This is a genomic window from Streptomyces sp. NPDC059477 (assembly GCF_042749375.1).
Classification (GTDB): Bacteria; Actinomycetota; Actinomycetes; order Streptomycetales; family Streptomycetaceae; genus Streptomyces.
The window spans coordinates 15,846-72,956 of record NZ_JBHYUG010000010.1 but is presented as its reverse complement, the minus strand read 5'-3'; the positions used below and the strand labels follow the sequence as shown (position 1 = coordinate 72,956).

The 57,111-nt window shown below is 71.5% G+C and carries 44 protein-coding genes and 2 pseudogenes; 30 read left to right on the top strand and 16 right to left on the bottom strand.

Annotated features, from left to right (window positions below):
• The first annotated feature begins 381 nt into the window (after positions 1-381).
• The 3 genes from groL (at position 382) to ACFXAZ_RS07765 (ending at position 4,867) form a co-directional block, all read left to right on the top strand.
• Complete coding sequence (gene groL / locus ACFXAZ_RS07775) at positions 382-2,004, top strand: chaperonin GroEL (protein WP_384586406.1); 1,623 nt, start codon at positions 382-384, stop codon at positions 2,002-2,004.
• Between the two features lie 348 nt (positions 2,005-2,352).
• Positions 2,353-3,237, top strand: a complete 885-nt coding sequence (locus ACFXAZ_RS07770) for a metallophosphoesterase (protein WP_384586404.1) — start codon at positions 2,353-2,355, stop codon at positions 3,235-3,237.
• Positions 3,238-3,325: 88 nt separating this feature from the next.
• Positions 3,326-4,867 (top strand): MFS transporter, encoded by a 1,542-nt coding sequence (locus ACFXAZ_RS07765; RefSeq protein WP_384586402.1) that lies wholly within the window; start codon positions 3,326-3,328, stop codon positions 4,865-4,867.
• 7 nt (positions 4,868-4,874) lie between these two features.
• Here the strand turns inward: ACFXAZ_RS07765 and ACFXAZ_RS07760 are convergent, their stop codons facing one another.
• From ACFXAZ_RS07760 to ACFXAZ_RS07745, 4 genes are all read right to left on the bottom strand, one after another.
• The gene (locus ACFXAZ_RS07760; RefSeq protein WP_384586400.1) at positions 4,875-5,444 is read right to left on the bottom strand and encodes a hypothetical protein; all 570 of its coding nucleotides are present in this window, start codon (positions 5,442-5,444) and stop codon (positions 4,875-4,877) included.
• 128 nt (positions 5,445-5,572) lie between these two features.
• Positions 5,573-7,039: a PTS transporter subunit EIIC gene (locus ACFXAZ_RS07755; protein ID WP_384586398.1), complete on the bottom strand. Its 1,467-nt coding sequence runs from the start codon at positions 7,037-7,039 to the stop codon at positions 5,573-5,575.
• A gap of 17 nt (positions 7,040-7,056) precedes the next feature.
• Positions 7,057-7,992 (bottom strand): N-acetylmuramic acid 6-phosphate etherase, encoded by a 936-nt coding sequence (murQ, locus tag ACFXAZ_RS07750; RefSeq protein WP_384586396.1) that lies wholly within the window; start codon positions 7,990-7,992, stop codon positions 7,057-7,059.
• 159 nt (positions 7,993-8,151) lie between these two features.
• The gene (locus ACFXAZ_RS07745; RefSeq protein ID WP_384586394.1) at positions 8,152-9,141 is read right to left on the bottom strand and encodes a MurR/RpiR family transcriptional regulator; all 990 of its coding nucleotides are present in this window, start codon (positions 9,139-9,141) and stop codon (positions 8,152-8,154) included.
• Positions 9,142-9,196: 55 nt separating this feature from the next.
• Here ACFXAZ_RS07745 and ACFXAZ_RS07740 point away from each other — a divergent pair, with 55 nt between their 5' ends.
• Both ACFXAZ_RS07740 and ACFXAZ_RS07735 read left to right on the top strand, forming a co-directional pair.
• Positions 9,197-9,607, top strand: a complete 411-nt coding sequence (locus tag ACFXAZ_RS07740) for a hypothetical protein (protein WP_382684090.1) — start codon at positions 9,197-9,199, stop codon at positions 9,605-9,607.
• The gene (locus tag ACFXAZ_RS07735) at positions 9,604-9,882 is read left to right on the top strand and encodes a DUF4031 domain-containing protein (RefSeq protein ID WP_384586392.1); all 279 of its coding nucleotides are present in this window, start codon (positions 9,604-9,606) and stop codon (positions 9,880-9,882) included. Before ACFXAZ_RS07740 ends, ACFXAZ_RS07735 begins: the two co-directional genes overlap by 4 nt.
• 15 nt (positions 9,883-9,897) lie before the next feature.
• Here the strand turns inward: ACFXAZ_RS07735 and ACFXAZ_RS07730 are convergent, their stop codons facing one another.
• Both ACFXAZ_RS07730 and ACFXAZ_RS07725 read right to left on the bottom strand, forming a co-directional pair.
• Positions 9,898-11,052, bottom strand: coding sequence for a GNAT family N-acetyltransferase (locus ACFXAZ_RS07730; protein ID WP_384586390.1), 1,155 nt, complete (start codon positions 11,050-11,052; stop codon positions 9,898-9,900).
• 23 nt (positions 11,053-11,075) lie between these two features.
• Complete coding sequence (locus tag ACFXAZ_RS07725; protein ID WP_384586388.1) at positions 11,076-11,762, bottom strand: hypothetical protein; 687 nt, start codon at positions 11,760-11,762, stop codon at positions 11,076-11,078.
• 95 nt (positions 11,763-11,857) lie between these two features.
• Here ACFXAZ_RS07725 and ACFXAZ_RS07720 point away from each other — a divergent pair, with 95 nt between their 5' ends.
• The 6 genes and pseudogenes from ACFXAZ_RS07720 to ACFXAZ_RS07695 all read left to right on the top strand — a co-directional run bounded on the left by ACFXAZ_RS07720 (position 11,858) and on the right by ACFXAZ_RS07695 (position 17,221).
• Complete coding sequence (locus ACFXAZ_RS07720) at positions 11,858-12,535, top strand: maleylpyruvate isomerase family mycothiol-dependent enzyme (RefSeq protein WP_384586386.1); 678 nt, start codon at positions 11,858-11,860, stop codon at positions 12,533-12,535.
• 261 nt (positions 12,536-12,796) lie between these two features.
• Positions 12,797-12,898, top strand: a pseudogene (locus ACFXAZ_RS07715) (copper homeostasis protein CutC); the annotation flags it as partial.
• A gap of 120 nt (positions 12,899-13,018) precedes the next feature.
• Positions 13,019-13,626, top strand: a pseudogene (locus ACFXAZ_RS07710) (copper homeostasis protein CutC); the annotation flags it as partial.
• Between the two features lie 236 nt (positions 13,627-13,862).
• The gene (locus ACFXAZ_RS07705; RefSeq protein ID WP_384586384.1) at positions 13,863-15,104 is read left to right on the top strand and encodes a hypothetical protein; all 1,242 of its coding nucleotides are present in this window, start codon (positions 13,863-13,865) and stop codon (positions 15,102-15,104) included.
• 82 nt (positions 15,105-15,186) lie between these two features.
• Positions 15,187-16,572, top strand: a complete 1,386-nt coding sequence (locus ACFXAZ_RS07700) for a sensor histidine kinase (protein ID WP_384586382.1) — start codon at positions 15,187-15,189, stop codon at positions 16,570-16,572.
• Between the two features lie 4 nt (positions 16,573-16,576).
• Positions 16,577-17,221: a response regulator gene (locus tag ACFXAZ_RS07695; protein WP_384586380.1), complete on the top strand. Its 645-nt coding sequence runs from the start codon at positions 16,577-16,579 to the stop codon at positions 17,219-17,221.
• A gap of 146 nt (positions 17,222-17,367) precedes the next feature.
• On the opposite strand, the gene ACFXAZ_RS07690 is transcribed toward ACFXAZ_RS07695, so the two are convergent.
• On the bottom strand, positions 17,368-19,464 hold the full coding sequence (locus tag ACFXAZ_RS07690; protein WP_384586378.1) for a HelD family protein: 2,097 nt from the start codon (positions 19,462-19,464) through the stop codon (positions 17,368-17,370).
• A gap of 370 nt (positions 19,465-19,834) precedes the next feature.
• Between ACFXAZ_RS07690 and ACFXAZ_RS07685 the strand changes: the two genes are divergently transcribed.
• Entirely contained in the window at positions 19,835-20,014 is a 180-nt protein-coding gene (locus ACFXAZ_RS07685) for a hypothetical protein (protein ID WP_384586376.1), read from the top strand.
• Positions 20,015-20,176: 162 nt separating this feature from the next.
• Here ACFXAZ_RS07685 and ACFXAZ_RS07680 read toward each other — a convergent pair whose 3' ends face one another.
• Positions 20,177-21,511 carry a tetratricopeptide repeat protein gene (locus ACFXAZ_RS07680; protein ID WP_384586374.1) on the bottom strand — a complete coding sequence of 445 codons (1,335 nt, stop codon included), beginning with the start codon at positions 21,509-21,511 and terminating at the stop codon, positions 20,177-20,179.
• 728 nt (positions 21,512-22,239) lie between these two features.
• Between ACFXAZ_RS07680 and ACFXAZ_RS07675 the strand changes: the two genes are divergently transcribed.
• The 8 genes from ACFXAZ_RS07675 (at position 22,240) to ACFXAZ_RS07640 (ending at position 33,362) form a co-directional block, all read left to right on the top strand.
• On the top strand, positions 22,240-22,629 hold the full coding sequence (locus ACFXAZ_RS07675) for a hypothetical protein (protein ID WP_384586372.1): 390 nt from the start codon (positions 22,240-22,242) through the stop codon (positions 22,627-22,629).
• A 368-nt stretch (positions 22,630-22,997) separates the two neighbouring features.
• Positions 22,998-23,807, top strand: coding sequence for a hypothetical protein (locus ACFXAZ_RS07670; RefSeq protein ID WP_384586370.1), 810 nt, complete (start codon positions 22,998-23,000; stop codon positions 23,805-23,807).
• Positions 23,808-24,094: 287 nt separating this feature from the next.
• Positions 24,095-24,271: an FxLD family lanthipeptide gene (locus ACFXAZ_RS07665; protein ID WP_384586368.1), complete on the top strand. Its 177-nt coding sequence runs from the start codon at positions 24,095-24,097 to the stop codon at positions 24,269-24,271.
• Positions 24,272-24,356: 85 nt separating this feature from the next.
• Positions 24,357-27,425, top strand: a complete 3,069-nt coding sequence (locus tag ACFXAZ_RS07660; RefSeq protein ID WP_384586366.1) for a lantibiotic dehydratase — start codon at positions 24,357-24,359, stop codon at positions 27,423-27,425.
• Positions 27,422-28,696, top strand: coding sequence for a lanthionine synthetase C family protein (locus tag ACFXAZ_RS07655; RefSeq protein ID WP_384586364.1), 1,275 nt, complete (start codon positions 27,422-27,424; stop codon positions 28,694-28,696). The genes ACFXAZ_RS07660 and ACFXAZ_RS07655 overlap by 4 nt, the downstream gene beginning before the upstream one ends.
• Before the next feature lie 23 nt (positions 28,697-28,719).
• Positions 28,720-30,801 (top strand): methyltransferase, FxLD system, encoded by a 2,082-nt coding sequence (gene fxlM, locus ACFXAZ_RS07650; protein WP_384586362.1) that lies wholly within the window; start codon positions 28,720-28,722, stop codon positions 30,799-30,801.
• Positions 30,802-30,900: 99 nt separating this feature from the next.
• On the top strand, positions 30,901-32,001 hold the full coding sequence (locus ACFXAZ_RS07645; protein ID WP_384586360.1) for a hypothetical protein: 1,101 nt from the start codon (positions 30,901-30,903) through the stop codon (positions 31,999-32,001).
• 119 nt (positions 32,002-32,120) lie between these two features.
• Positions 32,121-33,362, top strand: a complete 1,242-nt coding sequence (locus ACFXAZ_RS07640; RefSeq protein WP_384586358.1) for a glycosyltransferase 87 family protein — start codon at positions 32,121-32,123, stop codon at positions 33,360-33,362.
• Here the strand turns inward: ACFXAZ_RS07640 and ACFXAZ_RS07635 are convergent.
• Entirely contained in the window at positions 33,314-34,957 is a 1,644-nt protein-coding gene (locus ACFXAZ_RS07635) for a DNA repair helicase XPB (protein WP_384586356.1), read from the bottom strand. The genes ACFXAZ_RS07640 and ACFXAZ_RS07635 overlap by 49 nt on opposite strands.
• A 280-nt stretch (positions 34,958-35,237) precedes the next feature.
• Here ACFXAZ_RS07635 and istB point away from each other — a divergent pair, with 280 nt between their 5' ends.
• Positions 35,238-36,512 (top strand): IS21-like element helper ATPase IstB, encoded by a 1,275-nt coding sequence (gene istB, locus ACFXAZ_RS07630; protein ID WP_384586354.1) that lies wholly within the window; start codon positions 35,238-35,240, stop codon positions 36,510-36,512.
• On the opposite strand, the gene ACFXAZ_RS07625 is transcribed toward istB, so the two are convergent.
• Positions 36,496-36,780, bottom strand: a complete 285-nt coding sequence (locus tag ACFXAZ_RS07625; protein WP_384586352.1) for a hypothetical protein — start codon at positions 36,778-36,780, stop codon at positions 36,496-36,498. The genes istB and ACFXAZ_RS07625 overlap by 17 nt on opposite strands.
• A 370-nt stretch (positions 36,781-37,150) precedes the next feature.
• Positions 37,151-39,793: a helicase-associated domain-containing protein gene (locus ACFXAZ_RS07620; RefSeq protein ID WP_384586350.1), complete on the bottom strand. Its 2,643-nt coding sequence runs from the start codon at positions 39,791-39,793 to the stop codon at positions 37,151-37,153.
• A 329-nt stretch (positions 39,794-40,122) separates the two neighbouring features.
• Between ACFXAZ_RS07620 and ACFXAZ_RS07615 the strand changes: the two genes are divergently transcribed.
• The 3 genes from ACFXAZ_RS07615 to ACFXAZ_RS07605 all read left to right on the top strand — a co-directional run bounded on the left by ACFXAZ_RS07615 (position 40,123) and on the right by ACFXAZ_RS07605 (position 43,673).
• Positions 40,123-41,775, top strand: a complete 1,653-nt coding sequence (locus ACFXAZ_RS07615; RefSeq protein ID WP_384586348.1) for a substrate-binding domain-containing protein — start codon at positions 40,123-40,125, stop codon at positions 41,773-41,775.
• A gap of 53 nt (positions 41,776-41,828) precedes the next feature.
• The gene (locus ACFXAZ_RS07610) at positions 41,829-42,860 is read left to right on the top strand and encodes a hypothetical protein (RefSeq protein ID WP_384586346.1); all 1,032 of its coding nucleotides are present in this window, start codon (positions 41,829-41,831) and stop codon (positions 42,858-42,860) included.
• A 141-nt stretch (positions 42,861-43,001) separates the two neighbouring features.
• Positions 43,002-43,673, top strand: coding sequence for an HAD family hydrolase (locus ACFXAZ_RS07605; RefSeq protein ID WP_384586344.1), 672 nt, complete (start codon positions 43,002-43,004; stop codon positions 43,671-43,673).
• Here ACFXAZ_RS07605 and ACFXAZ_RS07600 read toward each other — a convergent pair.
• Entirely contained in the window at positions 43,625-43,900 is a 276-nt protein-coding gene (locus ACFXAZ_RS07600) for a hypothetical protein (protein WP_384586342.1), read from the bottom strand. The genes ACFXAZ_RS07605 and ACFXAZ_RS07600 overlap by 49 nt on opposite strands.
• A 184-nt stretch (positions 43,901-44,084) precedes the next feature.
• Here ACFXAZ_RS07600 and ACFXAZ_RS07595 point away from each other — a divergent pair, with 184 nt between their 5' ends.
• The gene (locus ACFXAZ_RS07595; RefSeq protein WP_382684139.1) at positions 44,085-44,468 is read left to right on the top strand and encodes a cold-shock protein; all 384 of its coding nucleotides are present in this window, start codon (positions 44,085-44,087) and stop codon (positions 44,466-44,468) included.
• Between the two features lie 21 nt (positions 44,469-44,489).
• On the opposite strand, the gene ACFXAZ_RS07590 is transcribed toward ACFXAZ_RS07595, so the two are convergent.
• From ACFXAZ_RS07590 to ACFXAZ_RS07575, 4 genes are all read right to left on the bottom strand, one after another.
• Positions 44,490-45,416, bottom strand: a complete 927-nt coding sequence (locus ACFXAZ_RS07590) for a 1,4-dihydroxy-6-naphthoate synthase (RefSeq protein WP_384586339.1) — start codon at positions 45,414-45,416, stop codon at positions 44,490-44,492.
• Positions 45,388-46,158 (bottom strand): futalosine hydrolase, encoded by a 771-nt coding sequence (locus tag ACFXAZ_RS07585; protein WP_384586337.1) that lies wholly within the window; start codon positions 46,156-46,158, stop codon positions 45,388-45,390. Before ACFXAZ_RS07585 ends, ACFXAZ_RS07590 begins: the two co-directional genes overlap by 29 nt.
• Positions 46,128-46,604 carry a DUF2771 domain-containing protein gene (locus ACFXAZ_RS07580; protein WP_384586335.1) on the bottom strand — a complete coding sequence of 159 codons (477 nt, stop codon included), beginning with the start codon at positions 46,602-46,604 and terminating at the stop codon, positions 46,128-46,130. The genes ACFXAZ_RS07585 and ACFXAZ_RS07580 overlap by 31 nt, the downstream gene beginning before the upstream one ends.
• A gap of 97 nt (positions 46,605-46,701) precedes the next feature.
• Positions 46,702-48,093, bottom strand: a complete 1,392-nt coding sequence (locus ACFXAZ_RS07575) for an MFS transporter (RefSeq protein WP_384586333.1) — start codon at positions 48,091-48,093, stop codon at positions 46,702-46,704.
• A gap of 301 nt (positions 48,094-48,394) precedes the next feature.
• Here ACFXAZ_RS07575 and ACFXAZ_RS07570 point away from each other — a divergent pair, with 301 nt between their 5' ends.
• From ACFXAZ_RS07570 to ACFXAZ_RS07550, 5 genes are all read left to right on the top strand, one after another.
• Positions 48,395-49,321: a DUF3027 domain-containing protein gene (locus ACFXAZ_RS07570; protein ID WP_384586331.1), complete on the top strand. Its 927-nt coding sequence runs from the start codon at positions 48,395-48,397 to the stop codon at positions 49,319-49,321.
• A gap of 294 nt (positions 49,322-49,615) precedes the next feature.
• On the top strand, positions 49,616-50,170 hold the full coding sequence (locus ACFXAZ_RS07565; RefSeq protein WP_384586522.1) for a Uma2 family endonuclease: 555 nt from the start codon (positions 49,616-49,618) through the stop codon (positions 50,168-50,170).
• Between the two features lie 254 nt (positions 50,171-50,424).
• Positions 50,425-52,599, top strand: a complete 2,175-nt coding sequence (locus ACFXAZ_RS07560; protein WP_384586329.1) for an acyltransferase family protein — start codon at positions 50,425-50,427, stop codon at positions 52,597-52,599.
• 63 nt (positions 52,600-52,662) lie between these two features.
• A complete protein-coding gene (locus tag ACFXAZ_RS07555) occupies positions 52,663-55,800 on the top strand; it encodes a sacsin N-terminal ATP-binding-like domain-containing protein (protein WP_384586327.1) in 3,138 nt (1,045 codons plus the stop codon).
• Between the two features lie 252 nt (positions 55,801-56,052).
• Positions 56,053-56,976 (top strand): hypothetical protein, encoded by a 924-nt coding sequence (locus ACFXAZ_RS07550; RefSeq protein ID WP_384586325.1) that lies wholly within the window; start codon positions 56,053-56,055, stop codon positions 56,974-56,976.
• Positions 56,977-57,111: the final 135 nt, after the last annotated feature.

The following is a 57,111-nucleotide window of genomic DNA, read 5'->3' as shown; positions in this document are numbered from 1 at the left end:
GTTTCGTTATCGCCCGGGCCCCGAGGCCCCCCCCGCCGGATTGGTCCCCCCACCCCCCCTCACATTTTCTGGGCCCGCCCGCCCCCCCACCCGGGGGGGGCGGCCCCTTCCGCATGCCCCCTCAAGGCACTCCCGATGCTCCCTCGGCGCCCCCTCGGGGCGCCTCCGCGCGCCCGGCGGATCGCGGCGGGCGCTTGCACTCTCCAGGGGCGAGTGCTAATCATTGGCGTTAGCACTCTGAAGGTGAGAGTGACAACGAAGGACCGGGTCGGTGAGGCCGCAAGCCGGGTGGGGCAAGGATCCACGAGGTGAGCGAGCCGTCCGTCGCGGGCGCGGGCGCGGTCCGAAGAATCACCCCCAGTCCTGGAGGGACCACTTCACATGGCCAAGATCATCGCGTTCGACGAGGAGGCGCGGCGCGGCCTTGAGCGCGGTATGAACCAGCTCGCCGACGCCGTCAAGGTCACCCTCGGCCCCAAGGGCCGCAACGTCGTCCTTGAGAAGAAGTGGGGCGCCCCCACGATCACCAACGATGGTGTCTCCATCGCCAAGGAGATCGAGCTCGAAGACCCGTACGAGAAGATCGGCGCCGAGCTGGTCAAGGAAGTAGCCAAGAAGACGGACGACGTCGCCGGTGACGGTACGACGACGGCCACCGTCCTGGCTCAGGCCCTGGTCAAGGAGGGCCTGCGGAACGTCGCCGCGGGCGCCAACCCGATGGCTCTCAAGCGTGGTATCGAGAAGGCCGTCGAGGCCGTCTCCGGCGCGCTGCTCGACCAGGCGAAGGAGGTCGAGACCAAGGAGCAGATCGCCTCCACGGCCTCCATCTCCGCCGCCGACACCCAGATCGGCGAGCTGATCGCCGAGGCGATGGACAAGGTCGGCAAGGAAGGCGTCATCACCGTCGAGGAGTCCCAGACCTTCGGGCTGGAGCTTGAGCTGACGGAGGGCATGCGCTTCGACAAGGGTTACATCTCCGCCTACTTCGCCACCGACATGGAGCGCATGGAGGCGTCGCTTGAGGACCCGTACATCCTCATCGCGAACTCCAAGATCTCCAACGTCAAGGACCTGCTCCCGCTCCTGGAGAAGGTCATGCAGTCGGGCAAGCCGCTGCTGATCATCGCCGAGGACGTCGAGGGCGAGGCCCTGTCGACCCTGGTCGTCAACAAGATCCGCGGCACCTTCAAGTCCGTCGCGGTCAAGGCCCCGGGCTTCGGCGACCGCCGCAAGGCGATGCTGAACGACATCGCGATCCTCACCGGCGGCGAGGTGATCTCCGAGGAGGTCGGCCTCAAGCTGGAGAACACGACCCTGGACCTCCTGGGCCGTGCCCGCAAGGTCGTCATCACCAAGGACGAGACCACCATCGTCGACGGCGCCGGGTCCTCGGACCAGGTCGCCGGCCGGGTCAACCAGATCCGCGCCGAGATCGAGAACAGCGACTCCGACTACGACCGCGAGAAGCTCCAGGAGCGCCTGGCGAAGCTCGCGGGCGGCGTGGCCGTCATCAAGGCCGGTGCCGCGACCGAGGTGGAGCTGAAGGAGCGCAAGCACCGCATCGAGGACGCCGTGCGCAACGCCAAGGCGGCCGTCGAGGAGGGCATCGTCGCCGGTGGTGGCGTGGCGCTGCTCCAGGCTTCCTCGGTCTTCGAGAAGCTGGAGCTGGAGGGTGACGAGGCGACGGGTGCCGCCGCCGTGAAGCTCGCCCTTGAGGCTCCGCTGAAGCAGATCTCCATCAACGCCGGCCTTGAGGGCGGCGTCGTGGTGGAGAAGGTCCGCAACCTCACCCCGGGTCACGGTCTGAACGCCGCGACCGGTGAGTACGTGGACATGATCGCCGAGGGGATCATCGACCCGGCGAAGGTGACGCGCTCGGCGCTCCAGAACGCCGCGTCGATCGCCGCGCTGTTCCTCACCACCGAGGCTGTCATCGCCGACAAGCCGGAGAAGGCCGCCGCGCCTGCCGGTGGCGGTATGCCGGGCGGTGACATGGACTTCTGATCGGGGTTGCTCGATCTGCGTCCTTATGGTTCGAGGGCGACACCCTCCGGGGGTTCCGGGGGTGTCGCCCTCGGGCGTTTTTTGGGGAGGGGGCGCGTCGTGGTGGGGGGCTTGGGTCGTGGGGGCGGCTGCGGGTTCGGTGGGGACTGGTCGCGCAGTTCCCCCCGCGCCCCTGAAAAGCCTCAGCCCCAGGCCCCTTTTTCAGGTGAAGAGCCTCGGCCGCCCGCCCTTTTCAGGTGAAGAGCCTCGGCCTCACGCCCTTCCTCAGGCGTTCCGGACTCCCCGGAGGGGGGATCTTTCTGTTCGTACGCCGCACGGGGGAGTGGGTGGGGCGCTAGCGTGCCGCCTATGCGGATTCTCCAACTGTCCGACACTCATATCGAGCGGACCGCCGGACCCGACCGGCACGGCGTCGACCCCACCGAATCGTTGCGGCTGATGCTGGGTGAGCTGCGGCATCAGCGTGATGTCGACGCGATCGTGGTCACCGGGGACATCGCGGACGACGGGGCGGTGGAGTCGTACGCGATCGCGCGGGAGTTGCTGGGGGAGTTCGCGGCCCGGATGCGGGTGCCGCTGTTCTTCACCACGGGCAACCATGACGACCGTGCGGCGTTCGGCAAGGTGCTCGGCAGTGGGCATCTGGCGGTCGACGGCTCGGACCTCGCCCGAACGGTGCTCTCCTCCGCCGAGGGGGAGCGGGCGGCGGTGAGCGTGGTGCGGGGGTACCGGTTCATCACGATGGACTCGCTGGTGCCCGGCGAGGTGTACGGCGGGCTGAGCGACGCCCAACTGGACTGGTTGCACGACCTGCTGCGCACCAGCGCCCAGCGGGGCACGATCCTCGCCTTCCATCACCCGCCGATCGCCATGGACGTGGACATACAGCGGACCTTCGGGCTGCGCAATCCGCGGGCGCTGGGCGAGGTGCTGCACGGCAGTGACGTACGGGCGGTGCTGACCGGGCACTTCCATCTCCAGCTCCTCGGGCTGCTCGCCTCCGTCCCGGTCTGGGTCTGCCCGGCCGTGGTCAACCGCGTCGACCTCACCGCCGACTGGAACACCGAGCGGATCGTGCGCGGTGCCTCCGCGTCCGTGATCGATGTGGGCGGGGCCGCGGGGCCGCTGTTCCACACCCTGCACGCCCGTGATCCGCGCGCCCACGAGACGCTGTCCGAGCGGGACGAGGACCAGGTGATGGACTTCATCGACGCGCGGGGCCGGATGCGCTGACCCTGACCAGTATTTCTTGAGTAACTCAATCAATTCACATATCGTTGCCTCGGTCAATCACTTTGTGCTGTTCGACGGAGGCCCCGCCATGCCCGATGCCCCTGTAACCGCCGCCGTGACCGGGGGAGCGGCGCCGCCGCGCAGTGGTGCCGTGGTGGCGGTGCTGGCCTTCAGCGGGATCGTCGTGTCGCTGTTGCAGACGCTGGTCATTCCGATCATCCCCGAGCTGCCGCGGCTGCTGGACGCGCCCGCGTCCGACACCGCCTGGGTGGTCACCGCCACGCTGCTCGCCGCCGCGGTGGCCACGCCGGTGATGGGGCGGCTCGGGGACATGTACGGCAAGCGGCGGATGCTGCTGGTGAGCCTCGCGACGCTGGTGGCCGGCGCGGTCATCGCCGCGCTCAGTGACACGCTGGCGCCGATGATCGTCGGACGGGCGCTCCAGGGCATCGCCGCCGGTGTCATCCCGCTCGGCCTCAGCATCATGCGCGACGAACTGCCGCCCGAGCGGCTCGGTTCCGCCACCGCCCTGATGAGTGCCTCCCTCGGCGTCGGCGGCGCCTTCGGACTGCCCGCCGCCGCCCTGATCGCCGACAACTTCGACTGGCATCTGCTCTTCTGGGCCTCCGCCGCGATGGGTGCGATCGCCCTGGGCCTGGTGCTGGCGCTGGTGCCGGAGTCGCCGGTACGCGGTGGCGGGCGGTTCGACCTGGTCGGTGGCATCGGGATGGCCATCGGGCTGAGCTGTCTGCTGCTCGGCATCTCCAAGGGCGCCGACTGGGGCTGGACCAGCTCCACCACGCTCGGGCTGTTCGTCGTCGCCGTCGTGGTGCTGGTGCTGTGGGGCCGGTGGGAGCTGCGGACCGCTGAACCGCTGGTCGATCTGCGCTCGACCGTCCGCCGTCAGGTGCTGGTGACCAACCTGGCCTCGGTCGCCGTCGGCTTCGCGATGTTCGCGATGTCGCTGGTCATCCCGCAGATCCTGCAAATGCCCACCGAGACCGGCTACGGCCTCGGGCAGTCGATGCTCGCCGCCGGTCTGGTGATGGCCCCCTCCGGGCTGGTGATGATGGCCAGCGCGCCCCTCTCGGCCGCCGTCTCCAAGGCCAGGGGGCCCAAGACCACGCTGATGATCGGCGTGCTGATCGTCGCCGTCGGCTACGGCATCAACCTCGCCCTCATGGACCAGGTCTGGCACTTCGTCCTGGTCTCCTGTGTCATCGGCGCCGGCATCGGGTTCGCGTTCGGCTCGATGCCCATGCTGATCATGGGGGCGGTACCGGCGTCGCAGTCGGCCGCCGCGAGCAGCCTCAACACGCTGATGCGGTCCATCGGCACGTCGCTCGCGAGCGCCGTCGCCGGGGTTGTCCTGGCCCAGATGACGATCACCTTCGGGCCGGTCGTGCTGCCCTCGCGGGACGCCTTCCGCACGGTCCTGATGGTGGGCGCGGGGGCGGCGCTGGTCGCGTTCCTCGTCGCCTCGTTCATTCCGCGGCAGCGGATCGCGGGCGAGGACGGGCCGACTCTCCGGGAGTCGTCCGGCAACGTGGATGCAGGCGGGGATGTAGGCGGGGATGTGGACGGGGACGTGGAGGGTGCGGTGAAGGTGGCCGGCGGCGGCAAGGGGTGATCGGGGGCTACAGGTTGCCCATCGGCTCGATGTCCGTGCGGACCGGCGTTCCCCACACCCGTAGCACCTCGTAGTCGGTGAACTCGTGGACCAGGCGGTAGGCCATCGCCGGGCGGGAGCCGCGGCGCTGGGCGGCGAGGTACAGCTCGGCCTCGTGGCGGTCGCGGCGCGGGGTGCCGCACAGCTGCCACTCCTGGCCGTTCCACAGCTCCGGCAGCCAGCGCTGCTGGGGCTGCGGCCGGTCGCCGCTCACCCCGTAGCGGGAGGGCGCGGCGGTGGCCGGGCCGCCCGGTCCCGCCGGGCCGTTGTACTCCGCCCGGCGGGCCGTGCGGCGCCGGGTCTCGCACAGCAGGCACAGGTCGGGGGCGCTCTCGTCGACCGGGCCGCCCGGATGCTCGGCGCACCGGGTGGTGGGCGCCGCCGTACCGACGCTGTCCTCCAGCAGATCGGCCGCGCGGCGCAGATCGGCGCGGATCTCGTGCAGCTTGGCGTCCGGGGTGGTCCCGCTCAGGGCGTCCCCGTGCTCGCCGAGGACCCGGAGGGCTCGGCCCACGGCGGTGAGTTGGGCGTGGTTCATGGCTCCAGTGTCGTACGGCGCGGGGTGGAGAGGTGTTCGGTGGGGTGGTGTGGGGTGGGGGCGGGTTCTGTTTCGTGTGCCGGGGGCGGAGGTGGACTCGGTTTCTTGCGCCGGGGGTGGAGGTGGGCTCAGATTCCTGTGTCGGGGGACGGTGGTGGGCTCAGGGGGGTGTGGCGGAGGCCGAAGGTGTACGTCGTGAGGAAGCCCGCCGCGTAGCCGGTGAGGAGGCCGCCCGCGTACACCGCCGCCGTCAGGCCCAGGCCCCGGTTGCCGGCCAGCAGGGGGAACAGGGCCCAGCCGGACGGGCCGATCGCCGTCGCGCCGACCCGTACGCCGAGCATCGCGAACACCCCGATGAAGGCCCCGCCCGCCGCCCCGCCCACGCACGCGGTCAGGAACGGGCGGCCCAGGGGGAGGGAGACGCCGTAGATGAGCGGTTCGCCGACGCCCAGCAGGCCCGCCGGGAGCGCGGACCTGATCGTCGTACGCAGTGCGGTGTGCTGCCGCAGCCGGACGTAGACGGCCGCCGCCGCGCCCACCTGGCCCGCGCCCGCCATCGCCAGGATCGGCAGCAGCACGGTGTAGCCCTGCTGTTCGATCAGGGTGGCGTGGATCGGGATCAGGGCCTGGTGCAGGCCCAGCATCACCAGCGGCAGGAACAGCCCGCCCAGGACCAGGCCCGCGAGGGCGCCGGTGGTGGTCAGCAGCCAGTCGGCGGCGGTGCCGATGGCGGCGGAGACGGCCCCGGCGGCGTACATCAGCCCGTACAGCGTGGCCAGGCCCGCCACCAGCACGGTGAGGGTGGGGGTGACCAGCACGTCCAGGGCGGCCGGGACCCGGCCCCGGCACCACTTCTCGACGTACGTCCCCAGCAACGCCGCCGCGAGTGCGCCGAGGACGCCGCCCTGGCCGGGGGAGAGGGCGACACCGAAGGCGGTCACCTGGGCGACGCCGGGATAGACGACGACGGCCGCGACCGCGCCGCCGAGGATCGGGGTGCCGCCGAACTCCTTCGCCGTGTTGTAGCCGACGAACACCGCGATCAGCGCCATGAACGCGGCGGCGATGGCGGCGAGCGCCGGGGTCACGCCGGGCAGCCAGCCGGCGTTGAGCAGCAGCCCGTTGACCCCGGCGAGGATGCCGCAGCCGATGAGGGCCGGGATGAGGGGGACGAAGATGTTGGCGACGCGGCGCAGGACGGTCTTGGCCGGGGTGGCGTTGCGTCGCCTTTGCTCGGCGCGCAGTTCCTCGCCCTTCGCGGCGAGTTCCCCGGCCGGGGGCGCTGACGGCTCCGCGTTCAGCAGTTCCTCGAACTCCCGGGTCACCCGCGCCACCGTGCCCGGTCCCAGCACGATCTGGTACGTGTCGTCGGCGACCGTCCCGAGCACGCCCGGTACGGCCCGCAGTGCCGCCTCGTCGACCAGCCCCGGGTCGGCGAGGCCGAGGCGCAGACGGGTCATGCAGTGGGCGACGGAGGTGACGTTCGCGGGGCCGCCGACCAGGGGGAGGAGGGCGGCGGCGATGGTGGTGGGGGCGGGGGTGTCGGTGGGAGTGGTGGGGCCGGGGGGTTCGGGGCTGGAGGGTTCGGTGCGCACGTCCCCGAGCGTGCGGGTCAGTGGGGCGCGGCGGCGAGCGCGGCGCGCAGATGGCCGCGGGACTCCTCCAGAAGGCGGGCGGCGGTGGGTCCGTCGACCCCGGCCAGCAGGGTCAGGACGGCGTTCTTGACCTCGCCGTCGGTGGCCGCGAGGGCCGCTTCGATCTCGTCGTCGGCGGCGCCCGTGGCGAGGGCGACGATCCGGCGGGAGCGGGCGCGCAGCTTCTCGTTGGAGGCGCGGACGTCGACCATCAGGTTCCCGTAGGTCTTGCCGAGCCGGATCATCGTGATCGTCGAGAGCATGTTGAGGACCAGCTTCTGGGCGGTGCCCGCCTTCAGCCGGGTGGACCCGGTGAGCAGTTCGGGCCCGACGACCACCTCGATGCCGTGCTCGGCGGCGGCGGCCAGCGCGCTGTGCGGATTGCAGGCCAGCCCGACGGTCAGCGCGCCCAGCGCACGGGCGTGGGCGACCGCGCCGAGGGCGTACGGCGTACGGCCGGACGCGGAGATGCCGACCACCGTGTCGTCGCCGGTCAGCGCCAGGGCGTCCAGGTCGGCGCGGGCCAGTTGGGGGGAGTCCTCGGCGCCCTCGACGGAGGTCACCATGGCGCCGGGGCCGCCCGCGATCAGCCCGACGACCTGGGCGGGGTCGGTGTTGAAGGTGGGCGGGCACTCGGAGGCGTCGAGCACGCCGAGCCGCCCGGCGGTCCCGGCGCCCGCGTAGATCAGCCGCCCGCCCCGGGCCATCCGGGCGGCGATGGCGTCGATGGCGGCGGCGATGGCGGGCAGGGCGCGGGCGACGGCTCCGGGGACGCCGGAGTCCTCCCGGTTCATGAGCGTGGCGAGGTCGAGGGTGGAGAGCCGGTCGATGTCCGCCAGCTCGGGCCGGAAGGCTTCGGTGGTCAGCTGTTCCAGCTCGGTGCGGATGTCCCGGGGCTCGGAGGTGGAGGTCATGAATCCAGACGGCTCTTTCCAGGAGGGACTGAGGGTTTCGATTTTAGGAGGATTTAGGGGATTTGTCGGATGGGTCAGAGGGTGTGGGGACGTGTGGATACGCGGCTCCGCCGCGTGGGCGCGATCAGTCGAGTCCTGCGACCCGATGGTCCCGTCGGTCTAACTCCGATGCCGGTGGGCGAGGGCCTCGTACGACGCTGACAGTGCGGGTCCCGCGCTGTCGTACGTCCGCTGGGCCACCCCCACGAACAGGCAGTCCACCACCAGGAGCTGACTGGTCCGGGACGACATGGCCGCGGGGCGCAGTTCGCTCTCGCGGGCCGTGGACGTGGTCAGCACATGGTCGGCGTACTGCGTGACCGGCCCGTCCGGCCGCCCGGTGATCGCCACGGTGGTGGCCCCCCGTTCGAAGGCGACCCGCAGTGGCTCGATGACGTCCCCGGTGGACCCGGAGTGGGTGATGGCGATGGCGGCATCGCCGGTGCGTAGCTGGACGGCGTTGGTGACGGCGAGATGGGGGTCGGAGTGGGCGTGGGCTATGAGCCCTATCCGCAGCAGCTTCTGGGTGAGGTCCTGGGCGACGAGACCGGACGCCCCGATGCCGTAGACATCGATGCGGCGGGCCGCCGCGGCGGCGGTGACGGCGGCGCCGAGCTGTACGGTGTCCAGCCCGGCGGCGGTGTCGGCGAGGGTCTGCTGCTCGTCATGGGCGAGCTTGGCGACGACATCGGCGAGGGGATCGTCCACCGCGATGTCGGTCGTGATGGCGGGCGCGCGGCCGGACTGCTGGTGCGCGGCGAGACCGGCGAGGGCGAGGCGCAGATCGCGGTACCCGGGGTAGCCGAGGAGGCGGGCGGTGCGGACGACGGTCGCCTCGCTGGTGCCGGTGAGTTCGGCGAGACCGGTGACCGTGAGGGCGGCACAACCCGCGGGGTCGCCCGCGACGGCTTCGGCGACGCGCTGCATGGAGCGGGTCATCGAGGGGATCAGGGTGCGCACCTTGGCGGCGAGGGCGGCGGGTGCGGGAGGTGCGGGAGGCGCGGGTGCCGCCGGTGCCGCGGGTGCCGTGAGCGGGGGTGCCGCGGATGGGGGTGTGGCGGGTGCCGGGGTCGCCGTACCGCCGAAAATTTCCTTCACTTTCCGGGTCACCCATGAAAGATATTTTCGGCCGGGTGTCCCGGTCAAGAGTGCGCACAATAGGGGTATGGCACCCGATCCCCCCGCTCATCCCATCAGCCCCCTGGAGCAGGCGCTGCACACCGCTCGCGCGCTGGTGCTCGCCGATCTGGTCGCGGGCGAGGTGGCCGAGGCGGACGTGGTCTCGCTGGTCGAGGAGTCGGTCGTGGAGCGGCGCTGGTGGGTGGAGCAGTGGCCGGACGGGGCGGCGTTCGTCGCGGGGCTGATCGCCCAGGACGTGCAGGACGCGCTGCTCGACCGGTACGGGCGCTGGCCGCTGTGCCCGGTCTGCGGTTCGGGCGATCCGCACGCGCTGGACATCGAACCCGAGCTTGGCCCCGACCCGCACTGGGTGTGCCACCAGGCGGGCGTGAAGGTCGCGGCGCTGGGCACGCTGAGCGCCGGGATCGGGGCGGGCGGCGGGGCGCCGGCTCCGTGACCGTCTACATCGACCCGCCGACCTGGCCGGGCCACGGCCGGCTGTGGTCCCACCTGATCAGCGACGCCTCGTACGACGAACTCCACCTCTTCGCCCAGCGGCTCGGCGTCCCGCCCCGCGCCTTCGAGCGCGACCACTACGACCTCCCGTCCCACCGCTACCCGGACGCGGTGAGCGCGGGCGCCCTGGAGGTGAGCAGCCGGGAGGTGGTCCGGCTGCTGACGGGTGCGGGTCTGCGCAGACGCCGTACGCGGGGAGCGCCGCCCGGCAGGTGAGACCGGGCCCGGCGCCTATCCCTCGGACCCCTCGGACCCCTCGGACCCCTCGGACCCCTCGGAACCCTTGGGCCTCTCGGGCGCCGAATCCCCCCGCAGCTCATACGCGTGCAGCGGCTCCCCGCCCCCGTCGACCCGGCTGAAACCGGCCCGTGCCAGCACCGCCCGGGACGCGGCGTTGTCCGGCTCGACGGTGGCGAACAGGCACCGCACGTCGTCCTGGGCCAGCGCCCACCCGGCGAGCCCGCGCAGCGCCTCCGTGGCGTATCCGTACCCCCGCGCCGCCGCGACCAGGTCGTACCCGATCTCCACCCGCCCGTCGCCGTCGGGGGCGCTGTGGAACCCCAGCCCCCCGATCGCGAGATCGTCCTCACGGCGGACCAGCACGAAGACCCCGAACCGAGGCCGCAGCACCCCGTCCGCGTACGCCTTCAGCAGCAGTTCGGCGGCCACCCGGGTGCCGTCCATGGGCCCGCCCTCGATCCAGGTGAAGCCGCCGTCGCCGCCCGTGGCCAGGTCGGCGGCGGAGGCGGGGGTCAGCGCCTCCAGGGTGAGCCGTCCGGCGGGCAGGACCAGGTTGTTGTGCCAGCGCCACGCGGTGACCGGGGCCCGGCCCGGCAGCGCGCCGCGACCGGTGGCCCACAGCAGGGTGGGCCAGGGGCCGGGGCCGGGCCGGGCGTCCGGGAAGAGCGTGCGCAGGACGAAGTCGGCGTGCCCGGCGGCGGGTTCGTAGCGCAGCCCCAGGGCGGTGGTGATGTCGTACGTGTGCAGCAGCACCTCGGCGACGCCCATCGCGGCGAAGCCCTCGCGGTTCGCGCTGCGGAAGGGGTACGGGTGGAAGGCGCGGGCGTGGCGGGGCGCGGTCCGCACGGCCGCCGCCAGCAGCGCGCCGGTCGTCTCGATGACCTGGAGGGTGCCGGTGTTGTCGGCGGGGTCGTCGAGGGTGAGGTCGTAGGGGACGTACGCGTGTTGCGCGCGGCCCGCCAACTGGCTCGCGTAGGCGAGCAGATCGCCGGCGATGTGCTCGGCGGTCTCGCGGCAGCTCCAGTCCAGCCCCGAGGCCGGGACCTCGCCCCAGTCGAGCGCGACCCCCGCCCCCAGCGCCGCGACGGCCCCGGCGACCGCGTTCCGCACCTGCTCGGCGGCCTGTTCCCCACCCTGAGTTCCCATGGGGGCAGGCTAGAAGGTGCCGCTCAGCCGGGCGACAGCATTTCCAGCTCGGCGGCCATGTTGTAGCGCGCGGTCCGTTCCCAGTGCTCCCGGCCGTACGGGGTGTGGAAGAGGGCCGGGAGGGAGAGGAGTTGCACGAGGACGACGGTGCGGCCGGCGCGGAAGTCGTCCGGCGGGACGAAGGCGTACTCCTCGCGGATGGCGGCCGTGTACGCGGCGTACGCCGACGGGGGCGCCGCCAGGATCGCGAGGTCCGCGTCGCACAGGACCTGCCCGTCGGGGTCGTCGTCGCCCGGCGCGTGGCTCACGGTCAGCCGGACCAGCCGGGCCACCTCGGCGACCTTGCCCGGCGCCAGCCCCGCCTCCGCCAGCGCCCGTTCGGCGAGCCGGGCCGACCGCTCCTCGTTCTCCTCGCGCTCGGGCCGGTACACGGCGTCGTGGAACCACACCGCCAGCCGTACGACGTCCAGGTCGGCGGCGTGCCCCGCCAGCGGGCCGTCCACGTGGTCGAGCACGGCCGTGAGGTGCGTCGCCGTGTGATAGCGGCGCTGGGGTTCCCGCCAGCGGGCGAGCAGGTCATCGGCGTACGGGAGGGGATCGGGGTACGTCAGGGGATCGGAATACGTCAGGGGATCGGGTCCGTCGCCGTCGCCCCGGGCGCCGGTCAGGGCGGCGGCGAAACGGACGCGGAGGGAGTCGAGATCGGCCATGGGGGCATTGTTCCGCCCCGCGTGCCCTCCGGCGGCCTGCTGCGCGCTGTCCCCCATCTCCCGTGAGTGGTACACGGACATCTAGGTTGGGACGTATGACTGATGAGTACATGGACGCAGGCGTACGGGACCCCGAGCTGCCGGGGCGGTTGCTGACCATCGAGCGGGACGCGCTGGTGCCGCTGCTGCGGGGCCGGGCGGACGCCGATTTCGAGATCTGGACGGAGGCGTGTCCGGACTGGACGGTGAGGGACGTGCTGGCGCACTGCGCGGCCGTGCTGAACCGGGTGGTGGAGAGCCGGTACGAGAAAGGCGTGTTCTCGCCGGTCGCGAATCAGCGGGATATCGAGGAACTGGCGGGTTTGTCCCACCAGGAGGTGGTGGATCAGCTGGAGCGCGGGATGACCGAGGCCGGGCCGCTGATCGCGAAGGCGGGCGGGATCCTCGACGGGATCGGGCTGGGGGAGTGGGTGCACGCGGGCGATGTCCGGGACGCGCTGGGCGTGCCGGGCGCGTACGGCGGCGTGGGGCTGCCGTCGGCACTCGCGCTGCTCGCCCGGATCAGCCGGGAGAAGGGCAAGGTCGCGCTGCACGCCGACCTGGACGACCGGGACGAGCCGCTGCTGCTCGGCGAGCCGGACGGGCAGCGCCCGCCGGCCCGTTTCATCGGCGACGCCCCGACGCTCGTACGGCTGTACTCGGGGCGGTCGGTGCGGGGGGCGCGGTTCGAGCTGGCGGGGGTGGCGGCGGAGGAGCTGAACATCTACGCGTGAACCGGTCTGCCTGGTCTGCCTGGCCTGCCCGGCCTGTATGGGTGGGGGCCGGTGGGGCGGGCCTGTGGATGTGGCCATGGGGGTGGCCGCCGATGCCCACCGTTACATGTCGGAAATCCTTCAGTATGGCAAATATTTACGCGTGACAACTGCGACGGCTCCTCGGTTGGCCGGGGCCCCTCCTCGCGGCCTGCGGGTTCGCGGCGTACCCTGATATTGGACTAGACCTGTAGTCGCCAGGGGAAACGGGAAGGGGTCCTGATGGTTTCGCGTGCAGTCCTGGAGGTGATCGCCCTGGATGCCGAGGACGCGGTCGCCGCCCAGGCGGGGGGTGCGGATCGGCTGGAGCTGGTCACAGACATGGGGGGGGGGCGGGGGGAGCGCCCCCCCGCCCCCCCCCCGCACCGCCCCCGGGGGTTGCGGGGCCCCCCCAGCCCGCCGGTGGGGGGGGGGGGTGGTGGCGGTGTGGTGCGCGGAGTCGTGGGGGCCCCGGGTGCCTCCCCCCGCCGCCCGCCACCTTCACGGCGATCCGCGCCGCCGTCGATATTCCGCTGCGCGTGATGCTGCGGCTCGCGGACGGGTTCTCCGCGGGGGACGCGGGGCGGTTGGTGGAGGCCGCGCGGCGGATGCGGGAGGCGGGGGCGGACGAGTTCGTCCTCGGCTTCCTCGATCCGCACGGCGGGCTGGATCTGTACACGGTCGAACGGCTCGTGGGGGAGCTGGACGGCTGTGCGTGGACGTTCCACCGCGCGATCGACCGCGCGGCGGACCGGGACGCGCTGCGCAAGCAGCTCGACGGGCTGCCGGGCCTCGACACCTACCTCACGGCCGGTGCGGCCACGGGGGTCGACGAGGGCGGACCCACGCTGCTGTCCGAGGCCGGGCGCCAGGGCGAGCCGGGCTACGAGCAACAGCTCCTCGTGGGCGGCGGCCTGCGCCTCGACCACGTACCCGCCCTGCTCGCCGCGGGCATCGACGCCTTCCACATCGGCGGCGCGGCCCGCCCGGACGGCTGGGGCGGCCCGGTGTCGCCGGAGGCGGTAGCGGAGTGGCGTACGGTCCTGGACGGTCCGTCCGGGGCCGCGGGCTGAGCGAGGGGGCGCGGCGGGACCGGGCACTGTCCGGTTCCGCCGCGCTTTCGTGTGGCACGCAAGTCTGTTGTCCACCCGGACGGGAGAACCTGGCCGGTCGGACCGGAGGCATGGCCGGTTGGACCGGAGGCATGGCCGGTCGGACCGGAAGCTTGGCCGGTCGGCCGACGCGGAGCCGGAGAGCGCGGGCTAGCGTCCTTCTCGGCGGGTGACACCACGGAGAGGAAGGCAGTCCGATGGAGCAGCGAACGTCCGACCGCGGCACCGGCGTGACCACCGAGTTCGAGAGGGACGTCGTCAAGCTCTTGCTGGAGGCGATGCGCGCGGTGGACAAGCAGGAACGCGAGGACGTCGGCACGGAGAGCGTGCTGTACGCGCTCGTGTCGGGTGACTCGGCCGCGGGTTCCGCGATCGCACCCGGGATACGGGCCGCCGGCTCGCTCGGCGGTTCGATCGGGTCCCGGGGGACAGCCGTGTGGGTCAGTGAGGACGCGGGAGACGGCACGGCGGGAAGCCCGGACGACGAGCGGGAGATCGACGCCTTCTGGCGGGTGGTCCGGCAGGAGGAGGCCAAGAGGCCGCGCTGGACGAATCGCAAGCAGAAGGAGGGGGAAGGGCAAGGGCAGGGGCAGGGGCAGGGAAGCGTTGAACTCCCGCCGATGACCGGCGCGTTGCGGAGCTGCCTGCGCAAGGCGCTGGAGGCCGCGCGGGAGGAGGGCACGGTTTCCGTGCGCGTCCGGCATGTGGCGCGCGCACTGGTCGGGCTGCCCGATACGCGGGCCCGCGAGGCCATGGTGCTGGAGAAGGTGGACGTCCCGGCTGCCTCGATGGCGCTCGACGCGCTGCGGGGGAGCGACGACGTACCGGAACCCGGCCCGGTGATGGTCCTGCGCAAGGCGGGGACGTTCGGGAAGAGCGGGAATCCGCTGACCCGGAAGGTCACCGCCTGGATTTTCGGGGGCGGCGCCGGGTTCGGTTCCGCGGTCGTGGGCGCGGTGCGCACGGAGGCACCACGGGGGGCGGTCCGGCGCGGGGCGTCGGAGATCGAACCCGTCGATGTGCTGCTGGGCATCCTGGCGCTGGACCGGTCGTTGACCGTCGCGGGGCGTGAGCTGCCCGAGAACCTGACGGGAGCGAACCAGGGGGGCGCACTCCTGCGCCGGCACGGCGTACGGCAGGACGCGGTCACCCGGGTGCTGCTTCCCGACGCCGGGGTCGTGGAGCAGGACCCCCGGGAGGTCCCCGGCCACGCCGACTTCGAACAGCGGCTCCTGCACGTCGCCCAGTTCACCGCCGCCGCGCAGGGCTCGCCCACGGTCGGCACGACCCACCTGCTGGCCGCGCTGCTGGACAAGGGGACGGACGCGGAGTCCGTGGCGGAGATCGAACGTGTGCTGGCCGAGAGCGGGGCGGATGTCGCCGGGCTGCGGGCGGAGCCGGGGCTCCGGGTCCCGGGCGGAGCGGCAGAGGCGTCCTGACGTATCCGCTGCCGCATCCGCAGTGTCCGCCAACGCGCACGACGAGAGCAGCCGTTGAGAACGGCGCCCACAGGGAGAGCACATGAGTACGGCGGTGCGGCCGTGCGGACGGGTGTGGAGCGAGGCCGCCGCGATCCGGGAGGCGGTGCGCGCCGCGCCCCGGCGGACGGTCGTGACCGAGTCCGTACTGGCCGGCCTGGTCCTGCTGTGCTCGCTGGCGCCGGTTCCGCTGATTCCGCCGGCCCACCCGGTGGGCGTGGTTCTCCTGGGGGCGTGGGCGGCACTGCTCGTGCCCGCGCGGCGGATGTACCCGGCCCTCACGGTGCTGGGCTGCGTGCCGCTGATCGCCGGGACCAACGTGTGGGCGATGGTGGTGGTGCCGTGCGTCGTGTGGTCCGCCGTGCGCCGCATCACCCCCGTACGGCGTGCCTGGGGCGTTGTCGGGGCGAGCAGCGCCGGCGCCGTGCTCCTGTCGACCGCCGGCCAGCTCCTCAGCGGACTCCCGACGATGCCGTACCTGATCGCCGGTGCGGCCGTGACCGCGCTGTTCATCCTGCTGCCCGCGCTGTCCGCCCTGATGATGGGGCGTCGCCGCCCGCTGACGGGGCTGCTGCGGGAGCGCAATGCCTACCTCGAACGGACCCGCTTCCTCACCGACGAGGCGGCCCGCATGGAGGAACGGGCGCGCATCGCCGCCGAGATGCACGATCTGATCGGCCACCGCATCAGCCTCATCTCGATGCACGCCGGAGCCCTCCAGCTCGCCGCCGAACGACAGGCGCCCCCACTGGCCGCCCAGGCCGAACTTCTGCACACCACCGCCGGAACGGCCATGGACGAGCTGCGCGGCATCCTCGGCGTCCTGCGTCACCGGTCCGCGGAGAACAGCGGTGAGCGGGGCACCCGCGAGGATCTCTCGGCGCTGGTCGCGGATTCCCGGAACGCGGGAGCCGACGCCGTACTGCACTGGAACGCGACCGGGCCGACGGACGCGGACGCCCGCACCCGGCAGGCCGTCCACCGGGTGACCCGCGAAGGACTCACCAACGCGCTGAAGCACGCGTCCGGCGCGGCGGTCCGTGTGATGTTCCAGGAGGAAGGGGACACGGTGGTGGTCGCCGTCATCAACGATGCCCCGCCGGTGCCCTGTCCGCCCGGGGACGGGAACCGCAGCGGACTCGTCGGCCTCCAGGAGAGGATCAGCCTGCTCGGAGGTGCCCTGCACGCCGGACCGCGCCCGGAGGGCGGCTTCGTCCTCTCCGCCCGGATACCCGTGCGGCCCGACGCGCCGCCCGTGTACGCCACTTCCCCCGGGCCGGTGTCCGGCGGGGCGGGCTCCCGGCCCCCGCTGTCCACGGAGGTCCTCACCTGGCCCCGCCTCCTGGGCGGCGGCTGCGCGGCTCTGCTGGTGCTGCTGCCGACGGTCGGCGGCACCATCGCCCTGCTGATCATGGCGGTTCTACACTGAACCGATGATCCGAGTGCTGATCGCCGACGACGAGAAATTGATGCGCGCCGGGGTCCGTCTGATCCTGGAGAACGACGGCGAGATCCGCATCGTGGCGGAGGCACAGAACGCCCGTGAGGCCGTCGAGGCCTGCCGCGCCCACCTCGTCGACGTCGCCCTCCTCGACATCCGTATGCCCGGGGACGGCATCACCGCCGTCGCCGGGATCGCCCGGCACTCGCCCCGCACCCGAGCGGTGATGCTGACGGCCTTCGGCGAGGAGGCGACCGTCACCAGCGCCCTGCGCGCCGGAGCCCACGGCTACCTCCTCAAGGACACCGGCCCCCGCGACCTCATCGACGCCGTACGCCGCGCGGCGGCCGGAGAACCCGTCCTCGCCCCGCAGGTCACCCGCCAACTCGTCGACTTCCGGATGCGGTCGGGCCACGGCGGCGACGTCGCCGCACGCCGGATCGCGGGCCTGACACCGGCGGAACGGGACGTCCTGAGCCTGCTGGGCACCGGCCTCTCCAACGCCGAGATCGCCGCACAGCTCCACCTCAGCTCCGGCACGGTCAAGGCCCACATCAGCAGCATTCTCACCCGCACCGACTGCACCAACCGGGTCCAGGCGGCGGTGCTGGCCCAGGAGGCGGGACTGCTCGACTGAGGCCCGCTCACATGGTGTCCGCCAACGCCCTTCAGGGGCGCGGGGCTGTATCGATATGCGGCTCCGCCGCGTGGGCGCGACCAGCCACAAACCACCCGCACCCGGCACCCAACAGCAGCCCCCCCCCCCCCCCCCGGAGGGAACCGTCACCGCAACTGCCAAGGCAGCACCCCGGAATGCGTCACCGTCAACCCCGACACCGCCCGGGTCAACGCCACATACAGCCGCCGCAACCCGGTCCGTTCATCCGGCTCCCCCTCCACCACGGCCCCCGGCTCGTCGAGCACGACATAGTCGTACTCCAGCCCCTTCGCCAAAGACGCCGGCACCAGCGTCAGCCGGGTCTCGCGCGTGGTCTCGGCCCCCGGATCCAGATACCCGATCCCGGCCGCGCCCAGCGCCTCCGCCAGCACCGGCACCCGCGCATCCGCCGCGATGAGCCCGATCGACCCTTCCCGGGCCAGAGCCTCCCGCACGGCACCGACGACCCCCGCCGTCCCGGAGACCTCACCCGCCCCCGTAGCCGCCGTAGCCCCCGCAGAAACCTCCCGCACCTCGAACACCCCAGGACTCTCCCGTACCGACGCCACCGGAGCCAGCCCGGGCGCGATGTACGGCAGCAGCCGGGACGCGTACGCGATGACATCCGTCGGCACCCGGAACCCGGCCGTCAGCTCCTCGACCACGGCGTCCCCCTTCCCCAGATGCCCGAGCGCCTCCTCCCAGCTGGGCGTCGCCCACGGAGTCGTCCCCTGCGCCAGATCCCCCAGGACGGTCGCGGACCCCGTCGTACAGCGCCGCCCCACCGCCCGGTACTGCATCGGGGACAGATCCTGCGCCTCGTCGAGCACCACATGCCCCAGCGAATGCGTCCGCTCGACCAGGTCCGACGCCTCGTCGACGAGCACCGCGTCAGCAGCCGACCACTTCGCCGCCTTGACCGACCGCACGGGTTTGCCCCACAGGATCGTCTTCTGCTCATCGGCGGACAGCACCCCCTCGGCATGCTCCGCGAGGAACTCCGCGTCGGTCAGCAGCCGCAGCACCAGCTTGGCCGGCTCCACGGCCGGCCACACCGCCTTCACGGCCGCCTTCACCGCGCTGTTGCGCGCCACCGCGTCCTGCACCCGGTCGTCGGGCGCCTCCCCGGACCGTTCCATCTGCACCAGCACCGCGTGCGCGATCCGCTGGGGCAGCGCGTCCCGGGCGGCCCCGTAGCGAATGTCCCGGTCGAGCAACTCCCTTACGATCTCCTCCAGTTCGTACGCCGCCACCCGCCACCGCCGGGACCCGCGCACCACGACCACCGGCTCTACGGGCATGCTGACCTGCGCGTACAGCGCCCGCCGCAGCACCTCGGCCATCCGGGCGTCCCCCTTGACGACGGCCGCCGCGGCGTCGTCCGTACCACACACCTCCACCCGCGCCACCAGATCGTCAACGGTGGCCTGCCGCACCGACAACTCCCCCAGCGCGGGCAGCACTTGCTCGATGTAGTGGAGGAAGGACCGGTTCGGGCCGATCACCAGCGTGCCGGTGCGGGCCAGCCGCTCGCGGTGGGCGTACAGCAGATACGCGACCCGGTGCAGCCCCACCGCCGTCTTCCCGGTGCCGGGACCACCCTGCACACACACCGTGCCGGACAGCCCGGACCGTACGATCCCGTCCTGCTCGGGCTGGATCGTCGCGACGATGTCCCGCATCGGGCCGACGCGCGGACGCTCGATCTCCCGCTGGAGCAGCCTGCTGGTACGGGACGCCTCCGCCGGGTCCACCGGATCGGACAGCCGCTCGTCCTCGTACGCGGTGAGGTCACCGCCGGTGAAACCGAAGCGGCGGCGCAGGGCGATGTCCATCGGGTCCTGCTTGGAGGCCCGGTAGAACGGCTGCGAGACCGGCGCCCGCCAGTCGATGACCATGGGATCGCCCTCGGCGTTGTGCACATGCCGCCGCCCGATGTAGAAACGCTCGCCGTCGGCGCCTTCGGCCCGCTCGGCGCCGGGGGTGTGGAGATAGTCGAGGCGGCCGAAGAAGAGCGGGGTGCCGGCGAGGTCGGCGAGCGCTTTGACGCGCAGCTCGATCTGGTGGGCCAGCGCCTCGGCGCTCACCCAGTTCGCGGCGACGTCGCGGATGTCCAGCGCCTCGGCGTCCTCGCGCATGGCACGCAGCGCGGCACGGGAGGAGGCGAGGTGGGAGCGCTCGCGGGAAAGGGGACCGGCGGGGTCGAGGGCAGGGGTGGACAAGGGGATGCCTCCGGAAGCGGCCTGCGGTGCGATGCGATGCGATGCGGGGCAGGCGGTGGGTGGGTTCAGCGGGACGGCGAGAAGCCACCCGGTTTCCGTCCGGGCGGCGGCGCTCCTGGAGGGAGGCGGGCAAGAGCGGAGATTCTAGGCGAACGGATGGGCCGAGACCAACGAATATCCACGCCCGTGCCCGTGCCCTACCCCGACGCCCCGGCGACGAGTCGACGCTGTGGGTGTCCCCTAGGGGTCGGGCGGCGCCGGGGGCGTCCTTTGTGAGGGGCGGGGTCCATCCCCGGGTGGACTCCTGGGACGACCGGATTACCCCCGTGGACCGATGCCCTCTTTACGTCCGAAAGCGCACGATAGATACATGAGCGCAGCGACCCTCACCCCAGTTCCAGGGCGCCCCCCAGGCGCCACCGCCGTGGCCGGAAGCCACCGCCACCGCATAGGCGAAGCCGTCCGCGCCGTCCGCGTGTTCGCGGGCGCGGCCTTCGACGTCATCATCCTCGGCGAATACGCAGAGGAAGCGGGCGTGCGCCGCAGGTGACGCCGGGGACCGTCCAACGCCGCGCGGCCCTCTCCGCCCGCCCGGCGCGAACCCGGAACGCAGGAACCCGCCCGGTCACCGCAGGTCCGGGCGGGGCATCACGGCAACAGCCGGACTCAACCGGCATCGGAATTTGCAGGCAGATGCCACCAGCCTCCGGAGCTACGGGGACTCGTTCCGCACACTGCGTGAGACCGCCCTCTCGTAGATGTCCCGCGCTGCCGAATTGGCGCGGTAGGGCTGTAAAAGTCGGCTGATATTCGCAACATGCCGGTCAACCCGGCCGGAATTGACATTCGGGTATCCGTCAAGCACTTGGGACCATGTCTTGCATGCCGCATCCAGATGCCCCAGCTCTAGTTGCCGTTCGGCCAAAAGTGAACTGAATCGCAGCGCAGACCGGGGTGTGTCGCTCGCATCTCTTAGTCGAAAATGCAACTCCAGGGAATCGATACTACCTTTGATGTCTCCTGAATGATAGCGAACATTGGATGCCGCGTAAGCCGACGTTGACGCGTTGAAACCTCCGAAGGCTCCGATTCCGCTTTCGGCGATTTCGAGAGACTTTTCTGTCTGTCGAATGCTGCCAAGTGCTGCACGGCTGTCACCGGCTACGGCGGAGGCATAGCCTTGCTGTGCTGCGAAGAACGCCTGCATGCGGGGTCCTGTTTTTGGAGCAGCGGCAGCGGCAGCATCGGCCAGGCGAACGGCGACCGGACCGTGTCCTAGGTCTGCTGCTTGAACTGACATGCCCCGAAGGACATGGCAATACGTCAGGTGATCGCCGCTGGCACCCGCGAACTCCAGTCCCTTCTTGTAGTACCGCTGTGCCAGCCCGTGCAACGCTTCATCCTCTGCCATCCAGCCGGTCAGATAGCAAAGGAAGGAGGTGGCAGACATCATGGCCTTGCGGATTTCCTCGGGTGCGTCCACCCTCAGGTACGGGGCGACCGTATTGGCGAGGAACAGTGCGGCCATCGGCCGTGTGTGCTTGCCGCCGAAGTCCTCAAATGTCTCCCATAGGCGGTCGGTCATTTTCGTGACCAGATCAACGTCCGACGTTCCTATGCGGTGTGCTCTTCCTGATTGAACAGATTCCATTCTCCCTACAATGTCCGGCCAATTAGGGATGGTCAATGCGACAGAGAAGAGGCTCGCTCCGAGAAAATTACGACGCTCCACGTCCTGTCTCCCTAGGTCAATCAACTCTTCCACGGTTGAATAACTGTTTGGCTCATGGGCAGGAGTGGAGAATCCCACTTCGACTTGGGTGACCGGTCTGCCTAGCTTGCGCGAGAGTGCTTCCAGGATCAGGGGGCGGGTTCCCTCTTTCGGCACGTAACCCTTAAGCCACTGATGAACGGATTGCTCGCGGTATCTGACTGGAGTTCCCCGCTCAGTACCGATCTTGTTTACCGCCTGAGCGAACTGCCGCAGGTTCCACCTGGTCTCCTGGTACAGGCGCGCAAGTGACTCGTTCGGCTTCCGCGTCGTCACAGCTGGTCAACTCCTCGGACTGGGCAACCGCTTGAAGCTTTTGAAATCTGCTGCTGCGTCAACGGTACCCCTGTGCGTGACGGGCCGGTTGCCTAGAGCGAGCAGGACGGTTCGGGCGGATCGCAGGGGAGCGAACAGCAGTCATGACTGAAGTGGGCACCCGGCTAAGGGCGTTGGGCCCGATGGGGTTCTTGGGATGGAAGCCGCCGCAACGGATCGGCGGCGAGCCCGAATTGCCCAGCCTCGGGCTTGAGCCGGTTCCGGTTGACGGTTGCCGGATCTGTGGGGCGGCGACGAAAGGCCGGGAGCGTTGCCGGGGGAATCCGGAGGCGGTCCGGAACTTCAACGTGATTATCAGTCAGCATCCGCACCGCCGGGCGACCAACGCGACGGGGAGTCCCGTGAACCGCGCATTCGGCCGTCGCTCACCAGCGGGCAATCAACCAGCAGTGGACGCGAGTTGGAGACGCAATGAAGCGTGTGAATCTGATCCTCGGTCGGCTGTCGCGGCTGTTACCGCCGTCGTCCGGGCGTCGTCGTGCTCGCCTGCCCCTCAGGTGGCGGGTGGCGGACGCGGTGGTCGGTCCTGTGGCCGTGGATGTGTCCGTGCCGCAGGTGATGCCGGGGGGTGCGGTGTGGTCTCGCTGATCAAACAGCCCTGGCCGCCTCTTCCCCGTCCCCGGGTGTGTGGCGCCACCGCGCTGACACCGGTCGGTCTGATCGCGGCCATGTTCGCGTCGGTCCACGACTCCAGCGCCCCCGGCAACGTACGGCCGGTGCTGCGCTGCCTGCTCCAGGAACACTCCGGCGGACGTCACCACGACCTGGTGTGGGAGCTGGACGACGCGAGCGCGGGTGAGGTGTGGGCCCAGTGGGAGGACGGCCGGCGGCCCGACGCCTTCCGGGTCGTGCCCGACTGCAACACCCTGTCCGGTCCGACCCCGAAGGACGAGGCGTGCATTCTGTACGCAGGGCATCCGGGGTGTCACACCTGGCAGTACACCGACCCCGAACACGAGGCCATCGAAAACAGCCCGGAATTCCAGCAGGCCCTCGCCGACGTCCTCAAGGCCGTTGTCAGGCGCAGCCCGGAGCCCTCCAGGGACGGCGATGACTGAGCGGCATCAGGGGCCGCTTGCGGCGGAGTGCCGCCCCTGCCACCAGCCGGACGCCGGAGAGGTCGCCCGGTGAACGCCGGTACCCCGCCCGCCCCGGGCACCTCCCGCATGACGATCGAGACGTACCGTGTCCGGCCGGACGGTGCGCGAGTCGACCACACCCGAGCGCGAACTTACCGGGCCGTCCCAGGACCGCTGGCTCTTGACTCCCACCGCTGGCCCCCCTGCCACTGCCCGCACTGCCGGACCGGCGACGGACCATCCGGCAACTGGTGACGGCCCCGAATCGCCCGCACTGTCACAGCGCTCCGTCCCAAGCCGTTCCCGGGACCGAGTGCTCACCGAAGAACTGAGGAACTGAAGGGGCCATGAGTTCTGATCTCCCCGCGTCCGCGATTGAGGCGCTGATCCGTCCCCATGTCGGCGAGGTGTCCGTTGTCCAGCGCACTGTGCGTGGATTCAGCTCGGACCTCACAGCCCAGGTCGACTCCGCAAGGGGTCGGTTCTTCGTGAAGGCGGTCCGCAACCGGCCCGGGGGCCGAGTGGCCTCGCTTGCCAGAGAGAGGCTGATCAACCCCTATGTCCGGCCCATCTCGCCGCCGATCCGGTGGGATGTGAAGGACGCCGACTGGATCGTTCTCGGGTTCACCTGGGCCGAGGGGCGATCGGCCAGTCTGCGGCCGGGTTCGGCAGATCTGCCGGGAGTGGTGGAGTTGGTGGAATCCATCGGTGTGATCAATCTTCCGCACCCGGCTCGGGGATGGGCCGAAACCCGCTGGGACCGCTTCACCGAGAGTGAAAGCGAGGCGGTGTTGCTTCAGGGTGATGCCTTGCTGCATACCGGCATCAACCCCGGCAACGTCCTAGTGGGAAAGCGGGGGTTGTGGGCGGTGGATTGGGCCTGGCCGACTCGGGGAGCTGCGTTCATCGATCCCGCGCTGCTGGTACTCCAGCTTGTTGCCGCAGGACATGACCCTGCGGGCGCGGAATCCTGGGTATCTCCGTGCGAGGCATGGAGCAAGGCCGATCCGAACGCCATCGACGCCTTCGCCGCTGCCACGCTGCGTATGTACCGCTTCCGCGTCTCCCGAAAGCCGGGTACTTCCTGGTTGGAGACCATGGTCGCGGCGTGTGAAGCCTGGAGTGGCTACCGAGGCGTACGTCTTCCCAGGTCCTGATCCACGGCCAGTTGCCTCGGCCGGCCTTTCTACTCCTTGGGGACGGCGGACGGGCCGATCGTGGCCCACGGACCACCGTCGCGGCGAGCCGGTTGCCTTTCGGCCCTGCTCATCGCGGCGGTCAAGCTCCCGCACTGGAATCAGAGTTGACACATTCGTGTGATCAGCGTCGAGACCGGTACGGGTGGCCGGGAGTCATCCCCGCGGTGGGTTGGTCTCCGTAACCTCCGCGAGTAGGCACCCGGCAGCACTGTCATCCGCAATTCGACTGATGAACAGGAGTTCGCATGAGTTTCCAGATCACACAGCCCACTCAGGTCAGGCCCCAGGGCCCGGGTGTGACGTCGGATGAATTCGACCTCGACGTCACCCTGGTCGAGGTCGCCGACACCGCCGGTTTGATCAGCCTGACGGACGACGGCTGCGGCCAGACCTGCGGCGCCTGCACCACCAACGTGGCCTGACCCGAGGCGCGCGTCACCCAGGCCGGTGCCGTCGCCGCTTGCTGCGCGAAGGCACCGGCCACCCGCCTGGACCACGGAGGTCTTGATGGCTTCGAGCATCGTGTTCCGCGCCGGGAAGACCGCTCTTCTGCGTGCGGTCGCTCGGCCGGAGCTTCCCATCTCCCCATGCCCTGACCTTGATGACCAGTCCCCGCGCGGCGAGGCTGCCCGGCTCGCGTGGCTGCGGGACGGGTGGTCCGACGAGGACGCTGCCGAAGCCTTGGAGTACGCAAGCCCTGCTCTCGCTTCGCAGGTTCGAGCCCTGCTTTCATCCGCCGCCCCATCCGCGCGTGATGTGCGGCGTGCCGTCGCTTCGGTAGCGCGCTACCTGCTGCGCGCCGAACACCGGGCGACGCCGTTCGGCCTGTTCGCCGGCGTGGCCTCGGCCGCCATCGGGCCCAGCACGCGCACGATGTGGGGCTCGAACCACACGGTTGTCGGCCGAGCGAGCGCGGAGTGGCTGTCTGCCGTGGTCGAACGGCTGGAGTCGTGCCCCGAGCTGCTGGAACGCCTCTGGGTGGTCGTCAACAACACCACTGTGAAACGCGGTGACCGGCTCATCGTGCCGTACAAGTCCGACTCCGCGGGGCGTCGTCGGCGTGCGGTCGAGGCATCTGTGGCCCTGACCGGGCCAGTACGAACAGTCCTGGACGCCGCCCGCGAGCCGATCCCCGCGAGTGCCCTCGCTGACAAGCTCGCTGCGGAGTTCCCCGCAGCGGGCCCCTGGAAGATTCAACGGCTCGTACGCGAGCTGGTTCAGCACGTGGTACTGATCACGAACCTGCACGCACCGAGTACGGAGACCGACGCCCTGCAATACCTGCTGAACCAGCTCGACGCTGCGGGTGCCGACCGTACGTCGGCCGCTCAAGCGGTCTGCGAACTGCGCGCTGTGCAGATCGATCTCAGCGGTTGCGGTTCCCGCAGCGGCCGGGCCCGTGCTTCAGCACGGATGCAGTCTCAGGTTCCGGGCTTGAAGAGGCACCCCCTTGCTCTGGATCTTCATCTGGATGCCCGGGTCGAACTCCCAGAAGCGGTTGCGCAAGAGATCGAGCGTGCCGCCGGCGTCCTTACCCGGGTCAGCGCCCACCCGTACGGGACTGCGGCATGGAAGGCATATCAGCGACGGTTCTACGAGAGGTACGGCATCGGCACGATGGTGCCGCTCAACGAAGTCGTCACGGACAGCGGCACCGGCTTTCCCGACGGCTATCCGGGAACCCAGCCCGACAAGCGTCGCTCCCGCCTGTCCGTACGGGACGACATCTTGGTGAGGCTGGCGCAGGCCGCCGTCCTCGACGGGCGTGACGAGGTAGTACTCACCGAGGAACTGGTTGCCGCGATGGACCTCGGGCCGGAGCGACCCAGGGTTCCGCCGCATCTGGAGGTCGGCTTCCGGGTGTGCGCCCCCAGTATCGAGGAACTTCACAGCGGGCGTTTCGACCTGGAGCTCGCCAGCGTGTCCCGTGGCGTCGGTGTCACCATGGGCCGATTTCTCACCGTGCTGGCTCCCGAGGACCGCAAGCGGCTGACAGCGGAACTTGCCGACCTTCCGACCGCTGACGCCGGTACCCTCCCCGCCCAGTTGTCCTTCCCGCCGCTGCTGCCCGCGAGCGCCCATGTCACCCGGGCTCCGCAGGTCCTGCCCACCGTGATCAGCATTCATGAGCACCGCGCCACCAGCAGCGATGTGCTCAGGCCTGACGATCTGGCCGTAGCTTGCGATGGGCGCCGCATGTATCTGGCCGCGCCCGAGCACGGGCTCCGGATCGAGGCCGTGGGGATGCACGCGTTGAACCTCGCAGAGCACACCCCGCCTCTGGCCCGCTTCCTCACGGAGTTGTCCCGCGCCCAGTGTGCCCAAGTCACCTTGTTCGACTGGGGCGCCGCGAAGACGATGCCGTACCTGCCTCGATTGCGTTACGGGCGCACTGTGCTCTCCGCCGCACGGTGGCGGCTGGAAGCGGACGAGTTGCCCGGCCGCGACTGCCCCCAGCCCCACTGGGACACCGCCGCCGAAGAGTGGCGGATCCGGCGGCGGATGCCGCAATGTGTCGACCTCGCCGAGGACGACCAGCGCCTGCGCCTTGACCTCGGCCGAGCCGGACACCGCACCTTGCTGCGCCAGCATCTGAACCGCGTTGGTCTGGCCATCCTCCTCGAAGCGCCGGAAGCCGACGCGTACGGCTGGTGCGACGGCCGCGCACATGAGGTCGTCCTGCCACTCAAGGCCACGAGGCCACCAGCCTGGCCGATCCTGCCGACCCCCACCCTGGCCCGCGCGTTCTCCCCGGAGCAGATCCAAACGCCCGGAGTCTCTTCCCTGCTGCTGACCGCCCTGTATGGCGACCGGCGCCGCCAGGACGAGCTCCTGGCCCAGCACCTCCCCACGCTGCTGGACCGACTCGGTGGCCCGCCGTGGTGGTTCATCCGCTTCCGCGACCCTTGTCACCACCTGCGGGTGCGCATTGCCGTGCCCGAGCCCGATGCCTTTGCCGAGACGGCTGGCGCCATCGGCACCTGGGCCGATGAACTGCGCACTGCGGGGCTGCTGTCGGACATGCGCTTCCCCACGTCCTACCGTGAGATGGGCCGCTGGGGCTCCGGCGACGCCTGGGACGCCGCCGAGGAGGTGTTCCGCACGGACTCGCGTGCCGTCGTCACTCTGCTGTCCCAGCTTCAGCGTCCCCAGCAGCGTGCGCTCGTGGCCGCCCACACGATCGCCATTGCCACCGCGTTCCTTGGCAGCGCCGAGGAGGCGATGCACTGGCTGATCGACCACATTCCGCCCGCCGCGCCTGCTCCGGTGCCGCGTCCGCAATTCACCGAGACGGTACGGCTGGCCGATCCGTCCGGGGACTGGACGGCCTTGCGTAACGTCCCCGGCGGACAGGTCGTCGTGGAAGCGTGGGCCGAACGTGATGTTGCACTCGCCGCCTACCGGTCGTATCTTCCCAGCCCGGACACCGAGGGTATCGGCCTGGACGACGTTCTCTCCTCGCTGCTGCACGTCCACTTCGTTCGGCACGTCGCCGTCGACTTCCCTGAGGAAGAGGTCTGTTTGTACCTCGCGCGCGCCGCCGCCCTGGCCTGGACGTCACGGAGGGCACGATGACCCACGCTCTCGCGGTGAAGACGGTGGATGCCGTCGCCGATCGACTCGCTGACCCCGCCACTACCCCGCTGGGACCGGAAGTGGAGCCCTCGCACCGCCAGCATCTCGCGTACGGTCCCACCGGTATCGCACTTCTACACATCGAGCGAGCCGCCGCCGGAGCGGGCTCGTGGCAGCGCGCTCATGCCTGGCTCACCGCTGCTGCCCGGGAGCCGTTCACCAGCGGTCCCGGCAGCCACGCGTTCTACGGCGCTCCTGCCCTTGCTCACGCCCTGTCCTGTGCCGCCGAACATCTGCCGGACGCCTACCAGCGCGCCCGAGACTCCTTGAACCGTCAGATGTCCGTCGACGTTAGCCGCCGCCTTTCGGCCGCGAACCACCGCGCCGACGCCGGACACCCGCCGGAACTCGCCGAGTTCGACACGATCCGGGGCCTGGTCGGCTACGGCGCCTACTTCCTTCGGCACGACCCCGCCGGTACCGCTGTTCGTGCCATCCTCGACTACTGCGTGCGTCTTGCCGAGCCGATCGTTCACGAGGGCGAAGTCCTGCCGGGCTGGTGGACATCGACCGGACCCTCCGGCCGCCCCGACAACCGCTTTTCGGGCGGCCACGCCAACAGCGGTATGGCGCACGGCATCGGCGGTGTTCTCGCCCTGCTGGCCCTTGCCATGCGACGCGACATCACCGTCGGCGGCCACCGCGAGGCCCTCTCGACGTTCCTGGCGTGGCTGAATCGCTGGCAGGTGGAGAGCGGTCCTGGCCTTTCCTGGCCGTACTGGGTGACCCGAGACGAGTTGCGCTCCGGTCGCCTCACCCCCTCCGCGCCACGGCGCCCTTCCTGGTGTTACGGCACAGTCGGCATCGCCCGAGCGAAGCAGCTCGCCGCGCTGGCGCTCGGCAACGTCGACGGCCAGGTTGAGGCAGAGGCCGCACTTGTGGCTGCCCTCACGGACGTCGCCCAACTCAAGGCCACCACGGACAACGGCCTGTGCCACGGCTTCGCCGGCCTCGCCCACGTTGCGGCCCGGACCGCCGCCGACGCGCGCCCTTCGACAGTGGGACAGCTCCGCGCGGCGATCTCACCACTTCTGGGCATCGTCTGCCCGCCGGGAGCCGTCGCGGAAGACTTGGCGAACGCGGTCATTCAGGACATGGAGGCGGGGCCTGGATTCCTGAATGGTGCCTCCGGGATGGCCTTGGCACTCCTGGCTCCTGCTACTACCACCGCACCCGTAACCGCCTGGGACTCCTGCCTGCTCATCGCGTGATCCACTCACCGAAGGACCTCCTCATGCCCCCGGACCGCTGGCACCAGCACAACATCACCTTCACCGACCGCGCGACCGGTAAGCGAGCCATTGTCGAGCGACTTGGCCCCACCCTGCTCTCGGCTGCGGAAGATGGACAGCTTGTCGGCTGGTGGTTCATGAACAAGCATCCGTGGCCGCTGCGGTATCGCGCGGCCGAGCCGTCTCCGTCGGTCGTGTCCCTGCTGAGCGACCTCGTCGATGACGGCACGGTCCGGCTATGGGTGCCTGGCATCTACGAGCCTGAGACCAGTGCCTTCGGCGGCACGGATGCCATGAACGCCGCACACGGTCTGTTCCACGAGGACAGTCGCCATGTGCTCACCTACCAGCCTGCCCCAGGGCGATTGGGGCGTCGTGAGACCGCCGTCCTTCTGATCAGCGCCATGATGCGGGCTGCCCATCTGGACTGGTTCGAGCAGGGCGACGTGTGGGCGAAGGCCGCCTCTTTCCGACCGGAGACCGAAGCCCTTGCTCCAGAACGGGCCGCCGCCTTGATCTCGGCCATGCAGAAGTTGATGACCGCTGACACACGCAGCTTGTGCCGTCCGACCGGCCCGCTTGATGAGCAGGCTGAGTGGGTGGCCGCCTTCGAGAGGGCCGGTACGACACTGGGGCACCTCGCCGCCGGGGGCGGACTCACTCGTGGCCTGCGAGCCGTCATCGCCCATCACGTGATCTTCCACGCCAACCGCGCTGGTCTTCCCCCGGACGACCAGAGCGCCCTGTTCCACATCGCACGAGAGGCAGTCATGGGATCGAGTGGCAGCACCGCGTCGTCCGCCGAGGGCACGCCCGAAACCACTAGCGTCAGGGCGGTGAATTCCGACACCCTCACCACCTTCGAGGCCGATGCCGTACCGCTCCGCAACGCCCTGGTCGAAAAGATCCGCGAATCCGGATATGCCTGTACGCCCGCGGTCGAGACCGCTCTGCGTACCGTGCCGCGCCACCTCTTCGTGCCGGATGCCACCCTCGAAGACGCCTACGCCAACGTCCCGGTGAACATCAAGTACGACACCGATGGCACGTCGATCTCCTGCGCCTCACAGCCGGTGGTCGTCGCCCTGATGCTCGACCAGCTTGACGCCCAGCCGGGCGAACGCATCCTCGAACTTGGTGCGGGCAGCGGCTACAACGCCGCTCTGCTCGCGCACCTTGTCGGCGAGACCGGCCACGTCACGACCATCGATGTCGATGACGACCTCGTGGAGGGTGCCCGAGCCCACCTGGCTGCGGCGGGGTTCACCAATGTCGAGGTACTCACCCGCGACGGCGCCGTCGGTCACGCCCAGGGAGCACCGTACGACCGAGTCATCGCCACGGTCGGCGCGCACGGCGTTCCGCCCGCCTGGATGGAGCAGCTCGCCCCGGGCGGACGGCTCGTGGTTCCCCAGCGGCTCAAGGGCAGCGTCTCCCGCTCCATCGCGTATGAACAGCGCGATGGCCGCTGGACCAGCGTCAGCAGCGAGATGAACACCTTCATGCCGCTACGGCGTGGCATCGCCGACGACGACCGCCGTGTCATCCCGCTCAGCGCGGACGGCTCCGTACGGCTTCAGGCTCCCGCGGGGCAGCCGATCGACGCCGAGGCCCTGGCCGGTGTGCTGGAGCAGCCGCGCTCCGAGGAGTGGACCGGCATGGTGGTCCGGGCCATGGAATCGCCGGAGTGGATGGAGCTGTTCGTCTCCTGCTCCCTGCCCAGCGGCCTGATCCGGATGCTGTTCCCGAAGGAGGCCAAGGGCACCGTCCTCACCGATGACCCATACCCGTCGTCCAGCGTGGCCGTGGACAAAGGCGCCCTCACGTATCTCGCCCGCAGACTGTCGGACCAGAAGACCCCCGAGGGTGGCAAGCTCTGGGAGTTCGGCGTGATCGGTCACGGTCCCGGCAGTGACGAGCTGGCCGCGAAAGTGGCCGACACGATCCGTACCTGGGACCGCGAATACCGCGATCGGGAGGCCAGGTTCGAGATCCAGCATCTCGGCACCCCGGTGACCGAGCAGACCCCCGGTCTCTTCGTTCTCGAAACCCCGCTGAACCTCGTCATCGTCGACTGGCGGTGACACCGGTCGGCATATGAGACGGCCGGTGCCCGAAGCCGCCCGGTGGGCACCGGCCATCCCTCCTCGTTCGACCCGTGCTCGCCTCCCCGGGGGGAACGTATGGACCCGCATGGACCGATAGCCAGGCGATTTCCCCTCGTTGCCCGCTTCCGGCCCGCCTGTCTGCCGCTGCCCGCCCGTTTGAGTGCTCTCGCAGCACTGGCCGAAAGGGCGGTGCGACATGATGAACAAGGTCTGGCCTCCACCGTCTTCAACCAAGCCGCGCTTCTGGCGTCCGACCTCGGTCTTCCCGCACTGGCCCGCTCCATGTGCCGCCGACATGCCGAGGCATACCTTCGTGCCTGCCCGTTGCCCGCCATGAGCGCCATCCGTGGGCTGGAGCCCGTGGTCAACCTGGCCCGCTTGCAGATCCGCGCCGGCCGGACCGACGACGGGCGGCAGCGGCTGCTGGACCTGTACGAGGCCGTCGGGAGCAGCGGCTCTGCGGTCTTCGAGAGCATTGCCGTGCCGGCCGCACTGACCGCGACGGCCGAGGCCCGGAGGGAGGTTCACGCGTGGCTGTGGCGCGTAGTGCTCGCCGACGGCACCCGAACGCTCACCAGCACGGGCCGTTGGCCTGAAGCCCTGGCGCACATCGAGCGACATCGAGGCGTGGGCACACGGATGCTCGACGGACGGCAAGTCGCTGTCGTAGCAGCCCTGACCTCGGGTGACAGCCGGCGCGCGGCGGCGTTGCTCGCCGACACGACTCCTGGTGAGCCGTGGGAGCGGGCCGTCACCGCGTGCCTGACCGTGCTGTGCCGCCACGACGCAGGACATCGTCTCGACGGCTGCGCGGCCGAACTGGTGAACACCTACCTCGGACGAGACGCCGAACCCGGGCTGACCGTCTTCGACGCTCGGCTCGGCATCACGGTCCTGGACGCTGTGGGGCCGCACCACCCGGGAGCAGGCCGAATCGTCGAAGAGCTGAACCGGCGGATCACCGAATCGCTGAACGGATATGCCGCCCGCGACGTTCTGTCGCACGGGCCGTTCACCGCCCTCTCCACGGAAAGCGACGCCCAGGCGTGCCGTGATCTGGTCCGGTCCTGCGGCCTGGGAACCGGAGTTCTCCCGGAGGAACTGGCGAGCGACCTCTCGGCCGCTCTCGATCGCAGCGAAATGGTGATCACTCGTTCCTTGAGGAACTCCACGTAGTTCTCCACCACCGGCCCCGACCTTCCCCGCCAGACGGCGTGTTCCAGCCAGCGTCGTCATCCCCGGCGAGTACGGCGAGGAAGCGCGCGTCCGCCGGAAGCGATGCCTAGGGTCACCTGGTGACTCACCGCTCAGAAAAAGTAACTCCCCGTGTCGCCCTCGCTGTCTGTTTCGCCTCCCTCGCCGCCTTCCTCACCCTCTGCGCGGTGCACGGCCTCCCCATGGCCGACGTACTCGTGTACCGGGCCGAGGGCGCGGCCGTCGCCGGTGGTCGTGATCTGTACGGCTTCACCGTCACCGAGTGGCAACTCCCCGCCACCTACCCGCCCTTCGCCGCGCTGCTGTTCACCCCCCTGGCCTGGCTGCCGCTGCCGCTGCTCAAGGGCGCGTTCCTCATCGGCAACCTGGCTCTCCTCGCCTGCCTCATCCACCTGTCCACCCGGCTCGCCGGTCACCCGACGCCCCGCCCGGACGGCCGCGTGGCCGGTCACCCGATGCCCCGCCCGGACGGCCGCGTGGCCGGTCACCCGATGCCCCGCCCGGACGTCAACCAGACCCTCACCCTCTGCACAGCCACCGCCCTGGCCCTCTGGCTGGAGCCCGTCTTCCAGACCCTCCTCTTCGGCCAGATCAATCTCGCCCTCGCCTGTCTGGTCCTCTGGGATCTCACCAGGGCACCCGGCGCCCGGGGCACGGGCGTGGCCATCGGCGTCGCGGCCGGGGTCAAACTGACCCCCGCCGTCTTCATCGCCTACCTCCTGCTACGAGGCCGGTACCGCGAGGCCGCCACGGCGGTGGCCGCGTTCGTGGGGACCGTCGCGCTCGGCGCGCTCGTACTGCCCCGCGCCAGCCTCGACTTCTGGACCCGGCACCTCCACGACACCGGCCGCGTCGGAAAGCCATGGATCGTCGACAACCAGTCCTTGCAGGGGCTCATCGCCCGCGCCCTGGGCGACCCCCACCCGGGCCTCGCCTGGGTGCTCCCGGCGGCGGTCGTCGCCGTCGCCGGTCTGTGGCTGGTCCGCCGCGCCCCGGACGAGCCCACCGCCGTGCTCCTCGCGGCCGGTACCGCCCTGCTGGTCTGCCCGATCAGCTGGAGCCATCACTGGGTCTGGTGCGTTCCCCTGATCGCTCTGCTCCTCGCCCGGGGGCGCCTCGCCCTGGCCGCCGTCACCGCCCTGCTCTGCACGGCCCGCACGATGTGGCTGGTCCCGCACCAGGGCGCGCTGGACCTGCAACTGCCCTGGTGGCAGCAGCCGCTGGCGTCGCCCTACGCCCTGCTGGGCCTCGCGCTGCTGCTCGGCGCGGCGGCTCAGCCCTCCGCGAGGAGTTCGTCCGCGTCCACGATCCGGTACGCGTAACCCTGCTCGGCGAGGAAGCGCTGGCGGTGGGCCGCGAAGTCCTGGTCGATGGTGTCGCGGGCGACCACCGAGTAGAAGTGGGCCTTGTGGCCGTCGGCCTTCGGCCGGAGCACCCGGCCCAGGCGCTGCGCCTCCTCCTGGCGGGAGCCGAACGTGCCCGACACCTGCACGGCGACCGTCGCCTCCGGCAGGTCGATGGAGAAGTTGGCGACCTTGGACACGACCAGCACACTGATCTCGCCCTCGCGGAAGGCGCCGAACAGCTTCTCGCGCTGGGCGTTGGACGTCTCGCCCTTGATCACGGGCGCGTCCAGATGCTCGCCCAGCTCGTCCAACTGGTCGATGTACTGGCCGATGACCAGGATCTGCTGCCCCGCGAAGCGGCGCACGATCGCCTCGGTCACCTTGCGCTTGGTCTCGGTCGTCGCACAGAAGCGGTACTTCTCCTCCGCCTCCGCCGTGGCGTACGCGAGCCGCTCGGTGTCGGTCAGATTGACCCGCACCTCCACACAGTCCGCGGGCGCGATATAGCCCTGCGCCTCGATCTCCTTCCAGGGCGCGTCGAACCGCTTCGGGCCGATCAGGGAGAAGACATCCGACTCCCGGCCGTCCTCGCGGACGAGGGTCGCCGTCAGGCCGAGCCGCCGCCGCGCCTGGAGATCCGCGGTGAACTTGAAGACCGGCGCGGGGAGCAGATGCACCTCGTCGTAGAGGATCAGGCCCCAGTCCCGCGAGTCGAAGAGTTCGAGGTGCGGGTAGACACCCTTCCGCCGCGTGGTGAGCACCTGGTACGTGGCGATGGTGACCGGCCGGATCTCCTTGCGCGTACCGCTGTACTCACCGATCTCCTCCTCGGTCAGCGAGGTCCGCTTCACCAGCTCGTGCTTCCACTGCCGGGCCGAGACGGTGTTGGTGACCAGGATCAGCGTCGTCGACTGCGCCTGCGCCATCGCACCCGCCCCGACCAGCGTCTTTCCCGCGCCGCAGGGCAGCACCACCACCCCGCTGCCGCCGTGCCAGAAGTTCTCCACGGCCTGCTTCTGGTACGGCCGCAGCGCCCAGCCGTCCTCGTGCAGCGCGATGGCGTGCGCCTCACCGTCCACGTACCCGGCGAGATCCTCCGCGGGCCAGCCCAGCCGCAGCAGCGTCTGCTTGATCTGCCCGCGCTCGGAGGGGTGCACGGCGACGGTGTCCGGGTCGATCCGGGCGCCGACCAGCGGGGCGATCCGCTTGGACCGCAGCACCTCCTCCAGCACCGGACGGTCGGTGCTGGTGAGCACCAGCCCGTGCGCCGGGTGCTTGCTCAGCGTCAGCCGCCCGTAGCGGTCCATCGTCTCGGCGATGTCGACCAGCAGCGCGTGCGGCACCGGGTAGCGGCTGTACTCCACCAGCGCGTCCACGACCTGCTCGGCGTCATGCCCGGCCGCCCGCGCGTTCCACAGCCCGAGCGGCGTCACCCGATAGGTGTGGATGTGCTCCGGCGCCCGCTCCAGCTCGGCGAACGGGGCGATGACCCGACGGCAGTCGTCGGCCTGCTCGTGATCCACTTCCAGGAGCAGGGTCTTGTCGGACTGGACGATCAACGGACCATTCACGCGCGGCACCCTTTCGTGCGGCCGGACGGTTCGGCCAAACGTCCAGTGTGCCTGATCGTCCGCCTGTGCCGGCCCGGAAGCCGTGAGCGGTCCGGCCACCGGCGATGTCGACTTTCCGACCCGATGCCACCCGTCGTACGGGATGTCTATTCAGCCCTGGGGGTGGCTCAGGTTGATCCGGCGGGTGGGGTGGTCCGGAGAATGCGGGAGTGTGCAGCACTCGACCCCCACATCTGTGACTCCCACATCTGCGACTCCCCGATCCCTGACCTCCACATCCTTGACCTCCACATCCCTGACCTCCGCCCCCTTCGCGCCCACGCCGCCCCCGCGCACGCTCGGGCTCGCGCTGTTCGCGACCCGCTGGCTCCAGGCACCGCTCTATTTCGGCCTGGTGGCCGTGCAGGGCGTGTACGTCTACAAGTTCTTCTACGAACTGTGGAAACTCATCCTCACCTGCGTGGGCGGACGGGCGACCGAGACCTACGTGATGCTCGCGGTCCTGAAATTAGTAGATGTCGTGATGATCGCCAATCTGCTGATCATGGTGATCGTCGGCGGTTACGAGACCTTCGTCTCCCGGATCGGCCTCCAGGGCCACCGCGATCAGCCGGAGTGGCTCTCGCACGTCAACCCGAACGTCCTCAAGGTCAAGCTGGCCACGGCGATCGTCGGGATCTCCTCGGTGCATCTGCTCCAGATGTTCGTGGACGTGCACCGCACCTCGAAGCACTCGCTGCTGTGGGGCACGGTGATCCACATGGCGTTCATCGTGTCGGCCGCGATCCTGGCGTACATGTCCGGGCCGATGGCCGCGCGGGCCGACCAGATCCACAGCGAGATCCAGTTGCAGCACCGGGAGGCCACCCGTCCCCACCCGGACGGCCCTGATGGCCCGGACAGCACGACGCCCGTTCAGGAGCACCTACCGGCGCCGGGCCCCGCGCTGCCGATTCCCGCGCCGCGCGCGGGTGAGGCGGGGGCGGAGTCGCGGATCGGCGAGGCCGGATTCCCCTCCCGCACCCTGCTGGAGCACTTCGACGCCGAGCACCCCCGCCTCTTCGACCGCGAGGCCGTGACCCGGCTCGGCAAACTGGACTTCCTCCCCGCCGGGCACAACGTCGTCTTCACCGGCCCGCCCGGCACCGGCAAGACCCATCTGGCGGTGGGGCTGGGCGTACGGGCCTGCGAGGCGGGGCACCGGGTGCGGTTCGCGACCGCCGCGGAGTGGGCCGTACGGCTGGCGACGGCCCAGGCGGCCGGGCGGCTGGACGCCGAACTCGCGGAGCTGGACGGCTACGGCCTGCTGATCGTCGACGAGGTCGGATACGTCCCCTTCGACGCGGACACCACCCGCCTCTTCTTCCAGCTCGTCGCCCACCGCTACCAGCGCGGCTCGATCATCGTCACCGGCGACCGGCCGCCCGGCCGCTGGGACGAGGTCTTCAGCGGCCCGGCCGCGGCGGCCATGGCCGACCGGCTCGCCCACCACGCCGAGATCGTCCGCCTGGACGGCGACAGCTATCGCACCCGCTGGGTCACTTCGGGCCGGTGAGTCCCGGCACCACGATGTTGTTGATCAGCGGGCCCTCCACGTTCAGCGTCTCGGAGATCAGCGACCCCGGGCCGATGACGGCGGGCAGCGGAAGGGGCGTGGCCGCGTTGAGCGGCGCCGCGACGGCTCCCGGGGCGGCGTCCGCCTCGGGAGCGAGGGCGGCGATCAGCGCGGCGGTGGAGATCAGCGCGGCGAGCGTGACGGCGACGGTGGCGGTACGGGGGGAGACGGGGCGCTTGGCACGCATGGGAGCGTCGGGGCCTTTCATCAGCGGAGCGTGAGGGGAGAACCGGGGGCCGGCTGGACCGGGGGACCGTGCCCGGCCCTCCGCCGTGCCCGCGGTCGTGGTCGGTGCGGCGGCGACTCTGCGGGCGTGGCGCATGGAGTTCCCTTTCGGCTGCGGCTTGGACTTCGACGGAACCCGCCCGACCCGCCCGGGTCCGGGACCTGCCCGCGTCCCCGGGTGCACGAGCTCGATCAGAACACCCCGTGGCTGCCCGCCCCTCCCCACCGGGATGCGGCACGCCGGTCAACGTCCCTCATGGGGGCGAAGCCCTCGGCGTGGCGTGCATGAATCGGGGGATACACCCCGGGGAGTGACGGGTGGAGGGTCGTGCCCATGGGGGACCGCGGGGGCCTCAGCCCGAGCCCGTCTCCCCGTCCGGCCCGCCCGCCCGCTCGTCCTCCGCCGCCAGCTCCGCCACCCCCGTGATCCGGTGCAGCGGATACGTGCGGACCTCGTCCGCCGTGTGGTCGTACGCCGTGACGTAACCGCCCTCGACCCGCACCGGGGCGATCACGCGCTGACTGGCGGCGCCCTCGGCGTTGACGTAACCGATCCACAGGGTCTGGCCGGTCAGTACGGCGGCCTGCATGGTGGCGAGGGTCTCGGCGGGGCCGGTGCGGGGCAGGTCGCCGCCGGTCGTCGCCGGGGTGTCCTTGCGCGGGGTCGTGGCGGCCAGGTCGCCCGCGCGGATCGCCCGGATCGCCGCCCTCAGCAGCGTCGCGTCGGGCGGCGGCGGCCCGTCCGGGACCGGCTCGGGCGCGGCGCGCGGCGGCGTGCGGTGGGCCAGCGCGCGGGTGATCAGGACGTCCCCCTCCGCCGACTCGGCGGCCGGTGCGAAGCCCATCGCCCGCAGCCCCTCCAGCAGCGAGCCCGGGTCGGTCTGCGCGGCCAGCACGGTCGGCGCGAGCCGCCGCAGCCGCAGCCCGGCGGACCGCTTGTCGGCGAGGATCTCGCCGAGCACGGCGTCGTCGTCGCAGCGCACGTACGCCGACGCCGCGCCGATCCGCAGATGGCCGTGGCGGCGGGCCACGTCGTCGATCAGGTACGCCAACGGCTGCGGCACCGGCGTCCGTGAGTGCGTCGCGAGGAAGGCATGCAGGTCGGAGGCCGTCTGACCGGCGTCGAGGCCACGCCGTACCGAACCCGGCGTGAAGCGGTACACCGTCGCCCCGCCCTTGGACTCCACGTCCGCGACCACCCCCAGCACCTCCGCGAGCGGGCGCTGGAGCGGGCCGGGCGCCACGGCGGTGAGGTCCGCCTGGAGCAGGACGTGATCGAGCGGCTCGGGCAGCTGCGGGGCCAGTGCGCGGGCCGCCGCCGCGGACGCCACGGCCTGTTCGGCGGCGGAGAGCGGCTCCGGTACGGGGTGGGGGCGGGAGCGGTGGTGGACGGGGAGCTTGGCTCCGGCGTCGGAGGCGTCGTCGGAGGCATCGCCGCCAGGGTGGGGAGGGGCGTCGCCGGGGTGGGGAAGGTTGTCGCCGGTGTGCGGAGGGGCGTCGTCGGCAGCGGATGCCAGGTCCGCGTCCGCCAGCCCCAGCAGCACCCGGCCGTGCCCCGCCAGCGCCCCCCGCCCCGTGATCCCCAGCAATTCCGCCTCGGTCAGCGTCCAGCGGGCGAGCCGGGAGCGGAGGTCGTCCTCGCGGCGCGGGGGGCGTTCCCAGCGCAGCCGGTCCAGGACCGACCCGGGGGTCGGGGCCCCGCCCGGCGGCAGGTCCGCGAGGAGGGCCAGCACCCGGTGCCGTACCTCCGGCGCGGCCGAGCGGTCGAGGCCGGGGCCCAGCGCCGCCAGGGTGCGGTCCTTGCCGTCCCGCCCGCCGACCAGCCCCGGCGTGCGCGTCGCCGTCAGCCAGGTCTCCGCCAGCTGTGCCCAGCGCTCCGCCGGGGGCCGGTCGCGCCACTCGTCGTACAGCGGCGTCGCCGCGAACCGCTCGTCCGTCTCCCCGTCGGAGGCGATCAGACCGGCCGCGTGGGCCAGCTCCACCCAGAAGGCGGCGACCGGCTCGGAGACATCGAGGGCGACCGCCGTACGCTTCAGATCGCGCACGCTCAGACCGCCCGCCCGCAGCACGGCCGGCCCGCCCTCGTCCCAGTCCTTCAGCAGCTCCTCGATCGTGGCCAGCGCGGTGAACGCCTGTCCGGCCGCCGTCGAGTCCACCACCCGGGCCCGGTGGACGGAGGCCGCGACCACCGCCGGAGGCAGTGGTTCCGGCGTCCGGTGGGCCCGGCCGCCCCGCAGATGCAGGGCCACTTCCCGGGGGAGTACGACCGTCCCGGGCGCCGTCGGCAGCAGTAGCCCCCGGTCGAGCAGCCACCGCAGCCGGGGCGCCGGATCCGCCGTGACCTGCCCGTACGGCGGCCCCCACACCAGCCGGGTCAGGACGTCGAGGGACTCCGCCGGGGCCTTCGCGAGCAGCGCGGCCAGCCGCCCGCGGTCGCCGAACAGGCCCGTCAGCGCCACCGCCGCCGACACCGCGTCGTGCGTGGCGGGCAGCCCGGCCGCCGCCACGATCTCCTGGATCCGCCCCGGCGACATCCCCGCCGTCGCCTCCCGCACGGTCGGGCCGAGGCCGGTCGGGGACGGATGCTGCGGCGAGGGCGCCAGCAGCTCCTGGGCCGTGCGCACCAGCCGCAGCCGGTCGTCGCCGCCCCACACCAGCGCCTGTCCGCGCAGCGTCGCCACCGCCCCGGGCAGCGCGTCCGTCACCGCCGGATCGCCCTCGTCGCCCGCCAGCAGGGCGAGCAGTTCGCCGTACGTCGCCGGATCCGGGGCGACGGCCAGCGCCTGCGCAGTCTGCTGGGCGAAACGGTCCAGCCGCTCCAGCGCCCGCAGCACCGAGGCACGGGTGCCCGCGCGGGTGGCCAGCTGGGTCAGATCGGTCGGGACCGGCGTGACGAGATCCGGGCGACTGCGCAGCAGCGCGGCCAGGGAGGCGTCGTCCCTGGCGCGGAGCGCTTCCGCGAGGGAGCGCGGGGCGGCCGGCTTCACGTCGCTCATCCGGTCAACGGTAGCGGGTCGGTGTGCCGGGGCGCCGCCCTTGGGCATCGGGTGGGGCCGGCCGGGCGCGCGGGGTACGGCCACCCGGGGAGGAGGAGTGCGCCGACCGCACGGGAATGCGCCGCCCGGCCTCGCCCCGTCCGGTCGCCTGTGTGCCCGGCGTCCCCCGGCGAACGGGACGTTACCGAGATGTCCTAGGGGTGAACTTCCTCGGGACGATTCCGGTGACCCTGGTCACACTCGGCGACCGCTGGTCACTCTTGACCCCCAGTCAATTGCGTGGCGCACGAACCGACATGGATCACCTCAGTCGAATCAGGGGGCATTCGATGAATGATCAGGTCGAGCGGTGGATCGCCGTCCTCTCTCTCGCCATTCCGGTCGCGGCCTTCCTCTGGGAGTTCATCGTCGTCGGCCGCAAGCGGCTCGGCTACCGGGTGCAGATGGACACCCTCGCCGCCGACGCCACCCAGTCCCAGCACGCCGAGGTGCTGCGCGGCATGGAACGCGACGGCCACCGGCTGAAGGACCCCTCCTTCGTGCTGCTGCGCATCGAGAACGCCGGCTCGACCCCGATCGAGGCGGGCGACTATCTCGCACCCGCCGACGACGACCACGGCATAACAGTCACCTTCCCCGGACGCCAGGTCGCCGCCATGGTCGTCACCGAACTGAGCCAGAGGGAGCTGGCCGGCTTCTTCCTCCGGGTGGACGAGACCGGACAGACCGTCGCCACCTCCGGCTTCCGCTTCGACAACAACGACGGCGCCGGTGTCATCCGGCTGCCGAAGGCCACCCTGCCGCGCGGCGCCGAGTACAAGGTGCTGGTGGTGCTGGAACGCTGGCCCGACGACCGGGGCACCGGCGCCTTCCCCGCCCCGGAGTTCGTGGGCGCGGTCGGCAGCAACTCCCGCTGGCACGACCCCGTGATGCGGTTCCTTCGGCTGAAGCTGGCCCGTACCGAGAGCCATGTCTTCGCCTCCCGCCCGGCCTGGTACGGCATCTGGGTGCTGACCGCGGCCGTCATCGCCCAGGCGGTCCTCGTCTTCGTGCCCAACGGGCTGCGCCCGCCGCTGGACTGCGTCGCGGGCGAACTGAAGCTGTCCGGCTCCACGGCCTTCGCCCCCGCCGTACGGGCCGCCGCCGAGGACATGGTCGAGCGGTGCGAGGGATCGGGCCTGAGCATTCCGCTGGCGGACGACGACTTCCAGGGCAGCACCGACGGCATCACCGAGCTGGAACACGCCGGGGAGCAGTCGGGGATATCGGTCCATGAGGGACTCGGTGACCATCTCGCCTTCAGCGACGGCGAAGCGGAAGACAACCACACTGCTCTGATCGCGCACCCCGTCGGCGTCCTCGTGTTCGCCGTCGTGGTGAACGTGGACACCCAGGTGGCGAAGCTCGACAGCGAAAAGCTCCGCGGAATCTTCTCCGGCGAGATCAAGAACTGGTCCGAGGTCGGCAAGGGAAACCTCCCCGTCCGCGTCATCAACCGCGAAGCCCAGTCCGGCACTCGCGCCGCCCTCGTCGACAAGGTTCTGGGCAAGCAGCCGAACCAGTTCACCGAGACCGACTGCGCCGCCTTCCGTGGAGACAAGAAGACATACGGTCGCTGCGAGGTCGGCGACACCGACACCATGCTCCGCATGGTCCGCGAGATCCCGGGCGCCATCGGCTACAGCGAAGCCGGTGCCGTGGGGGACACGGACGCCGACACCCTGGCGAAGATCCACATCGGCGACGCGCCTGCCACCGTCGACGGCGTCGAAGACAGGTCGTACCCCTTCTGGCAGACCGAGTTCGCCTACACCTACGGCATCCCGCCCGCCGGTTCCGTCGCCGCCGCCTTCCTGACCTTCCTCACCCAGCAGGCCGGCCGGGACTCCGTCCGCGAGCACGGCCACGGCCTCTGCTCCGACATGCGGGACCCCGGCGAGTGCAGCCCGGAATGGCCGGTCCCGACTGCGCTACCGTCGTAGCACCGGCCATCGCGGGCCGAAACGGGCAGTGGGGCACCCCCGAGGGGACTTGTGTGGGGATCGAGAGCGACCAGGTCGTCTACGAGTATCTGAGCCGCGTCGGCGATGTGGCGCACCGGCAGCAACTGCCGTCGTCGGCCCGGATGCGGCTGGTCTCCCAGCTGCGCGACGAGATCGACCGGCGGCGGGCCAAGGTCGCGGTGGACAGTCCCGCCGCCGTCCACCGCATCCTGACCCGTATCGGCACGCCCGAGGAGATCGTGGCCAAGGCGGGCGGCACCCCGGCCGCGCCCGACACCCCGAGCGCGGCCGTCCCCCTCCAGCGCGAGGACGGCGAGCCCCCGGCCCGCACCCGCCGGCTGCGCCGGGGCATCCCCAAGCCCCGCGCCGCCGACCCCGGAACCTTCGCCCCGACGACCGGCCCGTCCTCCCCGCATGTCGCCCCCGCCCATGAACTGGGCGACCCCAGCACCCAGCCCGACTGGTGGCGCACCGACAGCACCCCGTTCGGCCCCGGTGACGAGGTCCCCGGATTCATAGGAGGCGTGGAGATCCCGGAACTCCTCAAGCCCCCGCCGCGCAAGGACCAGCGGGAGGAAAGGGGAGAACCGGCACCGGACGACGACGAAGAGCCGGGAGCGGGACCGGAGGGATCATCGCAGGAGTGGGAGGAGTCCGACGAGGCGGAGGACCGGCCCACCTCCCGGAGATCCCGCCGCTTTCTCCGCCTGCCCGCCTCCCGCGAATGGCACAACCCGCTCCTGCTGCTCGCCGCGGCCCTGCTGCTCGCGGGCGCGGTCCTGGGCAACCTGATCGCCCTGGCCGTCGGCTGGCTCATCGCCTGGGCCTCGCGCCGGCTGACCCGCGCGGAGATGAAGACGGCGGTCATGATCCTGCCCGCCCTCACCGTGACCGCCGGGCTGGTCTGGCTCTGGGGCCGCACCGAGGGCCGCTGGGGCGACCCCATCGCCGAGGGCCAGATGAGAGCCGCCCTGGACGAGACCTGGCCCTGGGTCCTCAGAGCGGCGGCGGTGACATCGGCGGCCTTCCTGATCTGGCGCTCCCAGCGCCAGCGCCAGGGCTAGCCACGCCGCTGCCGGGCTCTGGCTATCTGGCACCCTCCACTCACCACCGGCCCGCACGGCCGGGCGGCCCCGCACCCGTGCCTTGGCCCACGCCCACCCCACACCACCCCGCCTCCCACCCCCCTCGGCACAATGGACCCCATGACTCCCGCCCCCGCCGCTTCCCCTCCTCCCGCGCCCACCGTCGGGTTCGATCTCGATATGACGCTCATCGACTCCCGGCCCGGGATCCACGCGTGCTACCGGGCGCTGGCCGAGCGGACCGGCGTGTTCATCGATGCCGATCTGGCGATCACCCGGCTGGGGCCGCCGCTGGTGGAGGAGCTGGTGAACTGGTTCCCGGCGGAGCGGGTGCCCGCGATGGCGGATCTGTACCGGGAGATGTACCCGGGCATCGCGATCACCGCGACCCCGGCGATGCCCGGCGCGCACGACGCCGTGGCGGCGGTACGGGCGGCCGGCGGGCGGGCGATCGTCGTCACCGCCAAGTACGAGCCCAACGCGAAACTGCATCTGGCGCATCTCGGCATCGAGCCCGACGCGGTCGTCGGCGACCTGTGGGCCGAGGCCAAGGCGGCGGCGCTGCGCGAGCACGGGGCCACCGTCTACGTCGGCGACCACGTGGGCGACGTACGCGGGGCCCGGGCCGCCCGCGCGCTGTCGGTCACCGTGCCGACCGGGCCATGTGACGCGCGCGAGCTGCGCGAGGCGGGCGCCGATGTCGTACTCGACGGTCTCGGCGCGTTCCCCGGATGGCTTTCGGACTACCTCGCGGCCGTCCCGGACGCGGACGACGAGACCGCTCGGGCCTGACGGCGGCCGGCCGCCGCCCCCTGGTACACCCCCACCCCGGCGATCAGGAATCCGACGCCCATCAGCATGCTCAGCAGGAACATGTACGTCGGAAAAGGTGTCGAGCCGAGGAACAGCGGGGCCACGGTGACGACGGTGGCCACCGTACCGATGAGGAACACCACGGCACCGGCGCGGATCAGCCGGTCGCCGGGCGCGGCGGAATTCGTTTGGGTTTTGTCACGCACCGGACCAGGGTAGTTCCCAGCGCAAAGGAACAACCGGGCGACGTCTTGTCACCCGCCTCAAGACCATTAGCCTTGGTAGCTCTTGGTGGTACTTGGTAGCGGCGGGTCACGGTCGACCCGCCCCCGTGCTGTCAAGAGCCGTTTCCGAAGCAGTTTTCCGACGAGTACGAGGACGAGGACAGACGTGCCTACCGGCAAGGTCAAGTGGTTCAACAGCGAGAAGGGCTTCGGCTTTCTCTCCCGCGACGACGGCGGTGACGTCTTCGTCCATTCCTCGGTTCTCCCCGCCGGAGTCGAGACACTCAAGCCGGGACAAAAGGTGGAGTTCGGTGTCGTCGCGGGGCAACGCGGTGACCAGGCCCTTTCGGTGACTCTCCTGGATCCGACCCCGTCCGTCGCCGCGGCCCAGCGCAAGAAGCCCGACGATCTGGCCTCGATCGTCCAGGACCTGACGACGCTCCTGGAGAACGTCACACAGACCCTGGAGCGGGGCCGCTATCCCGACAAGGTGGCGGGCAAAAAGGTCGCCGGACTGCTGCGCGCGGTCGCCGACCAGCTCGACGTATAAAGACGCAAAGAGGCGCAGGGCTCAAGGGAACTTCAGCGCGTTCGGGCCGAGGGGCGGAAGCAGTCCCTCGGCCGCCGCGCGGGTGAGCAGCCCGCGTACCGCCGCATAGCCGTCCGTACCGAGGTCGGCGGTGAATTCGTTGACATACAACCCGATGTGCTGGTCCGCGACCGCCGGGTCCATTTCCTGGGCGTGTTCGCGCACATACGGGCGGGAGGTCTCGGGGTCGTCCCAGGCGGCCCGTACGGAGGACCGGATCGCGTCGGCCAGCCGCTCCAGCGCCGCCGTGCCCAGCGTCCGCTTGGCGATGATCGCGCCCAGCGGGATCGGCAGCCCGGTGGTGTGCTCCCAGTGCTCGCCCAGGTCCGCGAGCTTGCGCAGCCCGTAGTTCTGGTACGTGAAGCGCGCCTCGTGGATGACGAGGCCCGCGTCGACCTTCCCGTCCCGCACGGCCGGCATGATCTCGTTGAACGGCATCACCACGATGTCCCCGACCCCGCCCGGGACGGTGTCCGCCGCCCACAGCCGGAACAGCAGGTAGGCCGTCGACCGCTCGCTCGGCACCGCCACGGTCCGCCCGGCCAGGTCGGCACCGGCCTCCCGGGCCAGCACCAGCGGCCCGCAGCCCCGGCCCAGCGCCCCGCCGCACGGCAGCAGGGCGTACTCGTCGAGGACGTACGGCAGCACGGCGTACGACACCTTCAGCACGTCGGACTCGCCGCGCTCGGCCATGCCGTTGGTGATGTCGATGTCCGCGAAGGTCACGTCCAGCGCGGGGGCGCCCGGGACGCGGCCGTGGGCGAGGGCGTCGAAGACGAAGGTGTCGTTCGGGCAGGGGGAGTACGCGATCCTCAGCTGATCGCCGGTCGGGTGATCGCCGGTCGGCGAGTCGGCGGTCGGCTGGTCGGCGGTCGGGTGCTCACCGGTCGTGCCGGTCGTGTCGCTCATACGGTTTCCAACTCTCCAGGGCGGGTGCGAGCTTCCCGGAACCGGCGGTCAGGGCCGCGAGGGCGTCGGGAACGCGCCAGGCGGACCGGTCGCGCGGGCCGACGGCGTTGGACACGGCCCGCAGCTCCAGCACCGGCACGCCGTGCGCGGCGGCGGCCTCGGCGACCCCGAAGCCCTCCATCGCCTCGGCCAGCGCGTCCGGGTGCGCGGTGCACAGGGCGGCGGCACGGGCGGCCGTACCGGTGACGGTGGAGACGGTCAGGACGGTGCCCGGGAGCGCGCCGGTCGTGGTGGCCACGGCGGCGACCAGGGCCGGGGGCGGGCGGTGGGTGACGGTCCCGAAGCCCAGGTCGGTGACCGGGAGGAACCCCTCGGGCGTCTCGGCGCCCAGATCGGCCGCGGTGATCGCGTCCGCGACGACCAGCGCGCCGACGGGCGCGTGGGGGGCGAAGCCGCCCGCGATACCGGCGCTGACGACGAGATCGTACGGCCGTCCGGCGAGTGCGGCGGCGGTCAGCGCGGTGGCCGTGCTCGCGGCGGCGAGGGCGGGGCCGACACCGGCGGCGAGGAGATCGGGGCCGGCGGGGACGCGCAGGAGGGCGGCGGTCCCGGGGAGCGGGACCTCCCGGGGAGCGGGCGTGAACGCCCGTGCCACCGCGTCCCGTTCGGCGGGGACCGCGGTGACGACGAGGACGCGCGGACCGGACGTGATCAGTCGCCCTTCTTCAGCTTGAAGGACCACAGCCCGGTGGCCTGGGTCGGGCCCTCCTGGATGGACACCGTGGTGGTGTTGCCGGTGGCGCCGTACTGGGCGTTGAAGAAGACGCTGCCCGGGATGTTCCGGTACGTCTTGTCGGAGGAGTCGGTGAGCGGCTGGCCGTTCATCAGGATGACCCAGCCCTTGTCCGCGATGTCCGGGTCGACGCCGAAGCGCACATCCCCTTCGAGGTCCTCCACGGTGATCGTCTTGATGTCCGGGTCCCGCAGGCACGTCGTCAGTTCCTCGGTGCTCAGCGGCTTGCCGTCGTTGTAGCAGTCCGCCTCGGAGCTGATGGAGTCCGTGCCGACGGTGATCGTCGCCATCGGGGTCGGCTTCTCGCAGGCGGTCAGCGCGAGCAGTCCGGCGGAGACGGCGCCGACGGCGGCGACGGCGCGGCGGCGTCGCACACGGGATTGCATCGTGGTCATGGCCGAAGGTTATCGGGCGAGCGGGGCCGCCCCGCCACGCGGGGTGGCGGCCATGCGGGGGTTGTACCGGGGCGTCGTGGGCCGGTCCCGGCCCGGCTCAGGCGACCCTCGGATGCGGCCGGCCGCCACGGCGTGCCGAACCCAGCAGCCCCCGTACGGTGCTCAGCCACCCGGCGGCGACGATCGCGGCGGCGACGGACAGCCCGAAGGGGCCGTTCAGCGGCAGCGCGATACCGACCGCGCCGCCCAGCACCCACGCCACCTGGAGCAGCGTCTCCGAGCGGGCGAAGGCGGAGGTGCGCACCTGTTCCGGGACGTCCCGCTGGATCAGGGCGTCCAGCGACAGCTTGGCCAGTGCCTGCCCGAATCCGGCGACGGCCGCCAGACAGGCCACCAGGAAGGCGCCGAAGAACAGGGCGGCGACGATCGCCGCGCCGAGCACACAGGCCACCACCGTCACGATGATGATCTCCGGGGCGCGGTCCCGCAGCCAGGCCCCCACCGCCGTACCGCACGCGTTGCCCGCGCCCGCCGCGACGGCGACCGTGGCCAGGGAGACCGCCGCGCTCTGCCCGGTCAGCGGATGCTCGCGCAGCAGGAACGCCAGGAAGAAGATCAGGAAGCCGGACAGACAGCGCAGGGCGGCGTTGGCGCCGAGCGCGTGGGTGACGGCGGTGCCGACGGTCCGCAGCCCGGGCCGCTTGGCCGCCTTCTGGTACGGGCCGTGCAGATGGTCGGCGTCGGCGGCGAGCAGCGCGGTGTCCTCGCCCTTGGCCGAGTCGACCTTGGGCGGCAGCGAGAAGGAGAGGAACGTCCCTGCGACGAAGATGACGAACGCCCCGTACAGCGGCCAGCGCGGCCCGATGAACTGGAGCCCGGCCCCGATGGGAGCGGCGACGCCGGTGGCGAGCAGCCCGCCGAGGGTCACTCGGGAATTGGCCTTGACCAGGGAAAACCTGGGCGGCAGCAGCCGGGGCACGACGGCGCTTCTGACCACGCCGTACGCCTTGGAGGCGACGAGCACGCCGAGGGCAGCCGGGTACAGCTCGATGCCGCCGCTGATCACCGCGGCGGACAGCACCAGGGCGAGCAGCGCGCGGGCCAGCATGGCGCAGGCCATGGCGAGGCGGCGGCCGTGCGGGACGCGGTCGAGGAGGGGGCCGATGACGGGGGCGAGGAGGGTGAACGGGGCCATGGTGATCGCGAGGTACAGGGCGACCCGGCCGCGGGCCTCGTCGGTGGGTACGGAGAAGAAGACGGTGGAGGCCAGCGCGACGGTGATCATGACGTCTCCGGCGCCGTTCACTCCGTGCAGTTCGATCAGCTTGCCGAGGCCGGATTCGCCGGCGCCGTGGGCGTGCGTGGCCTTGCGGATACCCCGCGCGGTCCCGGAGAACGGCGACCGCAGGACACGCCCGACCGCCCGGACGGCCCCACCCACCCGACCCGCCCCACCCTCACGCCTGCCCGCGCCTGCCACGCCGTTCATAGTGCCCCGAGATGGCCCCGGGTAGGCGGAATCGCCATCGAACGCGCGCCGGGCCGGGCACGGGCGGGGGCCGGCGGGGGCTCCGGCGGTCACGTCCGTGGGCCCAGGAAAACTCCGGCGCGGGGTGCCGAATGGGCGTCGGTGTAGGCCCCCGGACGGGGAACAGGCAGAATGGGTGACGTAGGTGCGCCCGAGCGCGACAGGCATGGACGTCGACGCGGTCTTCCGTTCCGCTCCGTCCCCCCAACCGCCGGAGGCAAGCCGCACCCGGTAGCGACGGCGTAGGAGAGAAGCGATACCTGTGAGCGCAGCGACAACGCGAAGCCGCACCCCCGACCGTCTGTGCGCCGAGGCCGTCGACCTCGCCCGCGCCGCCGCCGAGGAGGCTGCCGCGCCCGGGGTGGTAGGAGAGCACACGGGCCTGACGAGCGAGGGCGACCGTGTTGTCACCCACTTCTTCGTGTGCAAGGAACTGGGCTACCGGGGCTGGCGCTGGGCCGTCACGGTGGCACGCGCCTCCCGCGCGAAGCTCGTCACCCTGGACGAGGTGGTCCTGCTCCCCGGCCCGGACGCCCTGCTCGCCCCCGAGTGGGTGCCCTGGAGCGAGCGGCTGCGCCCCGGCGACATGGGCCCCGGCGATCTGCTGCCCACCGACGCCGACGATCTGCGTCTGGAGCCCGGCTTCAGCGGCGAGGACGCGCCCCCGCCGAACTCCGCGGTCTCCGAGGACATGGCGGAACTGGTCGAGGCGGAGGACGCCGAGGTCAGCGCCGGTACGCCCGCTCATCTCCCGGTCGTCCCCTCCCGAGGTTCCATCGCGGCGGTGGCGCAGGAGCGGGGTCTGGGCCGCGCCCGGGTCCTGTCCCGCTACGGGCTGCACATCGCCGCCGACCGCTGGGAGGAGTCGTTCGGCGCGCAGACCCCCATGGCCCAGGCCGCTCCCGCCACCTGCGTGAGCTGCGGCTTCCTGGTCGCCATCGGCGGCTCCCTCGGCCAGGCCTTCGGCGCCTGCGCCAACGAGTTCTCCCCGGCCGACGGCCACCTCGTGTCCCTCTCCTACGGCTGCGGCGGCCACTCCGAGGCCGCGGTCGTCCCCAAGCCCCCGCAGCCGGCCGAGCCGGTCATCGACGAGACGAAGGTCGACGCGTTCCCCCTCCGCCCGGCGAAGGACTCGGGTTCCGTCCCGGAAACACCCGACGAGACGACGGCGGAGCTGGGGCACTCGTAGTCCCCGTTACGCATCCCTTGCGCACGACCCCGTCCCCGACGAGTTCGTCCCGCGCGCCCGACCCGGCCGAGACGGTCGAGTCGGGTTCGGGCGGGTTGTTCCCGTGCCCGGATGCGGGCGCGGTCCCTGTGAGCGAGGCAGGGTCCCGGTCCGTGCTGACCCGCCTGCCCGGGCAGGGGATCAACTAGGCTGACGTCAGGTGCGTGGCCCGTGTCCATGATCCGGGATCAAGGCCCCCGACCGCTCCCTTTGCAGGGCTTGGAGGAAGCCGTGACCGCCGAACTCCCCGACTGGATGATTCCGCCCAGGCCCAGCGGCTGGGAAGCCGACGACCTCGACCATCTCCCCCAGGCCCCGCGGCACACCGAACTCATCGACGGAGCGCTGATCTTCATGATGTCGCCGCAGCGGTCCTGGCACTCCCGGCTCGTGGAGAACCTCACCTTCGCCCTGCGGCACGCGGCCCCCGAAGGATTCGAGGTCGAACGCGAGATGACGGTGCGCCTCGACAACAAGAGCCGCCCCGAGCCCGACATCCTGGTCACCACCGTCGCCTACGACCCCGACCGCACCTGGTACGCACCCGAGGACGTCGCCCTCGTCGTCGAGGTCGTCTCGGAAGAATCGGCCGACCGTGACCGGTCCCTCAAACCCTTCAAGTACGGACAGGCCAGGATCACCCACTTCTGGCGCATCGAGGACGAGGCCGGAGCCCCCGCCGTCCACACGTACGAACTCGACATCATGACCCGCACCTACGTACCCACGGGCATCCACCGAGGCCGCCTGAAGACCTCCGTGCCCTTCTCCCTCGACATTGCCCTCGACACCCTCGTGCCCACGCCCTGACCGGCCCGCACCGGACTCAGTGACCGTCATTCGACGTGGCTTGGCGAGCACCTCGTCCTTTATGGCTCCTATGCGGCTTTCATGTGCCCGCGTTTGTCGGTCGCCGTTCAAACGTGGTCCACTTTCTCGTTATTGCTATGTAATGGCAATGCGATGAACCGCGAACCGGGCCGAGGGTAGGTTCGATCGTCCGGGTCCGGGGGCGATCATCGGCGCCGTCCGGTGACGCCTCATGAGCCAAGGAGATCCACACGGTGCCCGTCCGCCGCCTCACGCATGCCCCGCGGCCCACGTCCGACGACGTCCCGCCCCAGACCGGCCCCGCGGACGGCACCCCAGGGGAGGGCGCGAAGCGGACCGCCGCCCCGGCCGGGGGCGCGAATCTCCGGCTCGACATCCAGGGCCTGCGGGCCGTGGCCGTCACCCTCGTGGTGCTCGGCCACTCCGGGGTGTCCTCCATGGCCGGCGGATACGTCGGCGTGGACGTCTTCTTCGTGATCTCCGGCTTCCTGATCACCTCGCTGATGCTCCGCGAGTGGGGCCGCGACGGCCGGATCTCCCTGGGCCGCTTCTACGCCCGCCGGGCGCTGCGCCTGCTGCCCGCCTCCACCCTGGTCGTGCTCGCGACACTGGCGGGCTCCTGGCTCTTCCTGGGCCCGCTGCGCTTCGCGGACTACGCCAAGGACGCCATCGCCTCCGCCTGGTACGTCGTCAACTTCCGGCTCGCCGAGGCCGGGACCGACTACTTCAACACGGACGTACCGCCCTCCCCGTTCCAGCACTTCTGGTCGCTGGCGGTCGAGGAGCAGTTCTATCTGATCTGGCCCATCGTCCTGATCGTCGCCCTCAAGCTGTTCCGGCGCCGGGCGCTGCTCGCGATCCCGCTGCTCGTGCTCGCCGCCGCCTCCTTCGCGCTCAGCCTCCACCTCACCGAAACCTCCCCCTCCTGGGCCTACTTCGGCTCCCAGGGCCGGATCTGGGAACTGGCGGTGGGCGCCCTGCTCGCGCTCGCGGCCCACCGGCTGCACGAGATCCCGCGCCCCCTCGCCGCGGTCCTCAGCTGGGCCGGACTGGCCGCCATCGGCTACGCGGCCGTGTCCTTCGACGAGAGCACCCCCTTCCCCGGCCATCACGCCCTGATCCCGGTCTTCGGTGCCGCGGCCGTCCTCGCCGGTGGCGCGGCGGCCGGGCGGTACGGCGCGGGCGCGGTGCTGTCGCTGCGGCCCGCCGTCTGGATCGGCGGGATCTCCTACGCCTGGTACCTGTGGCACTGGCCGCTCATCATCATCGTCCCGGCCGCCGTCGGGTTCGGCGCGGACGACGGGCCGCTGCGCCTGATCGCCGCGCTGGGCGGCATCCTGCTCGCCTGGGGCACGCTGCACCTGGTCGAGGACCCGATGCGCTTCCACCGCGCGTTCAAGGCGCACGCCGCCCGGGGACTCACGCTGGGGCTCGGTCTGTCGGCCGCCGCGGCGCTGGCCGCCGTGGTCACCCTCCAGTTCCCGCCCACCCTGGACGAGGGCGGCGCCCGGCAGAGCACCAAGGACACCCTCGCCGCCGCGTCCGACCCCCGCGCCACCCTCACCGAACTCCTGGAACAGCCGGTGGAGAAACTCCCGGCCAACCTCGAACCGAGCCTGCGCGACACCGCGTACGAACGCTCCGCGCTCTACACCGACGACTGCGCCCTCACCATGACCGGCACGGTCCAGACCGAGCCCTGCCTGTACGGCGACAAGACCGCCGACCGCAGCGTGGTCCTCTTCGGCGACTCCCACGTCGCCCAGTGGTTCCCGGCGCTCGACGCCATCGCCCGGGAACACCAGTGGCGGCTGTACTCCTTCACCAAGAACGCCTGCAAGGTCTCCCAGATCACCATCGAGTGGGAGGGCGGCCCGTACTCCACCTGCGACGACTGGCGGGACGTGACCATCGAGAAGATCCAGGAGATGGAGCCCGAACTCGTCATCACCTCCAGCTCCAACTCCGCCAAGCTGTACGGCGAGGGCGACCTCGGCGACGCCTGGGGCGAGGGACAGGCCGAGACGTACCGGATGCTCCAGCGGGGACGCACCCAGGTGCTCACCCTGCTCGACAACCCCTGGCCGAAGAACAACACCGTGGACTGTGTGTCGGCCAACCCCGGCGACCTCGCCTCCTGCACCCGCGACCGCTCCGAGGCCGACCCCAAGCCCGAGGTCACCGAGGCGATCCGCGAGGCCGCCGCCGCCGAGGACGTCACCGTCATCGACCCCTACGACTGGGTCTGCGCCCCCTCCGGCACCTGCCCGGTCGTGGTGGGCAACACCCTCGTCTACCGGGACTACGGCCACCTGGCGGACGGCTTCGTCGAGGCCCTCACCCCCGTGGTGGAGGACGAACTGCTCCGCCTGTTCGGCGCCGACCTGAGCGAGCGCCCGGGGGCGTGACACCGGGCCGGACGGCCGGGCGGATCGCGATACCGTCTCCTCACGCCGATGAGGAGAGTGAACGTGAGCAAGTTCGTGCGGCCGGCCCCCGAGGGAGCCGACCCGTTCGCGACCGCCCGGCTCCGCCGTGGGGTGCTCGACGCGTGGGCCACCAGCCCGGCCCGGTTCCGGGAGGACGCCAACGCCGAGGAAGACCTCGTGCTCGGCGGCTACCGGGACCGCCTGGTCGTCGAGCTGGCGCAGAACGCCGCCGACGCCGCCGCCCGTGCCGGGGTGCCCGGACGGCTCCGGCTCACTCTCCGTGAGGGCGTCCTCGTCGCCGCCAACACGGGCGCCCCGCTGGACGCCACCGGGGTCGAGTCGCTGGCCACCCTGCGCGCCTCCGCCAAACGGGACACCGAGTCGGTGGGGCGCTTCGGCGTCGGGTTCGCCGCCGTCCTCGCCGTGACCGACGAGCCCGCTGTCGTCGGGCGGCACGGCGGGGTGCGCTGGTCGCTCGCCGAGGCGCGGGACCTCGCCGCCGGGACCGCCCGCCACAGCCCCGGCCTGGGCGACGAGATCCGGCGCCGGGACGGTCACGTCCCCCTGCTGCGGCTGCCGTTCGCCGCCGAGGGCACCGCCCCGGACCCCTACGACACCGCAGTGATCCTGCCGCTGCGCGACACCGCCGCCGCCGAACTCGCCGAACGGCTGCTCGACGCCGTCGACGACGCCCTGCTGCTCGCCCTGCCGGGGCTGGCGGAGGTCGTCGTGGAGGCGGGCGGGGAGGAACGGGTCCTGCGGCGCGGCCAGGACGGTGACCTGACCGTCGTGGAGGACTCCCGGGACGGGGTCAGCCGGTGGCGTACCGCGACCGCGCACGGAGCGCTCGCCGCCGCACTGCTGGCCGACCGGCCCGTGGAGGAGCGCTCGCGGCCCCACTGGTCGGTGACCTGGGCGGTACCGGTGGACGGCGAGGGCGCCCCGACCGCCCCGCGCACCAGCCCCGTCCTGCACGCCCCCACCCCCAGCGACGAGCCCCTCGGCGTGCCCGCCCTGCTCATCGCCTCCTTCCCGCAGGACACCACCCGCCGCCACACCGCGCCCGGCCCGCTCACCGACTTCCTGGTCGAGAGGGCCGCCGACGCCTACACCGAGCTGCTCGCCGGCTGGCGTCCGGTGACCGACGGGATCATCTCCCTCGTCCCCGGTCCGCTCGGCAAGGGCGAACTGGACGGCGTACTGCGCCAGGCGATCCTCCAGCGGCTGCCCCGCACCTCCTTCCTGCCCCCCGCCCTCCCGCCCGCCGACGAGGACGCCCCCGAGTCGCTGCGCCCGAGGGACGCGGAGGTCGTGGAGGGCGCCGGGGCCGACACCGTACGGGTGCTCGCCGAGGTGCTGCCGACGCTGCTGCCCGCCGGGCTCGAACGGCGGGTCGAGCTGCGCACGCTGGGCGTCGCCCGGGTGCCGCTGACCGACGCGATCGACCGGCTGGCCGGACTGGAGAAGGCGCCGCACTGGTGGCGGGAGCTGTACGACAGCCTGGCGGGCGTCGATCCGGACCGGCTGTCCGGGTTGCCCGTGCCCCTCGCTGGGGGTACCTCCCAGGCTTTCGGCTCTGGGGGAGGCCGTACGACGATCGGGCCCCGGCAGGTGCTGCTGCCGACGCCCGACCCGGCCGGGCTCGACCCCGAGGCGCTGGTGCGGCTCGGGCTGAAGGTCGCCCACCCGGACGCCACGCATCCGCTGCTGGAGAAGCTGGGCGCGCTGCCCGCGACCCCGAGGGCGGTCCTCACCACCCCGCAGGTACGGGCGGCGGTCGCCGCGTCCCTGGACGACGAGGGCGTCGGCTGGGAGGACGACACCCCGGACGCCGAGGAACTCGCGGACACCGTGCTCGCGCTGGCGCGGGCGGCCGGGCTGGAGCCCGGCGACGAACCCTGGCTGGGGGCGCTGGCCCTGCCCGACGAGGACGGCGAGCTGTCCCCGGCCGGTGAACTGGTCCTGCCCGGCAGCCCGTTCGCCGCCGTCATGCGCGAGGACGAACTCGCCTACGTGGACGCCGAGCTGGCGTCCAAGTGGGGCGAACAGCCGCTCGCCGCCTGCGGGGTCCTCGCCAACTTCGCCCTGGTCCGTGCGACGGACGTGGTCCTGGACCCGGACGAACTGGAGCCCCGCGAGGGCGACTTCGCCCAGCCCGACGACCCCGGGCTGCTGGACGCCGTGGACGTGTGGTCCGAGGACATCCTCGACCGCTTCCCGGACTCGCCGGTCCCGCCCGTCGCCACCGAGCTGATCGCCGTACGGGACCTGGACCTGGTGGACGAGGACAAGTGGCCCGAGGCCCTGGCCCTGCTCGCCCGGCCGCCCCTGCGCGACGCCCTCACCCAGCCGGTCCGCGTCCTGCTCCCCGACGGCACGCACGAGGCCGTACGGCCGTACACGGCATGGTGGCTGCGCGGGAACCCGGTGCTGGACGGCCGCCGCCCGGCGGGCCTGCTGGCGTCGGGCGGTGACCCCCTGCTGCGCGGCCTGTACGAGGAGGCCGACGCGACCGGCTTCGACGACGAGCAGGTGCTGCGGGCGCTGGGCGTGCGGACATCGGTGGCGGCGCTGCTGGAGGAGCCGGGCGGCGCGGCGGAACTCCTCGACCGCCTCGCCGACCCCGACCGTGACGTATCGGGCTCCCAACTGCACGCCCTGTACAGCGCGCTGGCGGATCTGGACCCCGAGCAGGTGACGCTCCCGGACGACCTGCGGGCCGTGCTCGACGGGCGGGTGACGGTGGTCGAGGCGTCGGACGCGGTGGTCGTGGACTCGCCGGATCTGCTGCCCTTCACGGACGGGGTGCCGCTGCTGCCGGTCCGCCCGGCCCGCGCGGCCGAACTGGCGGAGCTGTTCCAGGTACGGCGGCTGAGCGAGTCCGTCAGCGGGGTGGTGGACTCGCAGGGGACCGAGCACGACGTACCGGAGCCGGTACGGGTGCTGCTGGGCGCCCGGACCCCGTCCTCCTACGTCGAGCACGAGGAACTGCTGGTCGACGGGGTCGAGATCGACTGGCGGCTGACCACGGACGGGGTGCTGCACGCGGCCACCCTGGAAGGCGTCGCGGCGGGGCTCGCGTGGGCGGCCCGGCAGTGGCCCCGGCGGTTCGAGGTGGCGGCACTGCTGGAGGATCCGTCGCGGACGGGGGAGCTGGCGCGGGACCGCTGGTTCGACTGAGGGCGGGTGCCGCCAGGAAACGGCGGAGGACCGGCCGGGAAACGGGCGGAGGACTGTCCTGGAAACGGGCGGTGCTCCGCCCGCACCTCGGCAGGCGGGCACAGAAACTTCATAACTGTGTACAACCAATGGGCCGCGCAGCGCATCTCATCCAGTGAGCCAACAGGCTCCCCGATCGAAAGGGCCTCGTGCGAGACCACGCGCTGTGTACAGCGCGACCGCCGGGCCTCAACTCCCCTGGGGGGAATGCACATGCGCAAGCGGGTCACACTCGGCGTCGTCACAGGCGCTCTGGCCCTGTCCGGCCTGGCTGTTCCGGCTGCCCAGGCCGACGGCGACGCCCACCGTCAGAAGGACGTCGCCAAGACCGTGGAGGCCGTGCGCGCGGCGTCCGACGCCGCCGACGGCAAGAGCGCCTTCCGCGCCGCCGCCGAGCCCGGCGTCCCGTTCGACCTGGACCTGAAGTTCTCCGGTGTGAAGGTCAACAACGGCAAGCCGATCGTCGCCGGTCCCACCAAGCAGGTCACCGTGCCCGTGACCTACAAGATCACGCACGCGAAGAGCGTCGACATCAAGGCCGACGACTTCATCATCGACGTCGAGCTGTACCGCGGCCAGGACGGCTACCTCTTCGGTGACTACCTCCCGACCTGCACGCCCACCTCGTCGACCACCGCCAACTGCAAGGGGCAGATCGACATCTACCCCGACCTCGAACTGATCAACTCGGACGCCGGCACCTGGACCGCCGCCGGATACGCGGTCGCCCTGAACGGCGAGGACCCGCTGTCCGAGAACCCCGACTGGAGCAAGATCGGTGTCGTGGAGCAGGACAAGCTCACCACCGCCAAGCTCCAGCGCGCGCCCAAGCTGACGGTCAACGCCAGCCCCGAGCCGGTCAAGAAGGGCAAGACCATCACGGTCACCGGCAAGCTCACCCGCGCCAACTGGGAGACCGGCACCTACACGGCGTACAGCAGCCAGTCGGTCAAGCTCCAGTTCCGCACGAAGAGCGCCACCAGCTACACCACCATCAAGACCATCAAGTCCAACTCCAAGGGCGACCTGAAGACCACGGTCACGGCGTCCAAGGACGGCTACTACCGGTACAGCTTCGCCGGGACGACCACCAGCCCGGCGGTCAGCGCCCCGGGTGACTTCATCGACGTGAAGTAGACGCGGGTCGGGTTCCCTCGCGGGGAATAACACCGCCGGGGGGACCCCGGGCCGGGTTGCACCCGCTTAGTGTGTGGGGCCCGGGGGGCTCGCGCGCCCCCTAACACCGGCCCCCCCCGGCGCCCCCCCCCCCCC

Coding starts and splice junctions, on each gene's coding strand:
- groL (WP_384586406.1), top strand. CDS start 382: ATGGCCAAGATCATCGCGTTCGACGAGGAGGCGCGGCGCGGCCTTGAG.
- ACFXAZ_RS07770 (WP_384586404.1), top strand. CDS start 2,353: ATGCGGATTCTCCAACTGTCCGACACTCATATCGAGCGGACCGCCGGA.
- ACFXAZ_RS07765 (WP_384586402.1), top strand. CDS start 3,326: ATGCCCGATGCCCCTGTAACCGCCGCCGTGACCGGGGGAGCGGCGCCG.
- ACFXAZ_RS07760 (WP_384586400.1), bottom strand. CDS start 5,444: ATGAACCACGCCCAACTCACCGCCGTGGGCCGAGCCCTCCGGGTCCTC.
- murQ (WP_384586396.1), bottom strand. CDS start 7,992: ATGACCTCCACCTCCGAGCCCCGGGACATCCGCACCGAGCTGGAACAG.
- ACFXAZ_RS07740 (WP_382684090.1), top strand. CDS start 9,197: ATGGCACCCGATCCCCCCGCTCATCCCATCAGCCCCCTGGAGCAGGCG.
- ACFXAZ_RS07730 (WP_384586390.1), bottom strand. CDS start 11,052: ATGGGAACTCAGGGTGGGGAACAGGCCGCCGAGCAGGTGCGGAACGCG.
- ACFXAZ_RS07725 (WP_384586388.1), bottom strand. CDS start 11,762: ATGGCCGATCTCGACTCCCTCCGCGTCCGTTTCGCCGCCGCCCTGACC.
- ACFXAZ_RS07720 (WP_384586386.1), top strand. CDS start 11,858: ATGACTGATGAGTACATGGACGCAGGCGTACGGGACCCCGAGCTGCCG.
- ACFXAZ_RS07705 (WP_384586384.1), top strand. CDS start 13,863: ATGGAGCAGCGAACGTCCGACCGCGGCACCGGCGTGACCACCGAGTTC.
- ACFXAZ_RS07700 (WP_384586382.1), top strand. CDS start 15,187: ATGAGTACGGCGGTGCGGCCGTGCGGACGGGTGTGGAGCGAGGCCGCC.
- ACFXAZ_RS07695 (WP_384586380.1), top strand. CDS start 16,577: ATGATCCGAGTGCTGATCGCCGACGACGAGAAATTGATGCGCGCCGGG.
- ACFXAZ_RS07685 (WP_384586376.1), top strand. CDS start 19,835: ATGAGCGCAGCGACCCTCACCCCAGTTCCAGGGCGCCCCCCAGGCGCC.
- ACFXAZ_RS07675 (WP_384586372.1), top strand. CDS start 22,240: ATGTTCGCGTCGGTCCACGACTCCAGCGCCCCCGGCAACGTACGGCCG.
- ACFXAZ_RS07670 (WP_384586370.1), top strand. CDS start 22,998: ATGAGTTCTGATCTCCCCGCGTCCGCGATTGAGGCGCTGATCCGTCCC.
- ACFXAZ_RS07665 (WP_384586368.1), top strand. CDS start 24,095: ATGAGTTTCCAGATCACACAGCCCACTCAGGTCAGGCCCCAGGGCCCG.
- ACFXAZ_RS07660 (WP_384586366.1), top strand. CDS start 24,357: ATGGCTTCGAGCATCGTGTTCCGCGCCGGGAAGACCGCTCTTCTGCGT.
- ACFXAZ_RS07655 (WP_384586364.1), top strand. CDS start 27,422: ATGACCCACGCTCTCGCGGTGAAGACGGTGGATGCCGTCGCCGATCGA.
- fxlM (WP_384586362.1), top strand. CDS start 28,720: ATGCCCCCGGACCGCTGGCACCAGCACAACATCACCTTCACCGACCGC.
- ACFXAZ_RS07645 (WP_384586360.1), top strand. CDS start 30,901: ATGGACCCGCATGGACCGATAGCCAGGCGATTTCCCCTCGTTGCCCGC.
- ACFXAZ_RS07625 (WP_384586352.1), bottom strand. CDS start 36,780: ATGAAAGGCCCCGACGCTCCCATGCGTGCCAAGCGCCCCGTCTCCCCC.
- ACFXAZ_RS07620 (WP_384586350.1), bottom strand. CDS start 39,793: ATGAGCGACGTGAAGCCGGCCGCCCCGCGCTCCCTCGCGGAAGCGCTC.
- ACFXAZ_RS07615 (WP_384586348.1), top strand. CDS start 40,123: ATGAATGATCAGGTCGAGCGGTGGATCGCCGTCCTCTCTCTCGCCATT.
- ACFXAZ_RS07605 (WP_384586344.1), top strand. CDS start 43,002: ATGACTCCCGCCCCCGCCGCTTCCCCTCCTCCCGCGCCCACCGTCGGG.
- ACFXAZ_RS07590 (WP_384586339.1), bottom strand. CDS start 45,416: ATGAGCGACACGACCGGCACGACCGGTGAGCACCCGACCGCCGACCAG.
- ACFXAZ_RS07580 (WP_384586335.1), bottom strand. CDS start 46,604: ATGACCACGATGCAATCCCGTGTGCGACGCCGCCGCGCCGTCGCCGCC.
- ACFXAZ_RS07575 (WP_384586333.1), bottom strand. CDS start 48,093: ATGAACGGCGTGGCAGGCGCGGGCAGGCGTGAGGGTGGGGCGGGTCGG.
- ACFXAZ_RS07565 (WP_384586522.1), top strand. CDS start 49,616: ATGATTCCGCCCAGGCCCAGCGGCTGGGAAGCCGACGACCTCGACCAT.
- ACFXAZ_RS07550 (WP_384586325.1), top strand. CDS start 56,053: ATGCGCAAGCGGGTCACACTCGGCGTCGTCACAGGCGCTCTGGCCCTG.